The sequence below is a fragment of the Flavobacterium sp. AJR genome, assembly GCF_002156885.1.
Classification (GTDB): Bacteria; Bacteroidota; Bacteroidia; order Flavobacteriales; family Flavobacteriaceae; genus Flavobacterium.
On the sequence record NZ_NCWQ01000016.1, the window covers coordinates 1 to 51,150 of the forward strand.

Annotated in this window: 43 protein-coding genes and 1 pseudogene; 19 read left to right on the forward strand and 25 right to left on the reverse strand. The window is 31.9% G+C overall.

Features of this window, described 5'->3' with window-relative positions; genetic code table 11:
• Positions 1-236 precede the first annotated feature (236 nt).
• From nirK to B8T70_RS05705, 3 genes are read left to right on the forward strand one after another with little or no spacing between them, the layout of a single operon-like run.
• Entirely contained in the window at positions 237-1,625 is a 1,389-nt protein-coding gene (nirK, locus tag B8T70_RS05695) for a copper-containing nitrite reductase (RefSeq protein WP_369827373.1), read from the forward strand.
• A 14-nt stretch (positions 1,626-1,639) separates the two neighbouring features.
• Positions 1,640-2,413, forward strand: a complete 774-nt coding sequence (locus B8T70_RS05700; RefSeq protein ID WP_086894219.1) for a formylglycine-generating enzyme family protein — start codon at positions 1,640-1,642, stop codon at positions 2,411-2,413.
• A gap of 17 nt (positions 2,414-2,430) precedes the next feature.
• The gene (locus tag B8T70_RS05705) at positions 2,431-3,036 is read left to right on the forward strand and encodes an SCO family protein (RefSeq protein WP_086894220.1); all 606 of its coding nucleotides are present in this window, start codon (positions 2,431-2,433) and stop codon (positions 3,034-3,036) included.
• A gap of 318 nt (positions 3,037-3,354) precedes the next feature.
• Here the strand turns inward: B8T70_RS05705 and B8T70_RS05710 are convergent, their stop codons facing one another.
• From B8T70_RS05710 to B8T70_RS05730, 5 genes are all read right to left on the reverse strand, one after another.
• Positions 3,355-4,590, reverse strand: a complete 1,236-nt coding sequence (locus tag B8T70_RS05710; RefSeq protein ID WP_242667430.1) for a hypothetical protein — start codon at positions 4,588-4,590, stop codon at positions 3,355-3,357.
• 120 nt (positions 4,591-4,710) lie between these two features.
• Positions 4,711-5,433, reverse strand: coding sequence for an iron-sulfur cluster repair di-iron protein (gene ric, locus B8T70_RS05715; protein ID WP_086894221.1), 723 nt, complete (start codon positions 5,431-5,433; stop codon positions 4,711-4,713).
• An 18-nt stretch (positions 5,434-5,451) separates the two neighbouring features.
• Positions 5,452-7,689 carry a nitric-oxide reductase large subunit gene (locus B8T70_RS05720; RefSeq protein ID WP_086894246.1) on the reverse strand — a complete coding sequence of 746 codons (2,238 nt, stop codon included), beginning with the start codon at positions 7,687-7,689 and terminating at the stop codon, positions 5,452-5,454.
• Between the two features lie 92 nt (positions 7,690-7,781).
• Positions 7,782-8,303 (reverse strand): azurin, encoded by a 522-nt coding sequence (azu, locus tag B8T70_RS05725; RefSeq protein WP_086894222.1) that lies wholly within the window; start codon positions 8,301-8,303, stop codon positions 7,782-7,784.
• Between the two features lie 25 nt (positions 8,304-8,328).
• A complete protein-coding gene (locus tag B8T70_RS05730) occupies positions 8,329-8,778 on the reverse strand; it encodes an Rrf2 family transcriptional regulator (RefSeq protein ID WP_039112605.1) in 450 nt (149 codons plus the stop codon).
• Positions 8,779-8,984: 206 nt separating this feature from the next.
• Between B8T70_RS05730 and B8T70_RS05735 the strand changes: the two genes are divergently transcribed.
• Positions 8,985-9,788 (forward strand): NYN domain-containing protein, encoded by an 804-nt coding sequence (locus B8T70_RS05735; RefSeq protein ID WP_086894223.1) that lies wholly within the window; start codon positions 8,985-8,987, stop codon positions 9,786-9,788.
• Between the two features lie 49 nt (positions 9,789-9,837).
• On the forward strand, positions 9,838-11,355 hold the full coding sequence (locus B8T70_RS05740; RefSeq protein WP_039112603.1) for an FMN-binding glutamate synthase family protein: 1,518 nt from the start codon (positions 9,838-9,840) through the stop codon (positions 11,353-11,355).
• Between the two features lie 62 nt (positions 11,356-11,417).
• On the opposite strand, the gene B8T70_RS05745 is transcribed toward B8T70_RS05740, so the two are convergent.
• Positions 11,418-11,831 (reverse strand): hypothetical protein, encoded by a 414-nt coding sequence (locus B8T70_RS05745; RefSeq protein ID WP_086894224.1) that lies wholly within the window; start codon positions 11,829-11,831, stop codon positions 11,418-11,420.
• 289 nt (positions 11,832-12,120) lie between these two features.
• Here B8T70_RS05745 and B8T70_RS05750 point away from each other — a divergent pair, with 289 nt between their 5' ends.
• From B8T70_RS05750 to B8T70_RS05765, 4 genes are all read left to right on the forward strand, one after another.
• On the forward strand, positions 12,121-12,699 hold the full coding sequence (locus B8T70_RS05750) for a non-canonical purine NTP diphosphatase (RefSeq protein ID WP_086894225.1): 579 nt from the start codon (positions 12,121-12,123) through the stop codon (positions 12,697-12,699).
• Between the two features lie 204 nt (positions 12,700-12,903).
• Positions 12,904-14,802: a DEAD/DEAH box helicase gene (locus B8T70_RS05755; RefSeq protein ID WP_039112599.1), complete on the forward strand. Its 1,899-nt coding sequence runs from the start codon at positions 12,904-12,906 to the stop codon at positions 14,800-14,802.
• 88 nt (positions 14,803-14,890) lie between these two features.
• Complete coding sequence (locus B8T70_RS05760; RefSeq protein WP_086894226.1) at positions 14,891-15,658, forward strand: carboxypeptidase-like regulatory domain-containing protein; 768 nt, start codon at positions 14,891-14,893, stop codon at positions 15,656-15,658.
• Positions 15,659-15,792: 134 nt separating this feature from the next.
• Positions 15,793-17,103: a DUF389 domain-containing protein gene (locus tag B8T70_RS05765; RefSeq protein ID WP_086894227.1), complete on the forward strand. Its 1,311-nt coding sequence runs from the start codon at positions 15,793-15,795 to the stop codon at positions 17,101-17,103.
• 305 nt (positions 17,104-17,408) lie between these two features.
• Here the strand turns inward: B8T70_RS05765 and B8T70_RS05775 are convergent, their stop codons facing one another.
• A complete protein-coding gene (locus tag B8T70_RS05775) occupies positions 17,409-18,869 on the reverse strand; it encodes an aminoacyl-histidine dipeptidase (protein WP_086894229.1) in 1,461 nt (486 codons plus the stop codon).
• 111 nt (positions 18,870-18,980) lie between these two features.
• Here B8T70_RS05775 and B8T70_RS05780 point away from each other — a divergent pair, with 111 nt between their 5' ends.
• Positions 18,981-20,042, forward strand: a complete 1,062-nt coding sequence (locus B8T70_RS05780) for a DUF3810 domain-containing protein (protein WP_039112593.1) — start codon at positions 18,981-18,983, stop codon at positions 20,040-20,042.
• On the opposite strand, the gene B8T70_RS05785 is transcribed toward B8T70_RS05780, so the two are convergent.
• The 4 genes from B8T70_RS05785 to B8T70_RS05800 all read right to left on the reverse strand — a co-directional run bounded on the left by B8T70_RS05785 (position 20,037) and on the right by B8T70_RS05800 (position 24,106).
• Positions 20,037-20,627, reverse strand: coding sequence for an NAD(P)H-dependent oxidoreductase (locus B8T70_RS05785; RefSeq protein ID WP_039112592.1), 591 nt, complete (start codon positions 20,625-20,627; stop codon positions 20,037-20,039). The genes B8T70_RS05780 and B8T70_RS05785 overlap by 6 nt on opposite strands.
• 10 nt (positions 20,628-20,637) lie before the next feature.
• Positions 20,638-22,194 carry an FAD-dependent monooxygenase gene (locus tag B8T70_RS05790; protein WP_086894230.1) on the reverse strand — a complete coding sequence of 519 codons (1,557 nt, stop codon included), beginning with the start codon at positions 22,192-22,194 and terminating at the stop codon, positions 20,638-20,640.
• Between the two features lie 12 nt (positions 22,195-22,206).
• Positions 22,207-23,421: a 3-oxoacyl-[acyl-carrier-protein] synthase III C-terminal domain-containing protein gene (locus B8T70_RS05795; protein ID WP_086894231.1), complete on the reverse strand. Its 1,215-nt coding sequence runs from the start codon at positions 23,419-23,421 to the stop codon at positions 22,207-22,209.
• 121 nt (positions 23,422-23,542) lie between these two features.
• A complete protein-coding gene (locus B8T70_RS05800) occupies positions 23,543-24,106 on the reverse strand; it encodes a Crp/Fnr family transcriptional regulator (RefSeq protein WP_039112591.1) in 564 nt (187 codons plus the stop codon).
• Positions 24,107-24,587: 481 nt separating this feature from the next.
• Between B8T70_RS05800 and B8T70_RS05805 the strand changes: the two genes are divergently transcribed.
• Entirely contained in the window at positions 24,588-25,082 is a 495-nt protein-coding gene (locus tag B8T70_RS05805) for an RNA polymerase sigma factor (protein WP_035623144.1), read from the forward strand.
• A gap of 7 nt (positions 25,083-25,089) precedes the next feature.
• The gene (locus tag B8T70_RS05810) at positions 25,090-25,719 is read left to right on the forward strand and encodes a hypothetical protein (RefSeq protein ID WP_039112590.1); all 630 of its coding nucleotides are present in this window, start codon (positions 25,090-25,092) and stop codon (positions 25,717-25,719) included.
• A 133-nt stretch (positions 25,720-25,852) separates the two neighbouring features.
• Here the strand turns inward: B8T70_RS05810 and B8T70_RS05815 are convergent, their stop codons facing one another.
• Both B8T70_RS05815 and B8T70_RS05820 read right to left on the reverse strand, forming a co-directional pair.
• A complete protein-coding gene (locus tag B8T70_RS05815) occupies positions 25,853-26,662 on the reverse strand; it encodes a 1-acyl-sn-glycerol-3-phosphate acyltransferase (RefSeq protein ID WP_039112589.1) in 810 nt (269 codons plus the stop codon).
• A 231-nt stretch (positions 26,663-26,893) separates the two neighbouring features.
• Complete coding sequence (locus tag B8T70_RS05820) at positions 26,894-27,541, reverse strand: CoA pyrophosphatase (protein ID WP_086894232.1); 648 nt, start codon at positions 27,539-27,541, stop codon at positions 26,894-26,896.
• 92 nt (positions 27,542-27,633) lie between these two features.
• Here B8T70_RS05820 and B8T70_RS05825 point away from each other — a divergent pair, with 92 nt between their 5' ends.
• The 4 genes from B8T70_RS05825 to B8T70_RS05840 all read left to right on the forward strand — a co-directional run bounded on the left by B8T70_RS05825 (position 27,634) and on the right by B8T70_RS05840 (position 35,506).
• A complete protein-coding gene (locus tag B8T70_RS05825; protein WP_039112587.1) occupies positions 27,634-28,068 on the forward strand; it encodes a DUF4268 domain-containing protein in 435 nt (144 codons plus the stop codon).
• A gap of 304 nt (positions 28,069-28,372) precedes the next feature.
• A complete protein-coding gene (locus tag B8T70_RS05830) occupies positions 28,373-31,627 on the forward strand; it encodes a toxin-antitoxin system YwqK family antitoxin (RefSeq protein ID WP_086894233.1) in 3,255 nt (1,084 codons plus the stop codon).
• Positions 31,602-33,536, forward strand: a complete 1,935-nt coding sequence (locus tag B8T70_RS05835; protein ID WP_086894234.1) for a DUF3857 domain-containing protein — start codon at positions 31,602-31,604, stop codon at positions 33,534-33,536. Before B8T70_RS05830 ends, B8T70_RS05835 begins: the two co-directional genes overlap by 26 nt.
• Positions 33,536-35,506 (forward strand): DUF3857 domain-containing protein, encoded by a 1,971-nt coding sequence (locus tag B8T70_RS05840; RefSeq protein WP_039112583.1) that lies wholly within the window; start codon positions 33,536-33,538, stop codon positions 35,504-35,506. The genes B8T70_RS05835 and B8T70_RS05840 overlap by 1 nt, the downstream gene beginning before the upstream one ends.
• A gap of 211 nt (positions 35,507-35,717) precedes the next feature.
• Here the strand turns inward: B8T70_RS05840 and B8T70_RS05845 are convergent, their stop codons facing one another.
• From B8T70_RS05845 to mnmA, 4 genes are read right to left on the reverse strand one after another with little or no spacing between them, the layout of a single operon-like run.
• On the reverse strand, positions 35,718-36,128 hold the full coding sequence (locus B8T70_RS05845; protein WP_039112582.1) for a hypothetical protein: 411 nt from the start codon (positions 36,126-36,128) through the stop codon (positions 35,718-35,720).
• A 4-nt stretch (positions 36,129-36,132) separates the two neighbouring features.
• On the reverse strand, positions 36,133-37,077 hold the full coding sequence (locus tag B8T70_RS05850) for a nitronate monooxygenase family protein (protein ID WP_086894235.1): 945 nt from the start codon (positions 37,075-37,077) through the stop codon (positions 36,133-36,135).
• A 13-nt stretch (positions 37,078-37,090) separates the two neighbouring features.
• Complete coding sequence (locus B8T70_RS05855) at positions 37,091-38,704, reverse strand: S8 family serine peptidase (protein ID WP_086894236.1); 1,614 nt, start codon at positions 38,702-38,704, stop codon at positions 37,091-37,093.
• 48 nt (positions 38,705-38,752) lie between these two features.
• On the reverse strand, positions 38,753-39,940 hold the full coding sequence (gene mnmA, locus B8T70_RS05860; RefSeq protein ID WP_086894247.1) for a tRNA 2-thiouridine(34) synthase MnmA: 1,188 nt from the start codon (positions 39,938-39,940) through the stop codon (positions 38,753-38,755).
• Positions 39,941-40,225: 285 nt separating this feature from the next.
• Between mnmA and B8T70_RS05865 the strand changes: the two genes are divergently transcribed.
• From B8T70_RS05865 to B8T70_RS05875, 3 genes are all read left to right on the forward strand, one after another.
• Positions 40,226-40,843 carry a hypothetical protein gene (locus B8T70_RS05865; protein WP_086894237.1) on the forward strand — a complete coding sequence of 206 codons (618 nt, stop codon included), beginning with the start codon at positions 40,226-40,228 and terminating at the stop codon, positions 40,841-40,843.
• Between the two features lie 26 nt (positions 40,844-40,869).
• Positions 40,870-41,130 carry a hypothetical protein gene (locus tag B8T70_RS05870; protein ID WP_086894238.1) on the forward strand — a complete coding sequence of 87 codons (261 nt, stop codon included), beginning with the start codon at positions 40,870-40,872 and terminating at the stop codon, positions 41,128-41,130.
• A 223-nt stretch (positions 41,131-41,353) separates the two neighbouring features.
• Positions 41,354-43,234 (forward strand): PEP/pyruvate-binding domain-containing protein, encoded by a 1,881-nt coding sequence (locus B8T70_RS05875; protein WP_086894239.1) that lies wholly within the window; start codon positions 41,354-41,356, stop codon positions 43,232-43,234.
• Positions 43,235-43,348: 114 nt separating this feature from the next.
• Here the strand turns inward: B8T70_RS05875 and B8T70_RS05880 are convergent, their stop codons facing one another.
• The 8 genes and pseudogenes from B8T70_RS05880 to B8T70_RS05920 form a co-directional block, all read right to left on the reverse strand.
• Positions 43,349-43,906, reverse strand: a complete 558-nt coding sequence (locus tag B8T70_RS05880; protein ID WP_086894240.1) for a DUF4956 domain-containing protein — start codon at positions 43,904-43,906, stop codon at positions 43,349-43,351.
• Positions 43,907-43,953: 47 nt separating this feature from the next.
• Positions 43,954-44,679, reverse strand: a complete 726-nt coding sequence (locus B8T70_RS05885; RefSeq protein ID WP_039117109.1) for a toxin-antitoxin system YwqK family antitoxin — start codon at positions 44,677-44,679, stop codon at positions 43,954-43,956.
• Between the two features lie 101 nt (positions 44,680-44,780).
• On the reverse strand, positions 44,781-46,694 hold the full coding sequence (gene yidC / locus B8T70_RS05890) for a membrane protein insertase YidC (protein ID WP_086894241.1): 1,914 nt from the start codon (positions 46,692-46,694) through the stop codon (positions 44,781-44,783).
• Positions 46,695-46,760: 66 nt separating this feature from the next.
• Positions 46,761-48,374, reverse strand: coding sequence for a CTP synthase (locus B8T70_RS05895; protein ID WP_086894242.1), 1,614 nt, complete (start codon positions 48,372-48,374; stop codon positions 46,761-46,763).
• Positions 48,375-49,298: 924 nt separating this feature from the next.
• Positions 49,299-49,715: a DUF4190 domain-containing protein gene (locus B8T70_RS05905; protein WP_052249930.1), complete on the reverse strand. Its 417-nt coding sequence runs from the start codon at positions 49,713-49,715 to the stop codon at positions 49,299-49,301.
• Between the two features lie 174 nt (positions 49,716-49,889).
• The gene (locus B8T70_RS05910) at positions 49,890-50,147 is read right to left on the reverse strand and encodes a hypothetical protein (protein WP_123912078.1); all 258 of its coding nucleotides are present in this window, start codon (positions 50,145-50,147) and stop codon (positions 49,890-49,892) included.
• A gap of 58 nt (positions 50,148-50,205) precedes the next feature.
• Complete coding sequence (locus B8T70_RS05915; protein ID WP_086894244.1) at positions 50,206-50,442, reverse strand: DUF3820 family protein; 237 nt, start codon at positions 50,440-50,442, stop codon at positions 50,206-50,208.
• A 228-nt stretch (positions 50,443-50,670) separates the two neighbouring features.
• Positions 50,671-51,150: pseudogene (locus tag B8T70_RS05920) on the reverse strand (glucosamine-6-phosphate deaminase); the annotation flags it as partial.

Sequence of the window (51,150 nt, forward strand, 5' to 3'; positions counted from 1 at the left end):
AATATTTAAAAATTAAACCCTATTTTAAAGCCCCATCTTTAACAAGATTAAACCCAATTATAAGTACAAAATTAAATTTTAAGTTATATGCCTTACATGATTTTTATCATAATAAAAGACAAAATAGTCTTTTATTTTTGCTTAAAGATTTAAAACTAAAATAAACCAAACTTGTTATGAAAAAGAATTATAAAATGCCCTTAAAATTGAGAGCTGTTTTTTGTGCAATTTTTGCAATGCTATTATTAGCATCATGTAAAAAAGGAGAAGAATCTACGAATTACACTGATATTAAAACTGATGGAGAAATGGAAGCTGAACTTACAGCTCCACCAATGGTACCAAAACCAGTTGGTAACAGACCTGCCATGAAACTAAAAGTTAATATGGAAATTAAAGAGCAGGAAGGAACTATGACTGATGGTGTAAAATATACCTATTGGACATTTGGAGGTTCTGTTCCAGGAAGTTTTATTAGAACTCGTGTTGGTGATGAAGTCGAATTTCACTTAAAAAACCATCCGGATAATAAACTTCCACACAATATCGATTTACATGCCGTTACGGGTCCTGGTGGTGGAGCATCATCATCACTTGTAGCACCTGGTCATGAAAAAGTGTTTAGCTTTAAAGTAATAAATCCTGGACTATATGTTTACCATTGCGCTACAGCTCCTGTTGGAATGCACATTGCAAACGGAATGTATGGTTTAATTTTGGTAGAGCCTGAAGGCGGTCTTCCTCCAGTAGACAAAGAATACTACGTTATGCAAGGTGATTTTTACACTCAAGGTGAATATGGAGCTCAAGGACTTCAGGCTTTTGACATGAATAAAGCGGTAAAAGAAACACCTGATTATGTTGTATTTAACGGGAAAGTTGGTTCATTAACAAATGGAGGTGAACTTACTGCAAAAGTTGGTGAAACGGTTCGTTTATTTGTTGGTAATGGCGGTCCAAACTTAGTATCTTCTTTCCATGTTATTGGTGAAATATTTGATAATGTACATGTAGAAGGTGGAAGCATGATTAATAAAAATGTTCAAACTACGCTAATTCCTGCTGGTGGAGCATCTATAGTTGATTTTAAAGTAGAAACTCCGGGAAGTTTTGTCATAGTCGATCACTCCATTTTTAGAGCATTTAATAAAGGTGCACTAGGAATACTAAAAGTAGAAGGTGCTGAGCACAAAAACATATATTCTGGAACTATCCAAGAAGGTATTTATTTACCAGAAGGAGGAACAATTCAGAAAATGCCTGATAATGGAGCTGCTAAAACAGCAATTCCAAAAAGAACTGTAGCAGAAAAGATAAAAATTGGAAAAGAAATTTTTGGTACAACCTGTTTTGCTTGTCACCAATCCGAAGGGCAAGGAATTCCTAGTACGTTCCCTCCTCTTGCAAAATCAGATTATCTTAATGCAGATGCCAACAGAGCAATTAAAACAATCCTGCATGGTTTAAGTGGAGAGATAACTGTAAATGGTAAAAAATATAACAATGTTATGCCTAGCCAGAATTTATCTGATGATGAAATAGCAAATGTTATGACTTATATATACAACAGTTGGGGAAATAACAAAACAGATGTTACTCCCGAAATGGTAAAAGCACAAAGATAACAACACCAAATAGTATGCAAAAAAGCATTTTCATTATTATTCTTTTCTTGGCTCATATTACGGGAATGGTATGGGCACAAGAATCGAAAATGGTTCCGATAAAAGAGGGCTCCTTTGTCCCTCTTTACGGGGCTACAACAAAAACGCCTGTCGCTGTAAAACCTTTTTTTATAGATGTTTATCCTGTTACAAACAATGAGTTTTTGAGTTTCCTCAAAAAGAATCCAAGCTATAGCAAATCTAAAATAAAAGGACTTTTTGCAGACAAAAGTTATCTGTCTTATTGGAAATCGGATTTTGATTTCGGAAATTCAAATCCAAAAGCTCCTGTAACAAACGTTTCTTGGTTTGCTGCCAAAAAATATTGTGAATGCCAAGGAAAGCGATTGCCTACAATGGACGAATGGGAATATGTTGCCATGGCAGATGAAAAAAGGATTGATGCCAGAACTAAAACGGAATTTAATAAATATATTTTGTCCTGGTACGAGAAATCAAAAACATATGAAAATCCTATTGGACAAACGTTCAAAAATTATTGGGGCGTTTATGATATGCATGGTCTAGTATGGGAATGGACTTCAGACTTTAATAGTATCTTTTTATCTGGAGAATCCAGAAAAGATAAAAGCGACGATAAGAATCTTTTTTGCGGAGGCGCATCTGTAAATGCATCCGACTTGATGGATTATGCTGCTTTTATGCGATATGCCTTTAGAGGAAGTCTTAAAGCGCAATATTCAACGCGAAATCTAGGTTTTAGATGTGCTAGTACAACAAAGCTATAATTTTAAATCATTTAAAAATGAAAAAAACAATAATGGCAATTTTCATTCTTCTTTTTACTTTGCAAAGTTGCAAAGAATCTAAAAAAGAAGACAGTTTATTAGCCACAGAAGACAAACCAATTAGTGATTTATCCATTTATAATTTGCCCTCGCAATGGACAACCCAAGATGGAAAAGATATCGAACTAAAAAGTCTAAAAGGAAATGTTCTGGTTATGGTAATGATTTATACAACTTGTAAAGCTGCTTGCCCAAGATTAGTTGCCGATATGAGAAATATAGAATCTCGATTAAATAAAGAAACAAAGAAAAACGTAAAACTTATTCTCGTAAGTATTGATCCTGAAACTGATACTCCCGAAAAACTAAAAGCATTTGCTATTGCTAATAAAATGGAAAATGACCCGTGGATTTTCTTACGTTCTACAGAAGATAATACTCGAGAATTTGCAGCTGTTCTAGCTGTTAATTATAAAAAGATATCTCCCATAGATTTTTCACACTCCAATATTATAAGTGTTTTTAATCCTGATGGAGAATTAATTTACCAACAAGAAGGCTTAGGAGTAAACAATGATAAAACAGTAGACAGAATAAATCTGGAAGCAGAAAAAATTAAATAGGTTAATTAATTCGTAAAGAACAAGGGAAGATTTTGATTAATCGACTCTTGTTTTTTGTTTTATAATATTCAGGAGAATTAACCGCAAGGAGCGCAAAGTTAGCCTGTAGCAAAAAAGAACGCGGATTAGAGCTGATTTACAAAAGTAAAGACGCGGATAAAAACAGATTTTAAAACAATAAAAAGAAAATCCGTCCCGACGCTTCGGGATCGCGTTTTCGCCTTAGCGAATCCGTTTAATCCGCGTTCCATTATATACAAAGTGTTAGAATCCTTTTAATCATAATAATCTGTGGCAGAAAAAAAGATAGGTATGTTATTATTGTAAGCAGATATTTTTTGTCTTAATGATTGAAGCTGTAATTAAGCTTAATCCTACAACAATAAGAACGCTTGTTCCGAAAATTTCTTCGTAATACCCCCAAAGCGCTCCTTTACCAAAATAAAGAAATCCCCCTTGAATAAATAGCAATATTTCTGTTGCTATATATCCCAAAATAAAACACTTTATTCCTGCACGAAGTAAATAAGATTGATGCGAAAGCAGCTTATTCTGAATTAATACTCCAAGCAAAAATCCTGTGATTATACCTAAAGTTGTTAAATGAATAAAACCAATTATAAAGCTTCGGATTTGATGTGAAATTTCGGCTAGATTAGGTATTAAAACCAATAGTTGTATGCCTATTTTCAAGAATAAAGAACACAACGCCAAACCATATACTATTTTAGTCGTTGAATCTAAATTAGCTTTAAACGAGTTTATTTGAGGCTTTAACATTTTATAAAAATGGACAAAAGCAACCAATTGCAAAACAACTCCAATAGTATTAATCCAACTTAATAAATTGTTCTCGACATACCAACTTACAGGAAATGCTACGGTTAAAAATGTAGCTATGATAAGTAGAGTGAAGAATATTTTGAACGACTTTTTTTCTATTTTATCTTCAAATTGCTTTAAAAACAAAGCCAAAACCGCAAACAAAAACCATCCATTAAACTGAAAATGCAGGAAAAACTGAATTGCAATTTGATAAAAAGCACTTTGTTTCCCCAACATACTTACTGCTGGTCCTAAACACCAAACTCCGAAAGTCGAGAAAACCATAAATAAAATCGCTGCCAATAAAAGTTTATGATCGCTTCTTTTATCCTTAAAGCCATCTCTCCAAACCAGCCAACAAAAAACATAACTGAGTACAATATGCATTGTAGAAAATATAATCGAAAACAAAGCATATCCCTGAATCGGAAAAGTTACCATCATACCAATAACAGCAAATTCGGTAACCCAGAATAACTGATTATAAATTGGTTTCTGACTTTTTTCTTTTGGGATAAAAAAACGAACAATTAAAACATAAATCATCAAATAAGCCCAACCTAACATCGCTACATGTGAATGTGCATGAAGTAAGAAACTATAATTTATATTTAAAGGAAATAGATAGACATAACGCATTAACAACCCCATAAGCGAAGCTATTAAAAAATTAAAGAAGCAACATACAACCCAACTTTTTTGCGAACTCATTTTAGTTAATAATTTCATCTTTATTTAAATTAAAAGTAGTTCAAAATAATCCTAATCTCCTATTTATAGAAATAAAAATGCACCGATGTTAATTAATTTATCGGTGCATTCTTTTCATTAATTATACATTCTTATTTTTTAAGAAAACTCTTTTTCCAGAATCATTGCTTTAGGAAACAAGATATTATTTTCCAGATGAATATGTGTATGCAAATTCTCTTCAAATTCTTTTAGCATAGCGTATGTTACTTTGTAAGTGGTACATCCGTCGCTTGGCGCCTGATAATCATTAGTTAGGCTGGCAATTTCGCGAAAGCGTTCTCCCTCGGCATCATGCTCATGCATCATCATTGCAATTGGGTTAGATACAGTTCCAAAAGGAGGTTGTACTAAAGCTTCGTCTGTTTCTTTTGCTTTAACCATCTTTTTTATGAAAGGGAATAACATCAATTCTTCTTTTTTCATGTGTTGAGCTAATTCGCCAGCACATTCGATAAACAATTGGTTTATCTTAAACAATTCTGGATGATTCCCTCCATGAACACTACAAAGTTTATTTAGAAATTGCATTATAATGATTGATTTATCCTCTACATAACGGTGGTGTGTTTTCTCAATATAATCAGCCAATAAATCCAATGGCCATGAGTTAAAGTCTATTGCATTAGTATCTTCCGCAGATAAAGCTTCTTTAATTTTTTTAAGCAAAACTTTAGAGTCAATTTCTTGCTTTGCACAAACTTCGTCGATGGTTCTGTTTCCTTTGCAGCAAAAATCGATTTTATATTTTGAAAATACTGCAGCAGTTCTAAAGTCTTCTGCTACAAATGTTCCTATTGTTTTATTTTGTAAATTTTCCATGATATTATTTTTATTTTATTATTTTCTTCTATTTTTTAATGTCAAATCAAAGACAAACCAAGCCGTAGTTATAATTCCTATTCCGAAGATAGAATCCCCTATGGCACGCATCCATTTTAAAGTAATCATTGTAGGTTGTTGCATTAACTCTGATGAACGTGCATACCACATTCCGTGATCAATACTTTCGATAGCTTGCCAAATTCCTATTGGCAACAAACTCAAGACAGCCATTAAAAACAACCCAATATTTAATGACCAAAACGTAATTTTAAGCAGTTTCTCGTTCCAGGTAATATTTCTGTATAAACTTCTTAAAACAAAAAGCATTAAACCAATTCCTAACATTCCGTAAACACCAAACAATGCTGTGTGTGCGTGAAGAGGTGTTGTATTTAAACCTTGTACATAATACAATGCAATTGGCGGATTGATAATGAATCCGAAAACTCCAGCACCAAGGAAATTCCAGAACGCAACGGCTATCATAAAGTAAATAGGCCATTTGTAATCAATAATCCATTGTGTAGATTTTGACAGTTTATAATTTTGATATGCTTCAAAACCTATTAAGGTAAGCGGTACAACTTCTAGTGCACTAAATGAAGCTCCTAATGCCATAATAGCTGTTGGTGTTCCAGAAAAGTACAAATGATGGAAAGTTCCAAGAATACCTCCCGACATAAAAATAATAGTTGCAAATAACACATTTAAAGTAGCTGTTTTGGTTTTTAATAATCCCAAACGAACGAATAAAAACGCGATAACAACTGTTGCAAATACTTCAAAGAATCCTTCTACCCATAGGTGTACAACCCACCATCTCCAATATTCGGCAATGGCTAAATTTGTTTGTCTTCCCCACATTAATCCTGCTCCATAAAACATGGCAATTGCTGTACAAGAAATCAAGAACAAAATGATTAGATTTTTTTCTTCTGTCTTTTTCTTTAAAATAGGAATTAGCGGACGTATCATTAATGCCAACCATAAGAATAATCCAACTAGAAGGAATATTTGCCAGAAACGTCCCAGATCTACATATTCGTAACCTTGGTGTCCAAACCAAAAGTTTTGTACCAAATTTAGTTTTTGCATTACCCCAAACCATTGTCCTACCATAGAACCCAAAACAATGATTAATAAAGCAATAAACAAAAAATTCACTCCAAAACACTGAAATTTAGGGTCTTTACCCGAAACTGCCGGAGCTATATATAATCCTGTAGCCAACCAAGCTGTTGCTATCCAAAAAATAGCCAATTGGGTATGCCAGGTTCGTGTAACTGCGTAAGGTAAAATTTGATCTATGGGAATGCCATATAAAGCATTTCCTTCTACACCATAATGAGCTGTAATTATCCCTAAAGCCATTTGTAAAATCATCAACAAACTTACTACCCAAAAATATTTTTTGATCAAATGCATCGATGGAGTCATCCCCTGATTAAGTATTGGATCTTTACTAGGAAGCGGAAACTCCTCTTCTTCACCCGATTTCGCATGATAAAATACTAGGATTCCGATACTAAAAATCAGTAAAATAATACTGACACCCGACCAGGCAAGCAATTCTTTTGTGGCATTATTACCAACCAATTCGTCTGATGGCCAGTTGTGTGTGTATGAAATATCCGAATCGGGACGTTGGGTTACAGTTGCCCAAGTTGCCCAAAAGAAAAATGCATTCATTTTATGCATTCTTGCTTCGTCTTTTATTGAATTTTTAGGAATTGCATATTCTTCTCTTAATTTATCAAACTTAGGATCATTAGTAAAAAGTCCTTGATAATATTCACTAAGATATTGAATTGCTGCTACTCTATTTTCTGAAATTGTAAGTGTTTGTGAATTTTTATCATAACGATTTGTTCTCACATCTTTTTGTAAGCGTATCTTTAATGCTGCTTGTTTTTCCTTATCTAAGTCATTAAATTCTTTACCAAAATCTTCTTTCGAATATTTGTTCAGAATAAACATGGCTTCTCTATGTAACCAATCGGCAGTCCAATCTGGTGCTACATAAGCACCGTGTCCCCAAATAGATCCTACCTCTTGTCCTCCTATACTTTGCCAAACATTTTGCCCGTCTTTAATCTCATCTTCAGAAAAAATAAGTTTTCCGCTATCTGAAACTATTTGTTTAGGGATTGGTGGTGCTTGTTGGTAAATTTCATAGCCATAATACCCCAAAACAGCAAACGAGATGCTCATTACCAAAGCAAATGCTATCCATAATTTTTTTTCTCTTTTCATTTTTTTAAATTTCATCAATAAAAGACTTTTTTATCCTTTATTAGTTTAATAAAAAACTCTAACCCACTAATTTATGGATTAGAGTTCTTTAATTATTCAACAATTAAAACACCTTTCATCATGGCAACGTGCCCTGGGAAAGTACATAAAAAATTGTATGTTCCTTTTTTATCTACAGTAAACTCAATAGTATCCTCTTCTCCTCCTCCAATTAATTTAGTATGAGCGATAATCGAAGCTTTTTCTGAAGCAGGAATATAATCAGTGTCTTTAGCAGCAGCAGCTTTACCCGCAAAAGCAGCTTCATCTGTACCTTCCTGCAAAATAACTACGTTATGTCCCATCGCAGCTTTAGGAATCTTACCTATGTGTTTTAATGTTAGCGTGATAGGCTTTCCTGCTACAGCTTTTAACTCTTTGGTATTAAATTGCATTTGATCATTTCCTTCAATAACCAAAACATTACTAACTGCTGCTGTTTGCCCTTCAGAATCCTCTGTTGGCTCACTTACCTCTGTTGGCGTATCAGTTGGTGCTGTTTCTTTTTTACCACATGAAGTTATTGCTAAACATCCCATTAGCATTACAATCGAAATTTTGACTTTTTTATTCATTTTTGAGTATTTAAATTATATAATATTAATTGTTTTTGTTTAATGCTTTAAGAAAAGAATCTCCTGATTTTACACCTAATGCGAGTTCTTCCAGGGTTGTATTTGTAAGCATATCTAAAAGTAATTCACGTATTTGCTTAAATTGATTATGTACCGGGCAAGGATGCACTTCTGAACATTCTTTTAAGCCAATACCACATCCTTTATATATGTTGTCTCCATCAATGGCATCAACAATCTGAATTAATTTAATAGATTTTACTTTATCAGTAGAAACCTCAAAACCACCTCCTACACCTTTTGCCGAATCTATAATTCCGTTTTTGGTAAGAATCTGCATTATTTTGGCAGTAAACGGTTCTGGAGAGTCAATTTCTTTTGCCACATCTTTTATCCCAACCCTAATTCCTTGTGATGATTTTGTAGCAATAAATATCGAGGCGCGAATACCATACTCACAGGCTTTTGAAAACATAGACTAGTTGATTTAATTTTATACAAATGTATTTAAAAACATATTAAAAGACAAATTTATCTTTAATAGATTTCTAAAATAAAAATCTTACCTTATTTATAACCAGAATAATTTAATTATTCAGAAACACATATTATAAAGCAAGATCCTATAAAAACTAATTTTAGTTTTATCTTTGGTAGATTATAATTTTGTAAAACCAAAAAATGTCTTTAAACAGCACCAAAGAATTGAAACTTGCTGTACTTATCGATGCCGATAATGTACCGTATAGCAATGTAAAAGGGATGATGGAGGAAATTACTAAATTTGGTACTCCAACAACTAAACGTATATATGCCGACTGGACTAAACCTAATGCAAACGGTTGGAAAAGCGTATTACTAGAACATGCCATTACCCCTATCCAACAATATAGTTACACTGTAGGTAAAAACTCTTCCGATTCGGCATTAATTATCGATGCCATGGATTTATTATATTCGGGAAAACTAGACGGTTTTTGTATCGTTTCTAGCGATAGTGATTTTACCAGATTGGCTATTAGATTGCGTGAATCTGGTATGAAAGTAATCGGTATTGGCGAAAAGAAAACACCAAGTGCATTTATTGTAGCCTGCGATCGTTTTATATATATTGAAGTATTAGATGGCGCTATCAAAAAGAAAGAGCCAAAACTTACTACTTCTGACTCTAAAAAACCTGTTGAAAAACCAACTGGAAAACAACCTGAGAAACAAACCGAAAAGCCACTAAACAAAATTGATCTTCAAACAATTGAACTTATCGAAGATACAATTGATGCAATTGGAGATGATGATGGATGGGCATTCTTAGGTGATATAGGTAATCTTTTGGTTAAGAAGAAACCTGAATTTGACCCAAGAAATTATGGTTTTTCAAAATTAACTCCAATGCTAAAATCCTTAACAGATATTCTTGAAATCGACGAAAGAGATTCGGATAAAAAAGGAATCAAACATAATTACGTTCGCTTGAGATACAGCTAACATATTTTACAATTTACATTTACACTTTTCAAATTAAAAATTAAAAAACATGAGAAAAAAATTCTTTATCTACGGATTCTTATTGTTTCTAGTTGTTGCAGCAATTTATCATTATTCTGAGTCAGGACGTGGTTTCTTACTCCTTATTATTATTCCAATACTATTAGTTGTTGGTGTTTATAATACAATTCAAACAAAACATGCTATTTTAAGAAACTTTCCTGTTTTAGGTTATTTCAGGTATTTATTTGAAATGATTGCACCTGAAATTCAGCAATACTTCATCGAAAGATCTACAGACGGTAAACCTTTCTCAAGAAATCAACGTTCATTAGTTTATCAAAGAGCCAAAAATATAGATTCTAGTTCTCCTTTTGGAACGCAATTAAATCTTAATCATGATAGTTACGAAGGAATCAAACATTCCATTTTTCCTGCCAAAGTAAATGAAGAATTACCTCGTGTACTTGTAGGTGGTAAAGATTGTAAGCAGCCTTACTTAGCTTCTTTACTAAATATATCGGCAATGAGTTTTGGTTCGCTAAGCGAAAATGCTGTTCGTGCCTTAAATATAGGTGCACAAAAAGGAAAATTCTATCAAAATACTGGTGAAGGTGGACTTACAGAATTTCATCTTGCTGGTGGTGGCGATATAACTTGGCAAATAGGTACTGGATATTTTGGTTGTCGTGATGCAAATGGAAACTTTGATGGAGAAAAGTTTAAAGAAAAAGCATTACTTCCAAATGTAAAAATGATAGAAATTAAACTATCACAAGGAGCAAAACCAGGACATGGTGGTGTACTTCCTGCATCTAAAAACACAGAACAAATAGCCAAAATAAGAGGCGTACAACCACATACCACAATTTTATCTCCTCCTAGCCACAGCGCATTCTCTGATGCTAAAGGATTAGTTCATTTTGTGGCTCGCTTACGCGAATTATCTAACGGTAAACCTATTGGTTTTAAACTTTGTATCGGTAGCACTAAAGAATTTGAAGACATTTGTCATGAAATGATTTCCGAAGATTGTTTTCCTGATTTCATAACTATCGATGGTGCCGAAGGTGGTACAGGTGCAGCTCCGCTAGAATTTGCAGATGGTGTGGGTATGCCATTTGAGCCTGCTTTAATTTTTGTAAATAAAACATTGATTTCTCTAAATATTAGAGATAAAATGAGAGTAATTGGTAGCGGAAAAATTATCTCTGGATACTCTATCCTTCATGCTGTAGCACTTGGTGCTGATATGTGTAATAGCGCCAGAGGTTTTATGTTCTCATTAGGTTGCATCCAGGCTTTACGTTGTCATAATAATGAATGCCCAACGGGAGTTGCAACACAAAATAAAATGCTGATGAAAGGTTTAGTAGTTACAGATAAATCCGACCGTGTATTTCATTTCCATAAAAATACCTTGCATTCGGCAAATGAATTGTTGGCAGCTGCAGGAAAAACACGTTTTGCTGATGTCGACATTAATATCTTTATGCGTGGTGATGAATTTACCAATTTATCCGAACTATATTTCCCAGATAATCTAACAAGCGTTACCAAACGCTAAATAAAAAAAGCCTCTTTGTTTTACACAAAGAGGCTTTTAAGTTTTTAGGATATTTTACAAGCTTACTTTTCTTTTAACAGCTCTTTTAATTCTTCCTTATTAATTATCACTTTAGACAAAACTGTATTATCCTTAGCTAAAAAATACACATGAAAAGATACTCCTTCTTCGATTAACGCTTTAGGGAGTTGTTCTTTTTTAATCATTTCAGCCAACAAATCAGGAAATGCCTTGCTATATTTTTGTTTATTTGATTCGTTTTGCTCTAAATCGGTTTCTATTCTTATTTCAATTTTATTATCTTCTAAATATCCTCTGGCAGTAGTTCCAGTAATATTTTCACCTTTAAAACTTGGCGCTATACTAGTATTATAAGTAATAACGTATTCCTGAAGTTTTTGTTTGGTGTTTTTACAACTTACTAATGACAATATAATAACGATAGCAAATGAGATTTGGATAATTTTCTTAAACATAATTTTTTCTTTTGAGTTGAATCAATAAATCATTAATTCAAACATAATCTAATTATATTTCATACGCAATACCTATCACTGGACTGGACATTCATACACCTTTGTCAAAGTTTTGAACTTTGACAAAGGTCTGCAACGAACATATTCTACTTTCCGCAGGATTGCCATATAAAATATAACATACAGTGCCCCTAAAACTCCTGAAGCCTCATAAAAACTACAAAGTCGAAATTCCATGAAAACTTTGTAACTTTGTATGAACATCTTTTTAATTACACACCTATATATAATGGATCTCGTTTTTGCTTCGAACAATAAAAATAAAATTCTGGAAATACAAAGTATACTCGACGGTAGTATAAAAATATTAAGTTTGGAAGACATTGGTTGTCACGAAGACATTCCAGAAACTGCTGATACTATTGAAGGTAATGCTATTCTTAAAGCCGATTACGTAACCAAAAAATATAGTTACGATTGTTTTGCCGATGATACAGGACTTGAAATAAGTGCTTTAAATGGAGAACCTGGAGTATATTCAGCCAGATATGCAGGAGAACAACGCAACTCTGATGATAATATGAATAAAGTTTTAAACGGGCTTAATAATGTTTCTAACCGAAAAGCTCATTTTAAAACTGTAATTGCATTAAATTTAAACGGAAAGCAACACCTATTTACAGGTATTGCTGATGGAAGTATTACTCAGGATAAAAAAGGAGATCAAGGCTTTGGCTATGACCCGATTTTTCAACCTGAAGGCTATGAAGAAACTTTTGCTGAATTACCTTTAACTGTTAAAAATAAAATTAGTCATCGCGGAAAAGCAACCCAACAACTTATTGATTTTCTGAACCTCGTTCAATAATTGTTTAGAATGCAACATTTTACATCCAAAATTTTAAATTTCTAGACGTTTTTTTGCTGCAATTTCATAAAAAACGATGATAAAATACTTAATCAAAAACATAACCGTTTGATAATCAAATCATAATAAATATACAATTCTTAAAATAGCATTAGTTTATCTGAATAATTAACAGTAATTTTGCACCCTATTTTAAAAATACATATGAATAAATTTGAACAATTAGGATTGAGTGAATCGTTACTGAAGGCGATTTTAGATCTAGGATTTGAAAATCCGACTGAAGTACAGGAGAAAGCGATTCCCCTATTATTGGAAAAAGACACAGATATGGTTGCGTTGGCTCAGACAGGGACAGGGAAAACGGCAGCTTTTGGTTTTCCGCTAATTCAAAAAATTGATGCCAACAACAGAAATACACAAGCATTAATTTTATCTCCAACCCGCGAGCTTTGTTTGCAGATTACTAACGAAATTAAAAACTACTCTAAATACGAAAAAGGTATTAATGTAGTAGCAGTTTACGGTGGTGCAAGTATAACAGAACAAGCTAGAGACATAAAAAGAGGAGCACAAATTATTGTGGCTACTCCAGGTAGAATGCAAGATATGATTAACAGAGGATTGGTAAACATTTCTCAAATCAACTATTGTGTTCTTGATGAGGCTGACGAAATGTTGAACATGGGATTCTACGAAGATATCGTAAACATCTTATCTACATCTCCAGACGAAAAAAGCACATGGTTGTTCTCTGCAACTATGCCACAAGAAGTTGCTAGAATTGCAAAACAATTCATGCACGAGCCATTAGAAATTACTGTTGGAGCTAAAAACTCAGGTTCTTCAACTGTATCTCACGAATTTTACCTAGTAAATGCACGTGATCGTTACGAGGCTTTGAAACGTTTAGCTGATGCTAATCCAGACATTTTCTCTGTAGTTTTCTGTCGTACTAAAAGAGATACTCAGGCTGTTGCTGAAAAATTAATCGAAGATGGATACAGCGCTGCTGCATTGCACGGAGATTTATCTCAGGCGCAACGTGATGGTGTAATGAAATCTTTCCGTGGAAGACAAATTCAGATGCTTGTAGCTACTGACGTTGCTGCACGTGGTATTGATGTTGATAGTATTACTCACGTTGTAAACTACCAATTACCTGACGAAATCGAAACTTACAATCACCGTTCTGGACGTACTGGTAGAGCTGGAAAATTAGGAACTTCTATCGTAATTGTTACCAAAAGTGAATTACGTAAGATCTCTTCTATCGAAAGAATTATCAAACAAAAGTTTGAAGAAAAAACTATTCCTTCTGGAATCGAAATTTGCGAAATCCAATTATTACACTTAGCAAACAAGATTAAAGATACTGAGGTTGATCACGAAATTGACAACTATCTTCCTGCTATTAACAATGTTTTAGAAGGATTATCTAAAGAAGAATTAATCAAGAAAATGGTTTCTGTTGAATTTAACCGTTTTATTGCTTATTACAAAAAGAACAGAGATATCTCTAATCAATCATCTGGTTCTGAAAGACGTGATGATAGAGATGGTGCTGCAAGACCTAATAACAATGGTGGTGCAACAAGATATTTCGTAAACATTGGATCAAGAGATAATTTTGATTGGATGTCATTAAAAGATTACTTGAAAGAAACATTAGACTTAGGTCGTGATGACGTTTTCAAGGTAGATGTAAAAGAAGGTTTCTCTTTCTTTAACACAGATCCTGAACACACTGACAAAGTAATGGAAGTATTAAACAACGTACAATTAGAAGGACGTCGTATTAATGTTGAAATTTCTAAAAATGACGGTGGTGGAAGACGTGACCATAACGGAAGAAGTTCTGGTGGTGGTTTTGGTGGCGGAAGAAGTTCTGCTCCAAGAAGAGAAGGTTCTGGTGGCGGATTTAGAAGCGACAGAAATTCTGCTCCAAGAGAAGGTGGTTTTAGAAGCGACAGAAACTCAGCTCCAAGAGAAGGTGGTTTCAGAAGCTCGGCTCCAAGAAGCGAAGGTGGTTCTGATAGAGCTCCAAGACGTTCTGAAAGCTTTGGTGATTCATCAAGACCAAGAAGACCAAGAAGAGATTAATACTCTTTGTTAATTTTCTTATAATTATACTTGAAGACTACAAAATATTTAATCCTGATTTACTACTTTTAAAGTTTTAAATCAGTTTATGAAATATTTTGTAGTTTTCTTATTTTTAGTACTTTCCACGACCACGTTTTCTCAAGACATTGAGCATTCTCAACGAGTATCTGGTTACATTGTTAACGACAACACAAAACTTCCTCTATCTAGCGTAAACATCATTAACCTTAATAAGGTAAGAGGTGCTACATCTGATGCTAAAGGATATTTTGAAATTGATGTACAACCAAATGATACCTTACACTTCTCTATTTTAGGATTCCAATCCTTAAGAATTCGTGTTACGAATGACTGGATAAAAAACAAAGTCACAAAAATTCAGCTTACTGAAAAAGCAATTGCCCTTGAAGAGGTAATTATACGCCCTTTTAACCTAACTGGTTATCTGGAAGTTGACTCTAAACTGATTCCTGCAAAAGAAAATTATCGATATAGTATTTCGGGTTTAACCCAAGGATATGAAGCTGGAGAATATTCGCCAAATGCTTTTGGTAAAGTATTAGGATCCATCTTTAATCCGACAGATGTACTTTATAACTTTTTCGGAAAAAACCCCAAGGAGCTCAAGAAACTCAAGGAAATGAAAAAAGACGATACAGTGCGTAACTTATTAGAATCTAAATTTGACAGGGAAACCGTAGCTGTACTTCTTGGAGTAAGCAAAGATGAAATTCCTGAGATTTTAAAACGTTGCAACTACTCTGATTCTTTTATACAATCGGCAAATGACTTACAAATAATGGATGCCATAAGCGGTTGCTACGAGCAATATAAAATACTTAAACGTAATTAAAATTACTTTAAATAATAAAAAGTAAATCCTCTCTACCAAAAGTAGTTGAGGATTTTTTTTTGCGTCAGCATTATGCATCATAGCTATTTCAATATAAAATTCGTACTTTAACTGTAAATAAAACCTCTATTACAATGAAACGAAGAATAAACAAAGTCTTGGATTTTATAGACCTTCACAAAGGAGAAGAAGACAAAAAGAAGGTAATCGAAAATATTACCGGTGCCATTTCTTTTAGAGGTTCTAATTTATGGATATTAGCATGTGCGATACTTATTGCGTCTGTTGGTCTGAACGTAAATTCTACTGCTGTAATTATAGGTGCCATGCTAATATCACCTTTAATGGGGCCTATTGTTGGAGCAGGTTTTGGTTTAGGCATGTACGACTTCGAATTGGTCAAAAAATCCATTAAGAACCTTCTTATCGCTACATTTGTAAGCTTAGCTATATCGACTAGCTATTTTTATGTAAGTCCCTTTAAAGAAGCTCAATCTGAGCTTTTAGCAAGAACATCACCAAACATATATGATATTCTAATTGCCTTTTTTGGGGGATTAGTTGGTGTAATTGCAGTAACCAGAGTCGAAAAAGGAAATCCTATTCCTGGTGTAGCCATTGCCACAGCATTAATGCCTCCTTTATGTACCGCTGGATACGGATTAGCTCTTGGGAACATTAGCTATTTTTTTGGTGCTATGTATTTATACACTATAAACTGTGTGTTTATTTGTATTGCCACTTTTGTGATTGTAAAATTTCTAGAATATCCTGTTGCAGAACAACTGGATTTAAAACGCGAGAGACAAGTAAAATACGGAATTTCAATTCTTATAATGCTTATGATTTTGCCTAGTATTTATTTTGCTTATCAGCTTTTTGTTGAAAAAAGTTACACTCAAAGAACCGAAATTTTCATTAAAAAAGAATTTACCGACCATGATTACCCAATAATATATGAGAAAATAGAATATAATTCGAAACCTAAGAAAATAAAACTTGCCTTTTTATCTAAAAAATTCAACCATCAGGAAATTGTTGATTTGAATAAAAAATTGGTCGAATACAACCTACTTAATACGCAACTGATAATTCAGCAAGATACTTTTAATCTAAGCAATGATGTTCTTAAAAGAATAAACTCTAGTAAGGATTTAGTAGATAAAAAAGACATTCTCATTAATAGTTTACGAGAACAACTATCCGAATATCAATTTAACAATGAGCAAATTACAAACGAATCAAAAGCATTATTCCCTTATATATCGGCATTAGCCATTGGAAATTACTCTTATAAAGATGGACAAACTACTAAAATAATCCCAATAGTTTTATATCAAAGCAAGAAAGAGTTAGACCATGAAATGGATAAAAGATTAAAATCGTGGCTCAAAATTCGACTAGCAAAAGATTCGATAGAAGTGTATAAACAGGCATCTAAATAAGAAATAGCATCTGAAATTATTTTAACAAAAAAGGTTTTACTCTTTACAAGTATAAACATCTGAAAAATAGTCACTATATTTACTTATATATAAAAAGAAATTAACTAAACTTAAATATCATGGCAAAGAGTCAAGACGCTAAAAAAACAGCAAAAAAAGAACCTCTTAAAACTGCAAAAGAAAAAAAAGAGGAAAAGAGAGAAAAGAAAAATAGTCCTAAAAGAGACTAATTTTTAGTAATCAGTCGCAGTTTTTAGTATACAGTTTTTTTAACTGAAAACCGAAAACTGCGACTGTGAACTTTATTACTTAACAGGAATATTTGATAGAATTTCTAATACAAATTTCCAATATTTTTGAGCAGATGAAATACTTGCTCTTTCGTCTGGCGAATGTGCTCCGTGAATTGTTGGACCGAAAGAAATCATATCCATATCTGGATAATTTGTTCCTAGAATTCCACACTCTAAACCAGCGTGACAAGCTACAACTTTTGGTTTCTCATTATTCTGTTTCTCGTAGATTCCAACTAAAACATCTAATATCTCAGAGTTTACATTTGGAGTCCAACCAGGATAACTTCCTGAAAGTTCTACTTCGCACCCTACTAGTTCAAAAGCAGAACGCAATGAATTTGCTAAATCAAATTTAGAAGTTTCAACAGAAGAACGTGTTAAACATCCTATAGAAATCTCCCCGTCTTTTACAATTACACGAGCAATATTGTTAGATGTTTCTACCAAATCGTCCATATCGGCACTCATTCTGTAAACTCCATTGTGAGCTGCATAAATAGCACGAATAATTCCTTCCTGAACACCTAAATCCATAACTTTTTTAGGTAAATCGCATTTTACGATTTCTATTGTAAGGTTTGGTTCAGTTGTTTTATATTCAGTTTTAATATCGTTGATGATTTCTTGCATATCAAAAATGTAAGCTTCATCAAACATTTCTGAAATGATCACTTTCGCAACACTTTCTCTCGGAATTGCATTACGTAAGCTCCCTCCATTGATTTCAACAACTTGCAATCCGAAATTTTCGAAAGCATCAAATAATAAACGATTCATTATTTTATTTGCATTTCCTAAACCTTTATTGATATCCATTCCTGAATGACCACCATTTAAACCTTTTACAGTAATAATATGCCCAACAGAACCTTCTGGAACTTCTTCTTCATTATAGGTTCTTGTAGCTGTTACATCAATTCCTCCTGCACAACCAATATCAATTTCGTCATCTTCTTCAGTATCTAAATTTAATAAAATCTGACCTTGAAGAATTCCTCCTTTTAAATTTAATGCACCAGTCATTCCTGTTTCTTCATCGATTGTAAACAATGCTTCGATTGCAGGATGCGGAATGTCTTTACTTTCTAAAATTGCCATTATTGTTGCAACTCCAAGTCCATTGTCTGCACCAAGTGTAGTTCCGCGAGCACGAACCCAATCCCCATCAACATACATATCAATTCCTTGTGTATCAAAATCAAAAACCGTATCGGCATTTTTTTGATGTACCATATCCAAGTGTCCTTGTAAAACAATTGCTTTACGGTTTTCCATTCCTGGAGTGGCTGGTTTACGGATAATTACATTGCGAATTTCATCCTCAAAAGTTTCTAATCCTAAACTAGTACCGAAGTTTTTCATGAACTCAATAACACGCTCTTCTTTTTTAGACGGACGAGGTACAGCATTCAAATCGGCAAACTTATTCCAAAGTGCTTTTGGTTCTAAATTTCTTATTTCTTGACTCATTTATGTTTTGTTTGAAGTTTAACATTTTCCAACTTCAAAGTTACAAAGTTTAAATTCTTTTTCGATACTAATTGATATTGTATTTATATTTACGTATCCAAAATTTACACTGTGAAACGAAAATATATCCTTCCTCTTTTTTTACTCCTACAAATCATCATCTTAAAGATTATTCCATTCTTTCCAGAGTTCATTGAAAAAAATTATAGTAACGGATTGTATTTAAAAATTGCTTCCTTTTCTAGAATTGTACTTGGCAGAATTCCTTTTTCGATAGGAGATTGTATTTATTTTATCTTGATTGTATTGTTTTTAAGATGGCTTTGGATAAAACGAAAATCATGGAAATTATTATGGAAAGATAACCTCCTGACTGTTTTAAGTTATCTGTCGGTATTTTATTTTTTATTTCATTTTCTATGGGCGTTTAATTATTACCGAGAGCCTTTATTTGAAAAAATGGGAATTCAAAAGGATTATTCTGATGCCGATTTATTGGCTTTTACCAAAAAACTAATTACGAAAACCAACACCATTCAATTACAAATAACCAAGAATGATAGCCTTAAAGTTGTGTTTCCTTATTCGCAAGAACAGGTTTTTAACATGAACTTAAACGGATATAATAATCTTGCTGCCGAACATCCTTATTTTACCTATTCACATTTAAGTGTCAAGAAATCATTATTTAGTTTACCGCTCACTTATATGGGTTTTGGTGGTTATTTAAACCCATTTACTAATGAGGCTCAAGTAAATAGTCTTGGTCCCATGTATAGTTTTCCAATGACTACAAATCATGAAATGGCACACCAGATGGGATATGCTAGCGAAAACGAATGCAATTTCATAGGCTTTCTGGCATCGATAAAAAATGACAATATCTATATTCAATATTCGGGTTATAGCTTGGCGTTGCGTTATTGCTTAGGGATTATTCAAGCAAAAGATGAAAAATTATCTAAACAGTTAGTAAAAACCGTTCATCCCGGAATTATAAAAAACTATAAAGAAAGTCAGGATTTCTGGAAACAATATGAGACTTTTATCGAAACTGGTTTCCATATTTTCTATGATAATTTCTTAAAAATAAATCAGCAAAAAGATGGCATGGAAAGCTACAGCAAATTTGTCGATTTAATGGTTAATTACTATAAAGGAAAAGAGCTATAACTTGGAGAACTTTTTTTCTAACTCATCCAACCAATTTTCACGTTTGCTTTGGCTCACCATTTTTACTCTATTATAACTAATCCATTTTCTATTTTTATAGCCTAATTTCCAAAATATGCCTCTCATAAATGCTTTTTGAATTGCATTTCCAAAAATCCAACGATAGATATATCTTGGCGTATTCATTGTTGTAATTACTGTAACTCCTTTTATATTATTTAATAGAGGCTTCATTCTTGTATTCTTATCATTTGCATAGTCATAAGCCAGTCCAGGAAAAATAACTTTATCGATAAAACCTTTCATTAAAGCTGGCATCAATTCCCACCAGATAGGGAATATAAAAACGAGATAATCCGCTTTTTCCAGTCGTTGCTGATAAGCTATAACTTGCCTGTCGCTAGGTTTTTTATCTCTAAACGATTTTAAATCTTCGGCTGTCATTACTGGATTAAATTGCTCATTATCCAGATGAATTAAATCCATAGAATGTTGCGCAGTTTTAAGGCCTTCTTGTACCGCATCGAGTAAAGCATTACAATAACTTCCTTTAAATGGGTGATTAAAGATGATTAAATAATTCATAGCTTTTTATTTAATTTGAACTAATTTTATTAATATAAGAATCAATGTTTCTGATAATCTCGTCATAATCCTTAACTTTTCCGATATCGAAAATGAATTTATCAGGTCTAATTACAACAAAATCTACTTTATTTTTAACCATCCATTTATTAAAAAAAACAGATTTAATCTCTATCGAGGAATCCGAAAAATCTTCTACAAGCGAAATGTATTTTAAAAAACCTGAAGGGTTAAAAGGGATTATTTTACAATCTGAACGAAATAACACAACCCAATGAAAACCACATAATTCATCAAAATATACTTTTCTCTGATTTTTTAAAATAACAAGCGGTTGAGGGATTCGCTTGCCTACCAAAGGATGCTTTAATTTTGAAAAATTTTTGACCTCTAAACCATAAAGATATTTTTCTATAAGTGCATCAATAGGTTTGCTGGGCAAAACATTCAGCAATCGTAAGAATCCATTCCTAAAAGATGCCAAAATAGGATTAGAATACTGAATAAATCCACCTAAAATAGAAGCCACTTTTATTATTTTTTCTACCTGTGGTGCTCTTTCCTTATAATACGAATCCAATAATTCATTTGTTTCTACATTAAAATTAGTACAAGCGCTAATAATCTTCCAGGATAAGTTTTTAGCATCTTTTATACCAGAACACATACCTTGTCCTAAAAAAGGTGGCATTTGATGTGCTGCATCACCTGCAAGAAAAACAGTGCCTGAACGCCATTCCTTAGCTACTAAAGTATGGAATACATATTTTTTCTTTCTAATAATTTCAAAATCATGAATAGGAAAATGAGATGCCAATCTTGGAATCATCGTATCTGCCAGCATTTCATCAGAAAATTTAGCATGTTTTTTAGAAATCATAAATTCCCACCTAAAATGATCTTTAACCCCATTTACATAGGTCATAGGTTGATTTGGATCACAATATTGTTTATGATCTTCGGAGAAAATCTTTTTTCCTGTATAATTCGTATCAACAACAAACCATTCTTTTTTAAATCCAAAATCATGAACAGCTATATTCATCTTTTTTCGAATGGCACTTCTACCTCCGTCGCATGCAATAAGAAATTTACCTTTTACATTTATAGATTCCTTTCTATTATTGGTTAATACCAAAGAAACTGTATCTTCCTTTTTATCTAAATCGCTCCAAGTTGTTTCTTTTAAAAATTCGACATTTGGATACTGCAAAAATCCGTTTCGCAAATGTTTCTCTATTTCAGGCTGCAAAATCCAACTACAATCAGGAATGTCTTCGGAAATACTTGAATTGGGTTGAAACTGAAAAAGTAGCTTATCTTTTTTTGAAACTAATGAATAATTTACAAAAGGCTTTATCGCATCTTTTTTCATTCCTTCATAAAGTCCTAATTCCTGAAAAATTCTAATTACGTCTTCATCAATGTGTACAGCTCTAGGATATTCGATAATATCCGCTCCCCTATCAAAGAGTAAAACCTTTAAATTTTGCTTACCAAAATAATTAGCAAATGTGGCTCCTGTGGGGCCACATCCTGCTATTATTACATCATATACTTCTTCCATATGATATTTAAATTATAATTTTTCGACTAACAAGGCTGTTGCTGTAAGTCCTGGCCCAAATGCCATTGCTACAATTTTTGTCCCTTGTTTTATTGTTGGATCATTTATAATTTCATTAAAAATATGAGGTACTGTTGCCGATGACATATTACCTTGGCGACGTAATATTTCGTAAGACCAGCGGGCTTGTTCTTTAAAAACTCCTATTTCGTCAACTACATAATCAATTATTTTAGGACCACCAGGATGAATTGCAAAATGCATATTGTATTTTTCTTCTTCAAGATTTATACCTGCTTTTTTACAAAGTACTGACAAAAATGATTTGATATTTTTACGAATAAAAACAGGAACTCGCTTAGAGAGTGTCATTATAAAATTAAACTCCCCTAAATCCCATGACATATCTTCTAAAGAATCGGGTATAATAACTTCATGCGAAGCCAAAACACGCAATCCTTTTTTCTCCTCTATACTATCATCACTCATGAAAGCCTCTTCTTCGAGTAAAGAATATCCAATGAATCCATCTGCAAAAAGGGAGCAAATCATAGTATTAGAGATAGAAAATTCAGTTAAATTAAGATGGGCAGACAATAGTTCTGTATGAATAACATCAACCCTTCCGTTACCAGGACTAGCGCTGATTAAACTGCTTGCTGTACGAATCGCCGGAAAAGCTCCATAACATCCCATTTGATAAGAATGTGTTACTTGGGCTGTTTCCCATTCTCTTTTTATAACAGCTTCTTGAGCTACACTAGGTGAGGCATAACCAGAACATGTAACATGCACGAGATTTTCTGGAGCAGTTACTGTTTTAGAATAAAACTCGTCAAAAACATAACTCATTTTTTCTTTAAACCATTGCATACGGTTCCCTATTTTAGGGATACACAAATCGCCAGACTCGTTCGTAAGACTATTAGGGTATTGATAATCTAAATGCGAAACACCATCCATTTCGTTTTCAATAAACTGGGCTACTTCTTCAAAAATTAAAATCTGTCTTTGACTAATGTTTTCGGGAGAAATAGAATACTTATCGACTTGATCGGAGACAAACTCAAAGCTGGTTGATACCTCGTCTTCTCCAGCAAGCGATAAAACAGATTGGTTTTGAAAATGATGGTAAAGAAATTTAGTGTATTCATTAAGTTTCCTTTGGTCAATTAATTTCCCTACAAGGATAGGCTGGAAATTAAATAGAATAATTTTTTTGTTCATTTTTTTTGGGGGGTTAGTTTTAAACAAATTTCAGTCAAATTTGTTTTTTAAAAATTAACAATTGTTAATTAAAAACGTACAAAAAAACCACCCTTAAAATATCTCAATTACATTGGAAACCTTATTTTTTACTTTTCCTCGCTCGAATCCGGCTTAAAGATACCGTAGTAATTCCTAAATAGGAAGCGATATATTGCAAAGGGACACGTTGCAATATATGTGATTTGTTTTTTAACAAATTTTGATATCGTTCTTCGGGTTTCTCTTTTATATAAGATAAAAAATGATGTATATAATTAATAAATCTATCCGAAGTAAAATCAAAAAATAGTTCTTTTAACGAAGGGTTTTCATCCATGATAATTTTCCAATGTTCCTTTCTAATTACCAAAACTGTCGTATTTTCTATAGTATCTAAGCTAAAAAAACTGGGAGTATCTTTTAAAAAACTCTCAAAGGAAGCAACAAAATCATTTTCAAAGAAAAACTGTATCGTTATTTCATTACCGTTATTGTTATTAGAAAGTCGCATACTTCCTTTTACTACAAAGTATAGCGTATTAGAAACATCTCCTTCTTTTAAAACGGTTCGCTTAGATGGCAAATTTATTTCTGACCAAAATTCTTTGTAATTAGCAATAATATCACCCAGCTCAGGATGAGTATTAGATATTCTAGTTAGCATTTATTATAAAATTAAGATTCAAATTACGTTGCTTACTAATACAGCATATTTTATGTTTATATTCAGATAATCAAATGTACTTGACAGTCAAAAAGAAACTATTAGTTGTTTCGCTAAATATTTTTCAAAGTTTTTAATTTACACCAATATAATGATGCTTTTATATTTGATACAGACTGAGTGTTCATTTTAGATTATTGAATTACTAAGTTTCTGAAACGCAAAATTATAACTATTCTTACAATTTATAAAGATATACGAAGACATAAATTGTTAATTTTGCCTTACATTCTTTTTCTTTTGTTAAAATAAAAATAAGAACCTTGAATTTATAAGCTAGTAATAATCTTATTATGGAAATATTCTTCTCATGATATAAACCGTGCAGCAATAATTCTATTATGAAGTATTAATATCAAAAAAATATAAAATAAAAAGATGTACTTTGTAACAAAATCAGTGTTCCTAACACTAATATATTATGAGCGATAATTTAGAACATTCATTTGTTGTGCAATTGCAGGCAAACCAGAATATAATCCACAAGATTTGTAGATTATATACTGCCAACCAAGATGCTCACAAAGATTTGTTTCAGGAAATTACGATTCAGCTATGGAAAGCATATCCAAAATTTAGGGGCGACAGCAAATTCTCTACCTGGACCTATCGTGTCGCGTTAAATACCGCTATTACTTTATATCGAAAAACGAAACGCTCGATAGCAACTGTAGAGTTTGAAAATCACCAACATTTTATAAAAGAAGTTGATTACAACTATGAGGAAGAAGAACAAATTAAGTTAATGTACAAAGCCGTTTACCAACTAAACGATATCGAAAAGGCATTGGTTTTTATGTATCTTGAAGATAAAGATTATCAGGAAATTGCCGAAACGTTGGGTATTAGTGAAGTGAATGCACGAGTGAAAATGAATAGAATTAAAGGGAAACTTAAAAAAATATTAAATCCTTAAAAAAATTATGAAAGAACTGGATTTACTAAAAAAAGATTGGAACAAAACCGCAGACACTTTTCATCAAGTATCTGAAGTTGAAATTTATAACATGATTCATAAAAAATCGTCTTCGATTGTGAAATGGATTTTAGTTATAAGTCTTCTAGAAATATTATTTTGGACAATATCAAATTTTGTATTTAGCATTGATGATTTTTTAAAACAAATCAATCATCCTGAATACATACTATATCTTGAAGTAATAACTTACTTTAATTATGTAGTAGTATTAATTTTTGTGTATTTTTTCTATAAAAACTACACAACAATTTCTACAACAAAATCTACAAAATTACTAATGAGTAGTATTTTAAAAACCCGAAAAACGGTTCAATACTACGTTTGGTACAACTTGGCAATGGCTGTTTTAAGTTCTGTTATAAGTTTCTTTATTGCTTTTTCAAGCCCAGAAATGAATTATCTTAAAGAAAAGATTGCTACCAACGCTACGGTAATGTTAATGGTAATAGGGATTTTACTATTAGTGACTCTTGGATTCCTAGGGCTTTTCTGGTGTTTTTACAGGCTTATATATGGTACGTTACTACGAAGATTGTACTCTAATTATAAAGAACTTAAAAAGATTGATTTGTAACAAAAAGCTTCAAAGTTGCAAAGACTCAAAGAAATAGCGTATTTGAGATTAATCAAGATATTATAAAACTAAAAAAGGGAGATGTAAAATATATTTTACATCTCCTTTTTACAAAAATCATTTATCTGGAAAACTAATAATCCCATCTACGCATTTGATTTAGTTCTTCCTGAACTTTTAGTTCTTCAGATGGAATAACTTTTAAAAATGAAGGATGTTGTTCGATAGCAAATTCTACTTTTTCAACAATTTCTTCTATAGTTTCATTATCATAATCAATAACAAGTGGCTCTTTGATAATAAATGATTGCAGAATTCCTTTCTTTTTCAATCGTAATCCTTTTTTGTCAAAAGAACGACGGAAACCATCTATCACAATCGGAACTACTATTGGTCGGTGTTCTTTAATAATATGTGCTGTACCTTTACGAACTGGCTTAAATGATTTGGTTGTTCCTTGCGGAAACGTAATTACCCAACCATCATTAAGTGCCATTTTAATATTTTCGGTATCATTTGGGTTTACTTCTCTTTTTTCGGTAACATCTACGCCTTTAGCACGCCAAGTACGCTCTACTGTAATTGCTCCTACATAAGATAAAATTCTTGGTAGCAACCCTGCTCTCATTGTTTCTTTGGCAGCAACGTAATAAATATTCATTTTAGGTTGCCATAGATAACCTACATTTTTTATATTATCCTCTCTCCCACTTAAACTTGCGTTAAAAACATGAAACATAGCCACAACATCGGCAAAATAAGTCTGATGATTGGATATAAAAAGAACATTTGTATCGGGTAAGCTTCTTATAATTTCTGAGCCATCAATTTGTAATTCATTAAAACCACGATAGCGTCTGTGCGTAACTGCTCCAAAAACTCGAATTAACCATTTTTTAATGAATAATATATGACCAAAAGGATTTCTTTTAAACAATCCCATAAATTTATGTGTTATTTTGAAAAATTAGAAGGACAAACTTACGAAATTTATTTTTGTCGTCCCAAGTAGAAACTAGTCTATCAATACAAATTGCAACTTATTTAATATCAGCATTAATACTGTCAATTATTAAAAATAAACGTCTCTTTATGTTAAATAATTGTATCTTAAAAAAATAAGACTTTCTATTACTTTTACCTAAGGCGTGAGCCTTTAAATACCATGCTAAAACTATTTGGTTACAAAATTCTCTTTTAAAAAATCTTTCAATTCACTTAATATCATAGCAGTAGCTCCCCAAACAATATGATTTTCTATCTTAAAAGCCGGAACCGAAATATTAGCCGCATACGAAGTTGATAAAATGGTATCAATAACTATTTCATCATCTAAAAAAACTAAAAGTGGCAACTCAATAATATCAGCGACCTCTCTAGAATCTGGATAAAAATGAATTTCCTCATTACAAACTCCAAGAAAAGGATGTACCATAAAGTTACTAGGCGGAATATACATAGGTGTAAAAGCCTTTAATACCTTAATTTTTTCAGGTGAAACTCCTACTTCTTCATATGTTTCCCTTAAAGCAGTTTGCTCATAATTTTCATCTTCGAGTTCATATTTCCCACCAGGAAAAGCTATTTGCGACGAGTGAACTCCATTATAGGCATTACGAACAATTAGTACCAAATGTGTTTTTCCGTTTTTGGGATAAAACAACATCATAACCGCAGCAATTCTTGGGTTCTTAGTATTCATATCCTGATTTATCAAGGACTCTACTCTTTCCAAAGGTGCCATTTTTAAGTGAGCATCAATAGCTGGAAGTTTTGCATGCGCAAAATTGGGAACAAAATGTAAAAAGTCTTGAAAATCCATAATCAAAGTCTATTTTTGTAGTCTCAAATAATATATAAATATACTTTAGAAAATGGTGTCTCACAAATTTTCTAGATCTTAAGCCAATAAAAATGTATAGTAAAGAAGAATCACAAAAATTAAAACGAGAATTCTGGGTTTCTTTCGCAGAAAAATATCCTCGGAAATGGGTGCTTTATGATACCAAAATAAAAGATTTTTCATTTAAATTTTATGTCGATAATAAAAAAGCACAAGTCTTAATAGATATCGAACATCGTAGTGATGAAAAACGAAATGCTTACTATGAAAAGCTAGAAGCCTTAAAAAATATTCTGGAAGAAGAATTTATTAAAGATCTAATTTTCGAAAAAGAATACACACTGGAAAGTGGAAAAACTATTAGCCGAATTTGGGTTGAAAAACTTGGAGTTGGTTTTAGCAATCGCAATTATTGGGATGCTATTTTTGATTTCTATTACGAGAAAATGAATGCACTGGAAATGTTTTATCTAGAGTACGATGAGTTTATTAAGGATATTGAATAGAGTCCAGAGTTTCGAAGGTTTTCCTGTAGAGATGCACAGCAATGCACCTAAAGGTTCAAAGGAACAAAGGTTCTATGAATTGTAGCAATATAATTTTATAAAAAGGAACAAACAAACCCGACAAGTTTTATAACTTATCGGGTTTGTTTTTTTAGTTACTAATTATTGCGATAAAAGCTAAAAATCAGTTTTGTTTAGCTTCAAAAACAACAAATTAATATCAGCAAAAAAACTCAAATTAAAACACTTAATTTCTTACAAACGTTAATAAAATTTTTATATTTGACAAAATTAAACCTAATCAATGAAAAAAATTTTACTCGCAATTATTTTAGTTTCATTTGCTAAAACTTATTCTCAAACAAATTACGCATTCGTTTATAATAATGATTCCATACTCAAAAAAGGAATCTCTCTACACGATGCAAAAAAATATGACGAAGCAATTAAGGAGTATGAAAAAATCAGTAAAACTGATCCTAAATTCTTTAATGCTCAATATGAAAAAGCGATTAGCCTTCGACAATCTGATAAAAAGCAAGAATTCAAATCCTTTATCGAAAGCTTATACACTAAAAATGTAATGCCCGAGTTCCCTGAACTTTACGCGGTTTATGCTAATTATTTGAGTGATGAAAAAGAATATGACAAATCAGAGAAAATTTTTAAAGAAGGAGAAAAGTACTTACCTAACTCTTCTTCATTTCTATATAATCTTGCAATTCTGTATGTTCGAAAAGGAGAAACACAAAAAAGTGTTGATATACTTGAACGTATAATTACAAATAATCCTAATCACCCTTCATCTCACTTTTTCTTGGGATCGATTGCATTAGAGAACGGAAAAATAACCGAAGGCACACTTGCTTTAATGAGCTACCTTATAATTGCTCCAACTGGCCCATATGCAGAAGCTGCTATTTTAAAATTAAATGCTAAATATGGTCAAAATTATCTTGACGAAAGCAAAGTTATTTTTTCTAAAACAGGAGATAATTTTGAAGAAATAGAAACTATACTTAGAAACCAATTGCCTTTAAAAAGTGCTTACAAAGTAAAGTCTAATATCGATGATGTTATAACACGCCAAGTTCAGGCTGTTGCCGAATATACATTAGAGCACAAAATGGGTGATGGTTTTTTTGAAACTATTTATATTCCGTGGGTAAAAACCATGATGGAAGAAAACCAATTTGAAGGATATTCATACTATATGTTAGTATCAATGGAAGAAAAATTAGGAAAAACATTAACCAAGAACGTAAAGAAAATCACCTCTTTTAATGAAAATTACATTAAAAAAAGCTTTTGGTCAAAATATGCTAAGAGAAACTTAGATATTTTTGGTAAACAAGAAGATGTAGTTATAACATTAGAAAACGGCAGACCTTATCTTATTGGTCCGCAAATAAATGGAAAATCAGAAGGAAAATATAAATACTTAAATAGTGATGGAAATCTTAAAGGAGAAATCAACTTTAAGAATAATTTATTAGATGGACATCAAAAATATTATGATGACAAAGGAAACCTAAGCGAAGAAAAATATTTTATAAATGGAAAGTTAGAAGGTACCAGAACAACATATTATAAAAATGGATCTATAGACTTAGTCGAAAATTATAAAGATGGTCTTTTAGATGGAATATGCACTTCTTATTATCCTAATGGAGGGAAAAATTGCGAGATAACTTTCACTGGTGGAAAACGTAACGGAAAGCTAATTTGTTTGTATCAAAACGGTGGAAAAAAATCTGAAACAGGATATGAAAACGGAAAATTAAACGGGAATTACTTAGAGTACAATGTAGCTGGTGATATAGTAGAGAGTGCAAATTATGTTAATGATGTAGTCGACGGAAAATCGGTTCAATACCATGATGGCAAAACAGTAAAAAATGAAGTTACCTATAAAAATGGTGTTGTACAGGAATCATACAAATCCTATTACAGTAATAAAACTCTAGAAAGAGAAAGTACTTTTTCAGCAGGTAAAATAGTAAAATTAAATGATTACTTCCCGAATGGTAAAAAATCAACTGAATTAACATACGACCAAAAAGGTCAATTAGAAGCATACAGTTATTTTGACATCAATGGTAATAAATATTATGATGAAAAATACAAATCTGGAGAATTAAAATACGGATTACAATATTCTGATAAAAATGCAAAACCTAAAGAAATAAGTCTGTCACAAAAACCTTTTGAAATTAAAACTTACGAAGGAAAAGTAGTAGTTTATGGTAATTATGAGAAAGGTAATAAAAATGGCGAATGGAATTATAACTATAGATCTGGCAACCCTAAATCTAAAGAGTTTTATTCCCGAGGTAAACTGCATGGTTTATATACTGCTTATAATCAGAATGGAAATATAGACAACATCCGAAATTATGCAAATGATACAATAAATGGAACTTTTGAAGTATACGAGGATAACAAATTAAACAGAACTTTCTATTATCAAAACAACACTCAAAACGGACCTTTTAAATCTTTTTATTCTGATGGAACTAAAAGTATTGAGGGCTATTTTATAAATGGAGATTTGAATTTCAAAAAATATAGCTATTCTCAAAATGGAGTAATCTCTATCATCGATAATTATGTTGATGGTTATTTGATTAGTAAAGAATACTATAATCAAAAAGGAATTAAAGAGAATGAAATTGATTATAAGAATAAAACAGGAAAATTTGTTTTATCACATAATAATGGTACAGTTATTCAGGATTACAACCTAAAAAATGGAGTATTTAACGGTGCTTACACATTAAAAGACAAACTAAATACTCCTATTACTACAGCCGAATATCTTAATGGCAAATTACATAATTCATACAAATCGTATAGCCCATCTGGTAGTATTTATACCGATAGTAATTATTATTCTGGAGATATAAATGGTATGAGTAAACAATACGATTTAGTGGGTAATTTAAGGCTTACCACCGAGTACACTTTTGGGGATGAAAACGGAAAAACCATTCGTTATTACCACAATAAAACTAAATTATCAGAATATAATGAACTCGACGGATTAACGGAAGGGGAATACATTTATTACAATCAAAAAGGGGAACCTATATTAGCTATTGGCTATACAAATAATCAGCCTATGTATTATACCCGAAAAAGTAAAACAGGCGAACTAAATGATAAAGTAATTATAGAGAACGAAACAGCTGAAGTTAGTTCTTATTACCCTAACGGAAAAGTTGCGATACAACTGAATCTTTTAAAAGGAAATCTAGACGGTAAATTAGTCATTTACAATATGGAGAGTAAACCTGAATATGAATCTATGTACAAAAACAGTATTCTAGACGGAGATCGTATTGAATATTACGCAAATGGCAAAATATATAAGAAAGAGCATTTTGTAAAAAATGACTTCGAAGGCATTCAGGAATATTTTAAAGAAGATGGAAAACCTTGGCTTAAGTCTGCTTATAAAAATGGTGAGTTACACGGGAACACATTAATTTATAAAGAAGGAAAGCTAGTATTAACAAAAAAATACGATTCAAATGAATTGGTCAATATTGCTAAATAAACACCTCTTATATATTGCTTTTTTTGCGTCTTTTGTATTAACGAGTTCTGCTCAGAAATCACTTAAGGACTATAAAATTTTGTATCCAGATTATAATGAACTCATTTTAAATGAGGTTCAGTCTTATGATATATCTATTAAAGATAAAAAACTAAAAATCATACAGGATAATCATTATGAATCAATGATTCTTAACCAAAATGGTATTCAAAACACCAAAGAATCATTTTCATATTCGGATTTAATAAAACTAAAAAGTTACGATGCATACACCATTATTAACGATAACGGAAAAGAGAAAAAAATAAAAGTAACGCAGACAAACGAAAAGCAATCGCAACAAAGTTCTGTGTTTTATAATGATGTTATGGAACGTCAGCTTACATTTCCAAATCTTGAAACGGGTGCAAAAAAAGTATATGATTATCAAACTGAATTTATAGATCCGTATTTACTACAAAGATTCATCTTTGGAAATAATTTACCTATTCAATATTCAAGCTTAGAAGTAAAAACGGATAAAAATATCTCGATAGATTTTAAGATTTTTAATGATCCTAAAAATACAATCGTATTTTCTAAAACAGAGAAAAAAGGAAAATGGATTTATAAATGGACATTAACCGATATAAAACCCGTAAAGTACGAAGACAATTCTCCAGGATATTTATATCTGGTTCCTCATATTGCATTTTATATAAAAGAGTATCAAATAGACAATAAACCAACAGAAGTATTAGGTACTACAAATCAATTATTTGGTTATTATAAAGGCTTTGTTAAAGATTTAAATAAAGACGATAATGCCGACTTAAAAGCGCTATCTCTCGAAATTACAAAAGATAAGAAAACAGATAGCGATAAAATAAAAAGCATCTTTTATTGGGTAAAAGAGAACATTAAATACATCGCTTTTGAAAACGGTTATGAAGGATTTATTCCTCGTGAAGCAACATTGGTTTTTCAAAGAAAATTTGGAGATTGTAAAGACATGGCAAGCATCATTTCGTGCATGGCAAAATATGCCAACGTAAGCAATGTAACCCTAGCCTGGATAGGGACACGAAGTATTCCCTATTCATACGATGATTTACCTACACCTGCTGTTGATAACCATATGATTGCTCTTTTTAAAAATAATGATGAATACATCTTTTTAGACGGTACCGACAAACAAACCCGATACGGAATCCCTACAGCATTCATACAAGGAAAAGAAGCGATGTTTGGCGAAAATGGCACCTATAAAATTATTAAAGTCCCAATAGTACCTGCCGAAAAAAATGAAATAAAAGAAACCGTAAACATCTCTATTGCAAAAAATAAATTAATAGGGTCAGGAAAAGTATCACGCACAGGTTATGACAGAAGCCATACGTTAATGCAAATTGGAGATGCAACAAATAAAGCCCGATTCGAAAGAATAAAAAGTCTTGTTATAAAAGGCAACAACAAGTTTAATCTGGAGGAATACACCGAGGAAAATGTAAATGACAGAGATAAAGCCTATATAATAAACTACAAATTCGATTTAGATAATTACATCGTAAAAGTAGATAATGAAGTCTATATCAATTTATTTCTGGATAAATATCTGGATAAAGCAGTTATAGACCAAAATCGAACTTTTCCTTATGAATTTGAATATCTAACGAAATTCAACACACAATATATTCTTGAAATTCCTAAAAATTATAAGATAAAATATCTTCCAAAAAACTTTGAATTAGACAACGATTATATAAAAGCAAATTTTACTTACACATTAAAAAACAATCTTTTATATCTAAATATCGAGTTAAGCCAGAAGAAATTATTACTTATCAATTCTGATTTTGCTGCTTGGAATGAAACGATAAAAAAACTAAAAACCAACTACAACGAGAACCTAATCTTATCTGAGAAATAATGAAAAAAGAACTATTAAGAACAATCTTAACCTTTATTGCAATTATAAACACTTCCGTTTTTTTTGCACAAGATTACAGTTTCAAAGACTATGATTGGAAAGAGAAAGAAACCACAATAGAAATTCCTAAACAATACAAAGACGAAAAAGAAGTAATTTTAAATCGTACCACCAAAATAGAAATTATTGTAGTGGGAAAAGCAGCTCAACAATACCGATTATTTCATGAAAAAATTTACATCAATTCTGATGAATCAATAGAAAGAAATAATAAAATCTATATCCCTTTTAATGAAGATGAAACCCTATTGCTTAATAAAGCCAGAGTAATTTTAAAAAATGGAAAAGTAATAACCTTAGACAAAGGAGATATTAAAGAAGAAGTTGATGCCGAAAAAGGATTAAAATATCATTATTTTGCTGTAAACGGACTTGAAAAAGGAGCAGTAATCGAGAAATTATACATCCTGCAAGAAACGCCAGAATTAGATGGTAAAACAATTAAAATGCAATCGCAATACCCTATTGCCGAGCTAAACTTTGAATTAATTTATCCAGTACACCTCGTTTTTAAAACTAAATCATATAATGGATTAAGTGAACCTGTTTTAGACGATAAAAAGTTTGAAAACAAAACGGTATTGAGCATAAACGATAAAAACATCATTGCTTTAAAAAATGACGAAGCATACTCAAATTGGGACGTACAATTAAGATTACTACGTTACAAACTAAACGCTAATAATTATAGCGGCTCAAAAAACATCAATAACTTTAAAGAATATGCTACAAGTTTATATGAACGCATCAATCCCGAATTAGATAAAAAACAACAAAAAGCAATAACAGAATTTTGTTCTAAAATACCTAAGTCAAATGACTTACAAGAACAAATCTGGAATATTGAAAACACCATTAAAAAAAGCATAGCTTACGATAAATATGTAAGCCAGAAAGAAACATTAACAGAGGTAATCAAAAGTAAGCAAGCCTGTAGTATCGATATTTTAAAATTATATGTTACCGTTTTAAAGAATTTTAATATCGAGAACAACGTCGTATTTACTTCAAACAGATACGAAATCCCTTTTGATAAAAATTTTGAGAGTTATGAAAACTTAAGCGAATTTTTATTCTATTTCCCTTCAATAAAAAAATATCTTACTCCAACAGAAATGGAATTCCGTATTCCGTTATTTCCCGCTTACTTAGCAAATAACAATGGTTTATTTATAAAAGAAAAAGTATTTGCAGGCGTAAAAATGGGAATTAGCGAGATTAATTTTATCGAAATTCCTGATGCTACAATCACACATGATTTCATGGACATTACTATAGATTTTACAAAAGATATAGAAAACCCATTAATAACAAGTAAATTTACTTACGGAGGTTATTCAGGACTAAATTTTCAGCCTATAAAAGATTTTGTTTCTGATGAACAATACCAAACCATGCTAAAAAGCATTGCCGAAAATTATACTTCGCAAACAGAATTCAAAACATTAACCACCGAAAATGATGGAACCGATTTTATAGGAAAAAAACCTTTTATAATTAATCTTACGTTCGATGGAAAAGAAATGATTCAGAAAGCGGGGGCAAATTACTTAGTATCCGCTGGAAAAACTATTGGTAAACAAATGGAGCTTTACCAGGAAAATAAAAGAATGTTACCTATAGAAATTGATTACCCACATTCCTACACAAGAAAAATTAAGCTTATACTCCCAAAAGGAGCTACTATAAAAAATCTGGAGAAATTTAATATGGATTTCAAGACACAGATAAACGGCAAAACCGAAGCTGGTTTTACAAGTAAATACACTAAGAACAATAACGAAGTTATAATCGAGAATAGTGAGTTCTACAATATCGTAAACTACCCCTTATCGAGCTTCGAGCAATACAAAGCAGTTATAAATGCAGCCGCAGATTTTAATAAAGTTGTAGTTATTATCTCAAAATAAACAAAAAACCCGACAGACTTTAAAATCTGTCGGGTTTTCTATTTAGTTTCTATTTCTTCCTTATTAGTCCGATATAGCGTTTACATTATCGTATCTTGAATAATTTGGGCGTGTCCCTTCGGGTCGGGCTGTTCGCTACAAGTCCTCGCACTTCCTTCGTCAGGCTGTGGGCTTTTCGCTGCCATCCTCACGCAAACACATTCTAATATAATTACATATTAAAAATATTATACACCACAATTCGGTCATTGTAATTTATATACAATTGCTTTCTGTTATCTTGCATTTTTCTGGTAATGATAGACAACTTAGCATCGTTTCCGCCTAAATCTTTACAAATAAAAGAATATACAATATCGGTATCATTCTCTTCTCTGGCTATATAATCAGAAATTTGAAATACTTGAACCTCTTGAGAGTTAACAACAATTCGGTTTTTATCAGTATCTAAAACAACCATAATATTAACCAATTCCAAGTCGGACCATTTGCCCCATTTCCCCTTTTCATTTTTCTGTAAAACACTATAACCAGAAGTCCTAAATTTGTAACTCTGACTATAGGTTTGTTGCAAACCAAGACCTAAAAAAAGTAATACTATATATATTTTTATGCGATTCATTTATCTAAAAATCTAAATTTAATGTTTGCTTACGTGCATTTTCAAAATCCGAAATCATCTCTTCAATAATTTCAGCAGCAGGTTTAATATCATGAATAAGTCCAGCTATTTGTCCGATTTCTAATTCTCCTTCTTCCAAATCACCTTCAAACATCCCACGTTTCGCTCTCGCTCTACCCAAAAGTTCGACAAGTTCTTCTTTAGTTGGACATTTTTCGTACAATGCCTGAACATCCTGATAAAATTTATTCTTAATTAATCGCACAGGAGCCAATTCTTTTAATGTCAATTGAGTATCACCTTCCTTAACCTTAACAATAGTTTGCTTAAAATTATCATGTGCCGATGATTCAGTCGAAGCCGCAAAACGACTACCAACCTGTACTCCATCAGCACCCAGAATCATTGCTGCAAGCATTCCTTTACCCGTTGCGATTCCTCCTGCTGCAATAAGCGGAATAGTAATTTTTTCGCGCACCATCGGGATTAATGTAAAAGTCGTTGTTTCATCACGACCATTATGTCCGCCAGCTTCAAAACCTTCGGCAACAATGGCATCAACACCTGCTTCTTGCGCTTTTAACGCAAAAATAGTACTACTTACCACATGCACAACCGTAATGCCATTTTCTTTTAAAAAAGATGTCCATGTTTTAGGATTTCCAGCCGATGTAAATACGATTTTTACCCCTTCATCAATAATGATTTTTATGATTTCGTCGATGTTAGGATAAAGCATCGGTACATTAACACCAAATGGTTTAGATGTTGCTTTTTTGCATTTCTGAATATGCTCACGCAATACTTCAGGATACATCGAGCCAGCACCAATTATTCCTAAACCACCTGCATTACTTACTGCACTAGCAAGTTTGTAGCCACTATTCCAAATCATTCCTGCCTGAATGATTGGATATTTTATATTAAAAAGAGTTGTAATCTTATTCATGTAATAATGCCAATTATTGTTTTATAATTTTACCTGTTTTATGCAGGTTATTTGCGTCTAAAGTATAAAAATAAATCCCAGAATGTAACGATTGTAATGAAACCGTCGAAGCCTCATTTGTAATTTTCTTTTCGATAACCTTTTGCCCAAGAATAGAATATACAGTTACAAACGCTTCATTAATACCATTTGATAAAGTAAAGAAAATATCAGAATCAGTTGGGTTAGGATATAGTAAAAAATCAATATTTTCATTCGATTTTACACTTAAAGCATTATTTAATGCCAAACTAAAATCAGGGATTCCGTAGCCAAATTGTGGATTAGGAGAAGCATATCTATCTGCAGATTGCAAAACCAATTGTCTAATTTGCTGATTAGTTTTATTTGGGAAAGCCTGCCATAAACAAGCAATTGTTCCAGCCATTATGGGGCATGAAAAAGAAGTTCCGTTTGTTGTACCAATATTTCCTGAAACATCCGATACCACTGCAGCCGTACCTTGAGCCATAACATCAGGTTTAATCCTCTGGTCATAACTAGGGCCAATAGAACTAAAATAAGATAAATTCTTGGTAGCAGTCACCGAACCTACAGTAATTACAGATGCAGCATCAGCTGGGCCTCCAATATGTTTTTCTGCAGTATCTCCTTCATTTCCAGCAGATGCAACCACAATCATACCTCTGCTAAAAGCGATTTCAGCTCCTCGCGAAATAAAATTAGTTGTACCATTCATATCGCTATATGTATGGCTATAATTTGCATTATCATATCCAAAATATCCTAAAGAAGTTGTGATAATATCAGCCCCTAACCTATCTGCCTCTTCTGCAGCTTCGACCCAAAGAGATTCCTCTACAGGATTCTCTGAGTTATCATCTTCAGTAATAAACAAATAATAGGAAGCATCGGGAGCAGTACCAACCAACGCATTAACTTTATATCCTCCCATAGTCGACAAAACTTCGGTACCATGAGAAACGCCGGTATAAAAATCTGGATTTCTTAAAACGTAATTATAACCGCCTAGAATCTTGTTATTATCTCTTAAGCGCTGAAAAGTACTTGCAGTATTAACGCCTGGAAAACCCGCATCGAGAACAGCAATTATTTTGCCCGCACCGGTATAATCTTGTTGATGCAAGATATGTCCGTTAAGCATTTGAATCTGGTTTGCAGAAGTCCCATAAGAATAGTTCACAGCAGTTTTAAGCTCTTTATCTGTTACTTCAACCTTATCCGAAGCTAGTTTTCTCCCTGTAAGATTCAATGATTTATTTGCAAAATCAACTTTAGATACAAACGATAATAGCTTTAGATTATTGATATTAGCTTGTGTTCCTCGAATATGCATTGCATTCAACCACTTGGATTTTGCCATAACTGTTATTCCTGTACTAGCTTGTACCTGACTAACATAAGCTGTTTCGATAGGAATATCTTTAAAATCTAAAGCAATATTCTGATCGGTTCTTCTATCCAAAGCTCTTTGCGAAAGCATCGATAAAGGATTATCATAATAGATTTGAGAATTGGGTTTTGCATTAAAATAAACCCATGCTTCTTCTTGCGAAAAACTCGCTGCCGAAATGAATAATAAGAGAATTATGAAATATCTTTTCATAGGATACTTTTTTAGATAAGGTTAAACCTTCCGTAAAAAAGTACTAATCTAAGAAATTACTCCCGAACCAACTAATTCATTATCTAAATACCAAGCAACAAATTGTCCTTCGGTTATAGCCGATTGTGGCTCATCAAAATGAACATACATTCCACCTTCAAATTGGTGCAAAGTTACTTTTTGTAAAGGTTGACGATAACGAATTCTTGCCATTACCTCCATTTGTTCTCCATTTTTTAAAGCTAAATCGGTACGAATCCAGTGTACTTCAGATTTTTCTATAAACAATGCTTTCTTGAATAAACCAGGATGCTGACTTGTTAAACCAGTATAAATAGTATTAGTTTCAACGTCGGTTGCAATAATAAATAACGGATCAGTTGTTCCGCCCACATTAAGTCCTTTTCGCTGACCTGTAGTAAAATAATGTGCTCCTTGATGTTTTCCAACTACTTTACCCATTTTTGGAGTGTAAAGTAATTTCTTAGCTTCAAGTTCTAATTCTTTTTCAAGAGATAAATCTTCTGATTTCTCAGCATTATATATTGGGTCATTTTTATCAATTTGTACAATTAAACCATCTTTAGGTTGCAGTTTTTGTTGTAAAAATTCAGGCAAACGCACTTTTCCGATGAAACATAATCCTTGTGAATCTTTCTTTTCGGCAGTAACCAAATCCATTTCAGCAGCGATTTCGCGTACTTCTGGTTTAGTCAATTCTCCAATAGGAAACAACGATTTAGACAATTGTTCTTGTGACAATTGACATAAGAAATAAGATTGATCTTTATTGGTATCAGCTCCGGCAATAAGTTGATATACTTTTTCGCCGTTAACTTCGATTTCCGTTTTTTGGCAATAATGTCCTGTTGCCACATAATCGGCTCCAAGACTTAATGCAATTTTCATGAAAACATCAAATTTAATCTCACGATTACACAACACATCAGGGTTTGGTGTGCGTCCTTTTTCATATTCGTTGAACATATAGTCAACGATTTTTTCTTTGTATTCTTCGCTTAAATCAACGGTTTGAAAAGGAATCCCAAGTTTTTCGGCTACCAATAATGCATCATTACTATCTTCTAACCAAGGGCATTCGTTAGAAATAGTAACTGAATCATCATGCCAATTCTTCATAAAAAGACCAATAACCTCATATCCTTGTTGTTGCAACAAGTAAGCTGCAACACTAGAATCAACACCTCCGGAAAGTCCTACTACAACACGTTTCATATATTCGAAATCTAAAAAAAAATTATTTTGCAAAGTTAATCCATAATTGCAGATAATAACTATTGTTTCCATTAGTTTATGCAATTGGGTAGTAGATAAAAGTTATTGTTTTGTTTATTCTTATTTCTAATTTAGAAAAATTCATTCCTATTGAAAGAATTATCTTTTGCATAACTCCACTAAAAGTTTAAAACAAATTAATTCTTCTTAACATTTTGTAATAAAAAGACTATATATTTGTGTAGGTATCAAAATGAATTAATAAAAATAGTAATCTACATAAAAATGGAAATTTTAACAATACTTATTCCTCTCATTAGTGCAATTATGGGAGCATTTATCGGACAACCTATTATTCATTTCTTTAATTTAATAAAAAGAAGGAAACTAAAGAAAATAGAAAATGCAACTGAATCTCTAAAACTTTTTGAAACATATGAAACACAATTCAAAACTGACTTTATTTTACCTGATTTAAAAGAAACATACTTCTATATCCAGACTGGAATTGAAACAAACGAAAGATCTATCGAAAAATATATCAAATTCAAAAATGAGCTTTCTGGACATTATACTTGGAAACAAATAAAGTCTGCAAAATTATATTTAGATTTAAATTCAGAAGATATTGAAATAAAACTTAATAAAGCGGAAAGGATTAGTTCAACTATAATATTAATAATTTCTCTTATATTGATATTGTTCACTTTAATAATATTCACAATTTATAGTGATCATTTTTTATCTTATTCAAAAAATAATTTCCTAAAACTAACAGTTGCAACTCTATTGCCGTTCATAGTTGGATATCTATTACTCTATTTAATAGATCCAGTTATAATAGCAAAAAGAATGGAAAAAAAAAATAAAAAAAAGCCGTCACCAAAACTTAGAATAAATTAGAATCTAAATAAAATTATTGATTCGCTATGAAAACAGAAACCTATACAAAAATCATTCAAAAAGGTTCCATTTCAGATGAATTAGAATTCGAGAAAGCACTTATTCTTGAAAGAAAACTTCGTTTATTAAGTGCTGAAAAACCAGAATATAAAGAGATTAGAACAAAACTACGCCAGATAATTAAAGAGTACGAAAAAAACAATTGGAGTTCTGAATCTGAAATTAACGACGAAAGGATTAAAGAAAGTGACTATGCTGAATTTATAGCTGAACAAGAAATGATTTAAAAAAAAAGCAAATCCTTAAAGAAAAAAGTTAATCTTAATCGTTATCCTGCAAGGTTTTTTTCCTGACCTTGTAGGTATTATAATCTATACGAAATACCTAACAGGTTTTTAAAACCTGTTAGGATAACAATACAAAATCTTGCAGGATTAGAAATATACCTTTTATCAATATAAAATAGGGTATCACAATTTTTGTTTATATTTAATACTCAAATTAATTGCTATGAAAAAGTGTATTTATACTATTATCTGCTTTGCTATAATTACCACTTTTTATGCTCAAAATTATGTTTCAAAATTACCAAACTACGAAGCATACAAGGCATTTAGAGGAAAACCGCTATCTGATAAATTCTCGAATATCGAATCGGTTAAAATTATTTATGACCTTAAAAGCAAAAAGATATACTATTTCAATAGTACATTAATTAAACTCCATTATGATTTTGTCGTGGACTATTTGGGTTATAGTAAAGAATTAGAAATCTTTAATCGTGATAATTATAGCAATACCGACAAAAATAGAAACTATCTACTTGGAAATCTTAACCATATAAAAGGAACCGAAAAATGGATTTTTGAACTGGCTGCTTCTGATCATATGCCAATTCCACTGATTGAGCAGTTTTACAACCTCATTACCGAAACTAGTTTTATTGGAAAAAACCTAAAATTCTATCTGAATAACAGAGAAAATATCGATTTATATGAATTAAGTAAATTTAAAATTCCTTGTGTAAAATCCGATTATATCTTTAATGAACTTAAATACCAAGAAGTCGTTTCTGGAAAGAATGTTGGTATTTTAAAAATGTACCGAACTAAAGATTTAGAAAAGATAAAACCCAACAAAGACGAGATTATTATTCTAGACGGAACACCAGAAATCCTACCAAATGTAAGAGGAATTATTGTAAATGAATTACAAACTCCTCTGAGTCATTTAGTCATATTAGGAAAAAACCGAAAGATTCCCATTATGGCTTATACCGAAGTCTTAAAGGATAACAAAATAACAAGTTTGATTGGTAAAAAAGTAGAATTAAAAATTGCTATTGATACCTTTTACATTAGTGAAACTACCAAGAAAATAGCCGAGAAATCAATCTCAAAAAAGAAAAAACTAGTCGTAGATAATTCGATTACAGAACTAGTTGACTTATCTACTATTCCGAAAAATGGTGTAAATTATATTGGTGCAAAAGCGCAAAATCTGGCTTATCTAATCGCTATTGCAAAAGAAACACCTTTTAAAACACCTGAGAATGCTAATGCGATTCCATTCTATTATTACACAAAACACATTCAGAACAAAAGTATTTCACCATTAATAAAAGAACTTTTAGATAATCCGGATAAGGATTCCGCACAATGGATAAACAATCAATTGAAAAAGATTCGAACTGCGATAAAAAAAGAACCCATCGACAATGTATTGATTACTAAACTAAATGAAAAATTAGGAAAACAAACTGATTTTAAGAATTTCAGATTTCGTTCTTCTACTAATGCCGAAGATATAGTTGGATTTAATGGTGCAGGCTTATATGAGTCTAAAACCGGAATTCTAGGAGACACTATTAAAACATTCGAAAAAGCAATTAAACAAGTTTGGGCAAGCGTATGGAATGAAAGTTCGTATTGGGAGCGTGAACTCTTTGGCATCGACCAACAAAATATTGCGATGGGAGTTCTCGTTCATCGTTCGTTCCCAGATGAACTGGCAAACGGCGTTATTATTACTAAGAATATCTTTAGAGAAAGCCTTCCTGGGATTACTGTAAACATCCAAAAAGGAGAAAACTCAGTTGTAAAGCCAGAAAAAGGTGAAGTTTGTGAACAATTTGTAGTTTATAATTTTACTTTCGAAGACGCTAAAGATCCCGATTTTGATGTCGATTTTACTTCTAATTCAAATTTAAATGACAATAAACCTTTGCTAACGAAAAAGGAGATCAATAACCTTTATTTAGTTAGCAAAAAGATAGAAAGCAAAATGTCCCGTTATTGGAAAAATTCAAGTAGCGCTATCGACATGGAATTTAAGATTGTAAACCAAAGCAGGGATTTATACATAAAACAAGTACGCCCTTTTAATGATTAGCTTTCACCTTTTTTTTACCATTTTTCACCATTAAGAGATTAAGGGAAATTAAGTTTTCATAAATCTCTTAATGGTTCAAATACCTAATGGTTTAAATATTTTTAGTAATAGCAATCAATACAAAACTGTAACGTCGATTTCTTTTGTTACGGTATTTATGGTAATGATTTTAAAGTCGAAATTTTCTATATTAATTTGTGTTTGAATTAATTGTCGGATATTCTGATTATTCAAAGAAAAGTCATCTCCCAGGCTTACTTTCACATCAACCGTGTTTAGATATCTCGATGCTTTTTTGTTTACTAAAACGGAAGCTAAGATGTAAAAACCAATGATTATGAACTGAAAGAAAAGCAACACTTCTATTTTTTCAAATGGATACATAATATCCAAAATAGAAAGTGTAATCGTTGCAAACAGAAAGATTATAGCATTTACAGTAAAGGTTTGGGTTCTAAATCTTAGAATAGAAAAAATAGCAAATAAGCCAAAGCCAATCCCTACTCCTATTTCGATTCTAGTAAACAAATAACACAACGAAAAAGTACATAACCCAACAATAACCATTAATGGATTAATTGTTTCATTATCTTTTCTGTTCGAAAAAAAGTATAAAATCAGAATTGAAAAAAACAATAATACAAATCTTCCGAAAAGTTCTTGTAAACCCATATGAATCTATTAGTTAAGACTCAAATTTAACAAATTTATCTATTGCTTTATTTTTTTTTCTTCTCGACTTTATCAGCTGTTTTGTTTGCATTTTTCGGATCGCTCATATTGATTTCTTTTACTAGTTTTCCTTTTTCGAAAAATTGCCAGTTACCTGATTTTTTACCATTTAAAAACATCCCTTTTGAAGCAACAGTTCCATCAGCATTATTAAAAATAGCTTCTCCGTTATATTCGTTGTTTTTATAATACAACTGTTCTAAGACAGTTCCATTTTCCGCATATCTTTTATAAGGACCGTCTTTTATACCGTCTTTATAATTCATTTCTTCAGCAATTTTTCCATTTGGATAAAAAACCGAACGCAAACCGTTTAACTTCCCTTTTCTGTAATTCTCGATTGTCATAACAGTTGGAGAAGCTTGGTGATAATATTTCCACTCTCCTTCAAAAAGTTTATTAACTACTTTGCCTTCGCTAACTTTATTCTTGCTCTGATCATAAAAAATAGTATAAGCACTCCCGTCATTAGCACTAAAATCTCTCGTTGCAATTACACTAGCAGCTTTGGTATCATCATAAAACTTAAAGATACCTGTTTCCTTACCGTGACTAAAAGTTCCTTCGTAACGAGGTCTTTTTGATTCTTCATAAATCCCTTTCCAAAGTCCATCCTTTTTTCCATCCGCGTCGAGCTTATTCAAGTTTGCCTGAGCATTTATAAAAAAAGCATTCAACAAAAGCAATCCGAGTATTATTCTTTTACAAATCATTTTATCTTCTATTTAAAACCTTAACGAAATAGTGTATTATAAATTATACGTGTATAAAAAAATCCCGATAAATCGAGATTTTTTTATTTTTAACAAGTATATTATTTTTTGCCTTTGGCAGCTTTAGCAGCTTCTTGTTGCTCCATAACTTCTTGTAAACGTCTTTGGAACTTACCTTGTTTTTTAGGCTCTTTTAATTTGTTTTCTTGTATTTGAGCGTGGATTTTATCACTATCTACAATGTAGTTTTTAATTACAAACATAATTCCGATTGTAATTAAGTTAGAGATAAAGTTATATAAACTCAAACCAGCTCCGTAAGAGTTGAAGAATATCAACATCATAAGTGGCGAAACATAAATCATGATTTTCATCATCTTAGCCATATCCGGCATACCTTCTTGTTGTGGAGCTGCCATTTGTTGGTCACCAGATGTCATTTTCATGTAAAAGAAAATCGCAATTGCTGCCAATATCGGGAACAAACTAATATGATCTCCGTACATTGGGATATGAAATGGAAGTTTCACTACTGAGTCAAATGAAGATAAATCGTCTGCCCAAAGGAAACTTTTTTGTCTTAACTCAAAAGCTGATGGGAAAAACTGGAACGAAGCATACATAAACGGTAGTTGTATCAAGGCTGGAATACATCCCGCCATTGGGTTTACTCCTGCTTTATTATACAGCTTCATTGTTTCTTGCTGTTTCTTCATTGGGTCTTTCTTGAACTTTTCTCCCAACTCAGTAATTTCTGGTCGCAACACTTTCATTTTTGCCTGAGACAAGAATGATTTATAAGTAATTGGCGACATTGCTATTTTTATTATAATTGTAAAAACAATAATAGCAATACCTAATGACAATCCAATTGTAGAACTCAAGAATCCGAATAACGGAATAAAAATAAATTTATTAATCCATCCGAAGATACCCCAACCTAATGGAATAATTTTTTCGAAATTATTATCGTATGATTTTAATGTTTTATAATCAGCTGGTCCAAAATACCAACTCATTTTATAATCAACTTCTCCGTTTGAAAAAGCTAAAGGAACTGTTGCTTTAAATTGTTTTATATAATTAGTATCTATTTTTTCATCTTTTACTAAATCATCAGATTGTAATCTTGATTTTTCAAATGGCTTATCTGTAGATAAAATAGTGGTAAAAAAGTGTTGTTTGAAAGCTATATAACTTACTTTTTCAGGTGTTTCTTCTTTCCCTACGCCGTTAGGACTTACATAATCGTACTTTTTATCTCCATACTCAAAAAAGATTTCAGCAAAACGTTTTTCTATAGAAACGCTTTTTTCATTTCTATTCGTTTTTAAATCCCAAACTAAATCTAATGGTTTAGATGAATTCAAAACTTTGTTCAATCCTTGAGAACGAATATCAAAACCAACTAAATATTCGTTTGGTTTTAGCACATATTTGTACTCTAAAAATTCATTTGCTCCAGCTTTTAAACGCATAGATAATATTTGATCCTCTCCATTTTTAGTTAATGTAGGTTCAAAATATAAGTCTTTTGAATTTAAAGTTCTGTTGTCAGTTGTTTGCAACTGAATATTTAAATGAGCATTGTTGTCTTTAATCAACTCTACTAATTGTCCTGAATTTTTCTCGAATCTTTTGAATCCTTTTAATGTAGCTTCTACTATATAACCACCTTTATTAGCGATTTTCAGTATAATCTTTTCATTTTCGATAGTTGTATAAGCATCTTTAGCAGAAGGAAGCGTAGCTGAATAAGCAAATCCACCTAATGTCTTTTGCAATTTTGCTAATTGCACTGTATCTCCAGGAGTTGCTGCAACTGGCAAGACTGCAGTTTTAGCAGTAGTAGCTTCTTTAGCTTGAGCTTCTTGTTTTGCAACTAATTCTTTCTTGGCTTTTTCTGCAGCAATAGTAGCTTCAGATGGTTTGTTTTGATACATTATCCAAATCAAAATACCAAAAATCAATATAAAACCAATAATTGAATTGAGATCAAATTTTTTTTCTTCCATTGTAATTTTTATTCAAGTTTTATGTTTGCGTTTCTCCTGTTTTTTAGAAACTTATACAAATACGTATTATTTTTTATGAGCCATTACCGCAGCGGCTATAAAATTCACAAAAATTGGGTGCGGATTCGCTACCGTACTTTTGTATTCTGGATGGTATTGTACACCAATAAAAAATGGGTGATCTTTTAATTCTACAATTTCTACCAATCCTGTATCAGGGTTTACTCCTGATGCTATTAATCCTGCTTTTTGTAACTCATCTACATACTGGCTGTTGTACTCGTAACGGTGACGGTGACGCTCAGAAATAGTTGTTTTACCATAAATTTTGTGTGCCAATGAATCTGGTGTAATATCGCATTTCCATGCTCCAAGACGCATTGTTCCTCCTTTATCGGTTATCGTTTTTTGCTCTTCCATTAAATTCACAACTGGATGAGCTGTTTTCTCATTCATCTCTGTTGAGTTTGCATCTGCATAACCTAAAATATTACGAGAATATTCGATTACTGACATTTGCATTCCTAGACAAATTCCGAAAAACGGAACTTTATTTTCACGTGCATAACGCACTGCTTCGATTTTTCCTTCTATTCCTCTTTCTCCAAATCCTGGAGCCACAAGAATTCCGTCTAAACCTTTCAATTTGTCTTCTATATTATCAGCATCGATAAACTCTGAATGTATAGAAACTACATTTACTTTAGTTTCATTTGAAGCTCCTGCATGTATAAATGCTTCTAAAATTGATTTGTAGCAATCTTGCATTTCTACATATTTACCAATCAAACCAATATTAATGGTATGCTTTGGATTTTTTAATCTTTTTAAGAAAGTATTCCAGTTTTTTAAATCCGGAGCCGCTTTTTTAGGTAAATCCAATTTCTTTAAAGCAACTACATCTAATCCTTCTTCTAGCATTAAATTAGGTACTTCGTATATTGTAGATGCATCGATAGACTGGATTACAGCTTCTCTCTTAACATTACAGAACAAAGCAAGTTTGTTACGTAATTCATCTGATAATTCGTGTTCTGTTCTACAAACTAAGATATCAGCTTTTATACCGCTTTCCATCAACGTTTTTACAGAGTGTTGTGTTGGTTTTGTTTTTAACTCTCCCGCAGCAGCCAAATAAGGTACTAATGTTAAGTGTATTACAATTCCGTTATTTTCTCCCAATTCCCATACTAGCTGACGAACTGACTCTATATAAGGTAATGACTCTATATCTCCTACTGTTCCACCGATTTCGGTAATAACAATATCATAATCGCCAGATTTACCTAACAATTGCATTCTATCTTTAATCTCGTTGGTAATATGTGGTACTACTTGTACTGTTTTACCAAGAAATTCTCCTCTTCTCTCTTTTTCTATAACCGAAAGATATACTCTACCAGTAGTTACGTTATTTGCCTGTGATGTAGGAACGTTAAGAAAACGCTCGTAGTGACCTAAATCCAAATCGGTTTCGGCACCATCATCAGTCACATAACATTCTCCGTGCTCGTACGGATTTAATGTACCCGGGTCTACATTTATATACGGGTCAAATTTTTGAATAGTTGTGCGATAACCTCTTGCTTGTAACAATTTTGCTAAAGATGCTGCGATAATACCTTTTCCTAATGAAGAAGTCACACCGCCAGTAACAAAAATATATTTCGTTTGATTCATTCTGTTGTTGTTTGTATTGTAGTTGTGTAAAAAACGTGGCAAAAATAGTGAATAAAATTGGATTATTAGAATTTTATCCTAGACTTCTTAGAATTCATAGACTTGCTTAGACATCTTAGTTTTTCAGACAACTTAGACTCACTTAGATTATTAGACATCTTAGATATTTAGACTCCTTAGACTTGCTTAGACTTTTTAGACTTGCTTAGACTGCCTTAGACTTCATAGAGTTTTCAGACTTCTTGGATATTTGAATTGTCTAATTTTAGACTGATGAATTATAGTAATCCTAAAAAAATTTCCCAAATTATATTATTAAATTTCAAAGTCGAATATAAAAGTAATGACTCTTTATTCTGGTGATTTATATAGCATATACTCTATATGATGCATAGTATATAACCTATATAATGTAAAAATTTAAAATCCTATATTCCTAGAAAGTTTAAAAACTCTAAGAAGCCCAATAATCCGACAATACTAAAAAATCTAAGCAAGTCCAAGAAGTCTTATAATCTAAGAAGTCTAAATTATTATCAAATTATAGAATGAATAAATGAAAAATGTAACACTGAAAACTATATCAAATGTCAACACTAATTTAAAGTTTGAAAGCTGAAGTATCTTATTAATCAGAAAACGAATTATTAACTGAATAAGAAAAAAGGAGAAAATTTTTAAACTATAAGGATTATAAGCAATTGCTCCTTTTAAGTTAAAATTTAGAATTTGAGAAAACGCCCTTGTTAATCCTCGGCTTTTACAATAACTTAAAGGCATTCCTTCGCAAAGGGAACGTACTCCTAAATTTAAAAAAGAAGATAAATAACAATAAAAAAAGATAAACATGATTATTGTAATAAAAATCTTGTTTATCCTTTTGTATGAATCAATTTCGTAAGAAGGTTTTGTTTTCACAAAAAATTATTCTTTTGGTTCTTCAACTTCAATTGAATCAGTTACTGTTTCAACGCTGTTATTTAAAGAATCCTGTAATTTTAATGTCTCTGTATGTATAGAATCTATAGTTGATCTTATTTCATTTTCATCAGATAATGATCCTGCCCAAACTGAACCTACAAAAAGTAGTACCCACATAAGCGCGAAGATAGTCCCAACAACTCCTAAAACTATTCCTGCTATTGGCATTGAGGTAGAAGCATTTCCTTTTTTGGCTTTCATATAACCAATTATCCCAAAAATCACTGCAAGTATTCCAAAAAATACCGATATTAATCCTACACAAGGAATAAATGCTATTAGAATTGTTAATATCCCTAAAACTAAAGCGGCAGTTCCCATTCCTTGACCTGCATTTGATGATTGTAAATTGTTATCCATATCGTTTTTTATGTTAATTGCTGCAAAAATAAGAAAACACTTATGCAAAAAAGAGAGAATAAGCCAAAGTTATTAACAAATAAATGATTATCAGACTAACTTAGACTTTCTTAGACTGCTTAGACTTATTATACTATAAAGTCTTAAAGTGAAATATCAAAAATCGCAGTTTTACTAATCCCACATCATAAATAATGCGAAAATAAAACCATAAATTAAGGTAAAGAAAACCGCAATTAGTAATGCTATGATTCCTATAATAAAGCCGACTTTAGACAATGCAGTTGAAGCATTTTCGCTTTTTGCCTGAGACATTCCTATAGCTGCAAAAATCATTGTTAAAACCCCACCAATTATAGCTAGTATATAAAAACAAGGTATAAAAGCAACTATAATAGACACTATTCCTACTACTAACGCTGCAATACTCATACTTTGACCAGCATTTGATTGCCGAAAATTATTCTCCATACCTTTTTTTAGTGATTTATTATTTTAAAGGCTTTGGATATTGCTTTTTAATATTTCTAATCAGCTCTTCTAATCCGTTAAGTTTTAACTCATAGACAAGTGCTAGTTGCTGCCCTAATTCACCATTAGGAAATCCTTTATTATGATACCAAACAACATAATATTCAGGAAGATCAATTAAAAATCGTCCTTCGTATTTCCCGAAAGGCATCTTGGTGTGGGCTAATTTTATGAGAAGTTTTTTGTCTTGTTCCATTTTTTTTAAGAAAAAAAGAAGCAAGAAAAAAGAATATAGACTTATTCTCTCTTCTTGCTTCTATTGAATGCAAAGCTATTATTATTTTCCTTTTATTTTTGCCACTGATTAAAAATATTTTCACAGATTTAAAAACCTTGAACCTTTCTTTTAACCTTTTCAACAAAAACTCAGAAACTTAGAATCTTAGTAACTCAGAACCTTTGTAACTTTGTTCCTTTGACCCTTTTAGTAATGCCATCTCACGAAAGCTTCCATTGCAGCGTAACGTGATAAACCTAATTGGTTGTATAATTCAGCTGTTTCAGCATTTCTGTCTTCGGCTCTTTGCCAGAATTCACGAGCATCTGATCCTTGGAACACAACTCCATCTTTTTGAGATTGGTGTTTAAAGATTCCATGTCTTTTTGCTAATACCTGATCTGGACTCATTGGTACTGCCATTTCTACTTCGTCAATTCCCCATTCTTGCCAAGCACCACGGTATAACCATAACCAACAATCATCCATAAACGATTTTGATTTTAATCGTTTTACTGCTTCAAAAATAGCATCCAGACATACTTTGTGTGTTCCGTGTGGATCTGCTAAATCTCCTGCTGCATATATTTGATGTGGTTTGATTTTTTCGATTAAAGCCATTGTAAGTTGAATATCTTCTTCTCCAATTGGTTTTTTCTCGATTGTTCCTGTTTCATAAAATGGAAG

Bases quoted from the DNA above. Each gene is read 5' to 3' on its own strand.
- nirK (WP_369827373.1), top strand. From the start codon at position 237: ATGCTATTATTAGCATCATGTAAAAAAGGAGAAGAATCTACGAATTAC.
- B8T70_RS05700 (WP_086894219.1), top strand. From the start codon at position 1,640: ATGCAAAAAAGCATTTTCATTATTATTCTTTTCTTGGCTCATATTACG.
- B8T70_RS05705 (WP_086894220.1), top strand. From the start codon at position 2,431: ATGAAAAAAACAATAATGGCAATTTTCATTCTTCTTTTTACTTTGCAA.
- B8T70_RS05710 (WP_242667430.1), bottom strand. From the start codon at position 4,590: ATGAAATTATTAACTAAAATGAGTTCGCAAAAAAGTTGGGTTGTATGT.
- ric (WP_086894221.1), bottom strand. From the start codon at position 5,433: ATGGAAAATTTACAAAATAAAACAATAGGAACATTTGTAGCAGAAGAC.
- B8T70_RS05720 (WP_086894246.1), bottom strand. From the start codon at position 7,689: ATGAAAAGAGAAAAAAAATTATGGATAGCATTTGCTTTGGTAATGAGC.
- azu (WP_086894222.1), bottom strand. From the start codon at position 8,303: ATGAATAAAAAAGTCAAAATTTCGATTGTAATGCTAATGGGATGTTTA.
- B8T70_RS05730 (WP_039112605.1), bottom strand. From the start codon at position 8,778: ATGTTTTCAAAAGCCTGTGAGTATGGTATTCGCGCCTCGATATTTATT.
- B8T70_RS05735 (WP_086894223.1), top strand. From the start codon at position 8,985: ATGTCTTTAAACAGCACCAAAGAATTGAAACTTGCTGTACTTATCGAT.
- B8T70_RS05740 (WP_039112603.1), top strand. From the start codon at position 9,838: ATGAGAAAAAAATTCTTTATCTACGGATTCTTATTGTTTCTAGTTGTT.
- B8T70_RS05745 (WP_086894224.1), bottom strand. From the start codon at position 11,831: ATGTTTAAGAAAATTATCCAAATCTCATTTGCTATCGTTATTATATTG.
- B8T70_RS05750 (WP_086894225.1), top strand. From the start codon at position 12,121: ATGGATCTCGTTTTTGCTTCGAACAATAAAAATAAAATTCTGGAAATA.
- B8T70_RS05755 (WP_039112599.1), top strand. From the start codon at position 12,904: ATGAATAAATTTGAACAATTAGGATTGAGTGAATCGTTACTGAAGGCG.
- B8T70_RS05760 (WP_086894226.1), top strand. From the start codon at position 14,891: ATGAAATATTTTGTAGTTTTCTTATTTTTAGTACTTTCCACGACCACG.
- B8T70_RS05765 (WP_086894227.1), top strand. From the start codon at position 15,793: ATGAAACGAAGAATAAACAAAGTCTTGGATTTTATAGACCTTCACAAA.
- B8T70_RS05775 (WP_086894229.1), bottom strand. From the start codon at position 18,869: ATGAGTCAAGAAATAAGAAATTTAGAACCAAAAGCACTTTGGAATAAG.
- B8T70_RS05785 (WP_039112592.1), bottom strand. From the start codon at position 20,627: ATGAATTATTTAATCATCTTTAATCACCCATTTAAAGGAAGTTATTGT.
- B8T70_RS05790 (WP_086894230.1), bottom strand. From the start codon at position 22,194: ATGGAAGAAGTATATGATGTAATAATAGCAGGATGTGGCCCCACAGGA.
- B8T70_RS05795 (WP_086894231.1), bottom strand. From the start codon at position 23,421: ATGAACAAAAAAATTATTCTATTTAATTTCCAGCCTATCCTTGTAGGG.
- B8T70_RS05800 (WP_039112591.1), bottom strand. From the start codon at position 24,106: ATGCTAACTAGAATATCTAATACTCATCCTGAGCTGGGTGATATTATT.
- B8T70_RS05805 (WP_035623144.1), top strand. From the start codon at position 24,588: ATGAGCGATAATTTAGAACATTCATTTGTTGTGCAATTGCAGGCAAAC.
- B8T70_RS05810 (WP_039112590.1), top strand. From the start codon at position 25,090: ATGAAAGAACTGGATTTACTAAAAAAAGATTGGAACAAAACCGCAGAC.
- B8T70_RS05815 (WP_039112589.1), bottom strand. From the start codon at position 26,662: ATGGGATTGTTTAAAAGAAATCCTTTTGGTCATATATTATTCATTAAA.
- B8T70_RS05820 (WP_086894232.1), bottom strand. From the start codon at position 27,541: ATGGATTTTCAAGACTTTTTACATTTTGTTCCCAATTTTGCGCATGCA.
- B8T70_RS05825 (WP_039112587.1), top strand. From the start codon at position 27,634: ATGTATAGTAAAGAAGAATCACAAAAATTAAAACGAGAATTCTGGGTT.
- B8T70_RS05830 (WP_086894233.1), top strand. From the start codon at position 28,373: ATGAAAAAAATTTTACTCGCAATTATTTTAGTTTCATTTGCTAAAACT.
- B8T70_RS05835 (WP_086894234.1), top strand. From the start codon at position 31,602: ATGAATTGGTCAATATTGCTAAATAAACACCTCTTATATATTGCTTTT.
- B8T70_RS05840 (WP_039112583.1), top strand. From the start codon at position 33,536: ATGAAAAAAGAACTATTAAGAACAATCTTAACCTTTATTGCAATTATA.
- B8T70_RS05845 (WP_039112582.1), bottom strand. From the start codon at position 36,128: ATGAATCGCATAAAAATATATATAGTATTACTTTTTTTAGGTCTTGGT.
- B8T70_RS05850 (WP_086894235.1), bottom strand. From the start codon at position 37,077: ATGAATAAGATTACAACTCTTTTTAATATAAAATATCCAATCATTCAG.
- B8T70_RS05855 (WP_086894236.1), bottom strand. From the start codon at position 38,704: ATGAAAAGATATTTCATAATTCTCTTATTATTCATTTCGGCAGCGAGT.
- mnmA (WP_086894247.1), bottom strand. From the start codon at position 39,940: ATGAAACGTGTTGTAGTAGGACTTTCCGGAGGTGTTGATTCTAGTGTT.
- B8T70_RS05865 (WP_086894237.1), top strand. From the start codon at position 40,226: ATGGAAATTTTAACAATACTTATTCCTCTCATTAGTGCAATTATGGGA.
- B8T70_RS05870 (WP_086894238.1), top strand. From the start codon at position 40,870: ATGAAAACAGAAACCTATACAAAAATCATTCAAAAAGGTTCCATTTCA.
- B8T70_RS05875 (WP_086894239.1), top strand. From the start codon at position 41,354: ATGAAAAAGTGTATTTATACTATTATCTGCTTTGCTATAATTACCACT.
- B8T70_RS05880 (WP_086894240.1), bottom strand. From the start codon at position 43,906: ATGGGTTTACAAGAACTTTTCGGAAGATTTGTATTATTGTTTTTTTCA.
- B8T70_RS05885 (WP_039117109.1), bottom strand. From the start codon at position 44,679: ATGATTTGTAAAAGAATAATACTCGGATTGCTTTTGTTGAATGCTTTT.
- yidC (WP_086894241.1), bottom strand. From the start codon at position 46,694: ATGGAAGAAAAAAAATTTGATCTCAATTCAATTATTGGTTTTATATTG.
- B8T70_RS05895 (WP_086894242.1), bottom strand. From the start codon at position 48,374: ATGAATCAAACGAAATATATTTTTGTTACTGGCGGTGTGACTTCTTCA.
- B8T70_RS05905 (WP_052249930.1), bottom strand. From the start codon at position 49,715: ATGGATAACAATTTACAATCATCAAATGCAGGTCAAGGAATGGGAACT.
- B8T70_RS05910 (WP_123912078.1), bottom strand. From the start codon at position 50,147: ATGAGTATTGCAGCGTTAGTAGTAGGAATAGTGTCTATTATAGTTGCT.
- B8T70_RS05915 (WP_086894244.1), bottom strand. From the start codon at position 50,442: ATGGAACAAGACAAAAAACTTCTCATAAAATTAGCCCACACCAAGATG.